A 49,214-nucleotide genomic window follows, 5' to 3' on the forward strand; every position below is an offset into this window, starting at 1 on the left:
GGACAAAAATACGCTGTTGTAAAATTTATAGGTCATAGTTTCCCGCCCAAGAGAAATCATCGGATAGTTCTTTACCTCCCGAAGGGAAAGTTCCTGGCTGCCAAGGGCGGTAAAAGTAGTGCCACCAACCAGGATCTCCTGAAAGGGCATGAGCATGATCTGTTTCAATGGGGAATCCACCTCTGCCGGAGTGGAAACTACTGCAAAATCAATCCAATTCATGGCCCGGGTAATATTAGGCTGGCTGTTGTTTAACGCCTGAGCCGCCTTGGTAAAGTTGTGGTATTTTGCCACATAATAAAAGATCTTATAATACTCGAAGTTAACGTCCATAATATTTTTCCTTTTCTTTTGGCGTATCATATGTTTATTCCAGCTATATCAATTATAGTTTTTACTTATTTCTACGTCAAGCGTATTATGTACTCGAAAACCATACGGTGTTGTACTTGCCATATGTTTCCCTCTTAAGGTAGAAACTACCACCCCTCCCCTGTATATCGTTTAAGAGGAAAATACCCTTTAGGATGATTTCTACTCCTAAAGGGTATTTTTATAAAAAATTATTTATTTAATTTATGAAATAATATCAAACAATACTCAACCACTTAGGTATTTTCCGGATAAATCCCAATAAACGTTAGAAGCGGAAGTACACGGAAATCATGTAAAACAATTTTCATTTCCCTGGCTTTTTCCCCCTTAACAGGAATGATCTTCTGATAGCCAATTACCGTTCCTGTGTAAATACTGTTCCATATTTCCCCTTCTTTAACAAATACCTCATATTTTTCCACTCTCTGGCTATAGCAGACAGCCTCTTTTAATACCAGATACCCCAAATTGTATGAGTCGTCCAGGCAAATCGTTATCTCTACTGGCAGCTCACTGCTTTCAGGCTGATACCATGCTTCTAAAGTATCCTTTGTCAAATTGGAAGCCGGATGCGCCGGATCTTCATTTTCCGAAAAAACATGTGCTGTACTCATTAAATTATGAACAAAAGATTTCTTTTTCCAGCTTCCAAATTCTTCCAGACGTTTAACATCATTTTTATGAAGAAGTCCGTTTGGCATAGGTGGAATGTTTAACAAAAAGGTTGCATTTCCTCCAACAGCCCCAATATAGATATGAACCAGCTCTTCCAGGCTTTTCACCTGATCATCTTCTTCTGGATGATAAAACCATCCAGGTCTTATAGAAGTATTTACTTCTGCCGGATACCAGATCAGATCCGTTTCACCTTCAAGCGCTTTTCTGCTTCCAAGATCTTCCATATCACTGGTAATCCGGCGCATTCTGAATTCCTCATCATCGGTCTGCTGGCTTCTTTCCTGTACACTCTCTGCAAGTGCTGTACGCGCAGGAACAACACTCCACTCAGATTTTCTTACATCGCCAGCTTCATTTCCACACCATCGGATATCTGGCCCGCACACACAGATACATGCGTCTGGCTGATATTTTCGAACACATTCGTAATAGCGATTCCAGTCGTAGACCTGTTTTTTCCCATTAGGTCCTTCCCCACATGCACCATCCAGCCAGACACTGAAAATATCCCCATAGCCGGTGAGAAGCTCAGTCAGCTGTGCCAGATAGTAATCATCATATTCTTTTCCACTTCCATAGCAAGGCTGGTTTCGATCCCATGGAGAAAGATAAATTCCAAATTTCAGTCCATGGCGGCGGCATGCTTCGGACACTTCCCGGACCACATCTCCCCTGCCATTTTTCCACGGGCTTGCTGCAACGCTGTGACTGGTATATCTGGTAGGCCACAGGCAGAAGCCGTCATGGTGCTTACAGGTAAGAATTACGCCTTTCATGCCGGCATTTTGTGCTGCAGTCACCCACTGGTCTGCGTCAAACTCTGTAGGATTAAAAATTTGCAGATTTTCCGTTCCATCTCCCCATTCCCGATTGGTATACGTATTCATTCCAAAATGAAAAAACGCATAAAACTCTGTTGCCTGATAGGCAATCTGGCGGCAGGAGGGAACTATTTTTATTAATTCCTGATCAGTTGGCATATGATTTCTCCTTTTTTCATCCCTTCAACCCGCCTGCACCGATTCCCTGAAGCAGATATCTCTGTCCAATGAGATAGATAATAATTGTTGGGATCATAACGATTACAAGTCCGGCAAACAGGGCACCCCAGTCTGTAGCATATTTCTGCACCTCAAACAAGTTTGCCATACCGATGGGAAGGGTTTTCTTTGCATCTTCCGTAAGAAGAACAAGTGCCAGTGGATATTCATTCCAGAAGCCCATGGCACTTAACATCGTAATGGTCGCAATCCCGGGTTTTGCAAGAGGCACCATAACTCTTAATAACAGCTGGATATTAGTAGCACCGTCAATTCTTGCAGACTCCTCATAATCCCTTGGTACCGCAGACATAAATCCCTGTAAGGTAAAAATACAGAAAGGAAACTGCATAACTGCATAAACAAGACATAATACCGGCAGGTTATTTAATCCGTTCACAGCCTGTAATTCCAGAAACAAAGGAATCATAATGTAAGTAGCCTGCAGAAAAATACAAGCCATGTAGACCGTAGAAATCAGCCTGCTGCCCACAAAACGGTATCTTGCCAGTACATAAGAGATGGGAATGACCAAAAGCAGAAGCAATACAGTGGAAAGCACTGTCACAAATATGGAATTTCCAAAATAAGCGGCAATATTTGCTTTCTGCCATGCTGCCACAAAATTATCCAGATTCAAAGCTGCGGGCAATGCATAAGGATCTGTCAGATATTCTGCATTTGTCTTAAACGCAGACATCAGGTTCCAGAAAAGCGGATACAAAAAGATAACGGTAAACAGAATCATCAGGATTCTGATACACCAGGTTCTTACAGTTTTCATCAGTCTCCCTCCTATTCTTTTTCAGATGATATTTTTTTAGAAATCATTGCAAGGACGATTGCAAGGCCAAGGGTAAACATGGCGATTGCCATGGCATATCCAAAGTTGGCATTTCTCATACCCTGGGTGTACATATACTGCAACAGGACACTGGATGCGCCGTTTGGTCCACCACCTGTCATAACATTGGACAGGGTAAAACTTAAGTTGATAGTACCAGACAGGGAAAGTATATAGGTCGTTCCAATTGATCTGCGAAGCAACGGAATGGTGATCTTAAAGAACTTCTGCACTCCTGTTGCACCGTCAATGGAAGCAGCTTCATAAACCTCCTGGGAAATCCCATCAATGGAAGCCACATGCATGACCATGTAATAACCAATGGCCTGCCAAACCAAGGCTGCACCGATACACCAGAGAGCCGTTTTTCCCTCTCCAAGCCATGCGTGTTTCCAGGTGGAAAGATGGAACAGATCCAGCATATGATTCAGAATTCCTCTTGTGGGATTAAACACAAAGGACCACACAATACCAACTACAGTCATGGAAACAATACTTGGGAAAAAGAATACGGTCCGGTAAAATGACTTTTCCTTAAGCTGTCCCTGAGTAAGGATAAATGCAAATACAAGACTTAGAAATATGGTCACAGCCGGGATTACCAGCATCAGCTTAAGAGTATTAAACAGTGCCTGAAGAAAATCCTTATCCTGGAACATATACCTGTAATTATCCAAAAATACAAATTTGCTGTTAAAGCCTACGCTAAGTGCAGTGGAACTGGTAAAAGACAGATAAATGGCATTTACCATAGGGACAATCATAAAAACAATGGTTAAGATCAATGCAGGAAGCGTACACAGGGCTATAAATAATCTGGGCTTTTTTACCACGCTTGCTCACCTCTTTAAATTTAAATATTGAAAAATGTGGATGACATCACCGATTGGCAATCTATCTGTTCAGGGTTACAAAAGGCTGCCGCATACACTGTGCAGCAGCCTTTCCATGCTTTACCGTTTTTATCCGGCTGGCATATGAAGTTTAGTTGGCAGCTTCCATATCAGCACGAACCTGTGCGAAAGCAGCTTCCACGTTCTGTGCCCACTCTTCTACTGTCATTTCATCGTTCATAACAGAAGTGATCGGATTGAAGATCTCATCTTTCGGGTTGATCTTGCAGTCAGCCGGAACTGCTGCAAAGCTCATGATCAGGGAAGAAGCATTTGCCTCTTCGTAGATTCCGTACATATTATAGATTGCAGTAGACAGCTTATCTTTTGCTACTTCACGGGCACTCTTGGTAGCATAGAGAGCACCGGAAGCCTCTGCAAATGCAGATACGGATTCATCGCTGTACAGGAAACGAAGGAATTCTTTTGCAAGCTCCGGATTCTTTGCAGCAGCCGGAATGGAGAACTGCTCACAGCTGTCGAATACATAATGCACATCATCTGCGTTCTCAGTTGGGATCGGGGCCATTGCAAACTCAAAGCCTTCTTCTCTTGGAGCATCCTGCATCTCATTTTCCATCCAGGTTCCGTTCGTGATAAATGCAGCTTTTCCAAGCATCATCTCTGTCTGGGACTCTGTATGGTTCATACCTACAGTACCCTCTAACAGATAACCTTTCTCTGCAATTTCTTTGATATGGGTAAGAGCCTTTAACACACCTTCGTTGTTGAAGGAACCTTCCTCATAATTGGCAATCTTGGTAAGAGCTTCCTCACCGCACTCATTTGCAATTGCCGGCCAGAGCATTTCTTCCATGTATCCCGGATAAATTCCCTGATAGGTGAAAAGCGCACGTCCGTCAATATCCTTTAAGGTATCGCCAAGTGTGAAAAACTCGTCCCATGTTTTTGGAACTTCCAGATTGTTCTCATCGAAAAAGGTCTTGTTGTAGATCAGACCCTGCGGACCACTGTTAAATGGTGCCAGATAAATTTCATCGTCTCCGTATGGTGCACACTTTGTACTGGAAAGAATTCCGTCTGTAATGTCATCGCGAAGAGTACCGGTTCCAGCATAGTTTTCTCCGTCAAATACATCGTCCAGATTTAAAAGTGCATGTTCTTTAATCAAAGAAAGAATTACGCCGTCCTCACCACCATCGTTGAGACAGATAAAATCCGGCGCGTTTCCGGCTACGATCTGTGGACGAATAATATCACCAATAGTCGGGCTGATCGTCATATTTACCTTCACGCCCTCATGGCTTGCTTCAAAAAGCTCTACCATCTGATTCCAGTAAGCATCTCCGTATCCACCCTGGAAAATGGCAATGTTCAGTTCCTGTTCTTCTGCTTCCGCAAATGTTGTGAGCGGAGAAAGTACAGTAGCTGCGCTCATGGCAAGAATCATTGCGGATGCTGCAAATCTTTTTTTCATATGGTGTTTCCTCCTTCTGGTTGGCTGTTTTATTACGTTTGCCTGATGATGCTATTATATTGCGAAAATCTTTTGTCGTAAATTAATAAAACGATTCTCGTTATGGAGCATTTTCTTGTAAATAATATCTGATATGGATTTTCTTGCGGCATATATGTATTATTTTTTCATCTTTTGCTTTTACATAGATTATTCTGTTTTTTTCCTGTATAATAAATGAAAATAATAATATTTTGACAGATACCCGTCAGTGGTCAGCAACAGGAGGAACCTCCATGGAAAAAAAACATCATTTTCAGGGATTTCGTAAATTCAGCATCAAAACAAGACTTGTAATTGCCCTTCTGATGATTTCTATTATACCATTGGTAGGAATCAGCGGCTATTCTTTTCATATATTTTCCGCGGCACTTCAGGAGAAGCTTTCTGCATCTATTTCCCAGACCCTGTCCATGATCAATCTGAATATGGTAAGTGAGATTGAGAAATACCAGTATCTGTGTGGTTCCATCTGTATTAGTGAAGAGATTAAAAAAGGTCTTCTAAAAAAAGACATGACAGATATGGAGAAGAATCAGGCGATGCTTGAGATTCAAAACATGATCCGCAATAAAATCATCTATCCTGCCCAGGCAAAAAATATTACTGTCTATGATACCGATGGAAATATTTTTTATGATCTGGGCTATGACGGGTTCTATCAGGAAGATATGGACCGGATCCTGTCGCAGCTTGAAGAGCAGGACCAGGATGTGTGGGCTTATGCACATACTTACCGTGACAGAAATATTCTGGTTCTTGGAAGAAGGATTTACGAGCAGTATTCCAAAAGCCGGGTAATCGGCTACACTCTGATTTCTATTGAAGAAAAAATCTTTTCCAAGACAGTACTGGAGCCTGTGGGACTGTCAGATTCTTCCAATATTATGTATATGAATCTGGATGGAACGGTGCTCTCTTCCTGGAACCGAAGTATAGCCCTGGGGGAGAAAACGGATGATGAGCTTCTGAAAAAAATCCAGGAAAGGCTTCCAAAGAAAACCGATTCCTTTAGTATCCATGAGAATGGGGAGGAACAGCTGGTGACCTATATTTTTAATAAAAATCTGAATCAGCTGTTTGTATATACCATGCCTTACCACTATATCAATTCAGAGGTTTATGCCATGCTGAAACAGATTCTTGTAGTGGTAATGTTTCTGGTTTTACTGTGCATCGGAATTGTAGCCATGGTATATCAGGGAATTATGTCTCCTATTAAAAGAATGCTGGAATTCTGCCGTGAGGTTTCCGAAGGAAAATTATCTGTGCGTATTCAGGACAAGCATAAGGATGAACTCTCCCGGCTTTCCGGCAGCATGGATCATATGGCAGATACCATCGAACATCTGATGGACCAGCAAAAGTCCCAGGAAAAGAAAAAAAGAGAGCTGGAGCTGCAGATGCTTCAGTATCAGCTGAATCCTCATTTCCTTTTCAATACTCTGAACAGTCTTCGGTTTGTGGCTGCCATGCATAAGGATCAGATTGTAAGCGACGGAATCCAGGCGCTAAGCAGTCTTTTACAGAATACCCTTACCAATAAGAATGAATATATTACGATTCAGGAGGAACTGGAAAATCTGGAAAATTATTTTTCCATTCTTAGGATCCGGTATGCAGGAAGCTTTGAATATTCTTTCCATGTGGAGGAGGATGAGCTGCTCTCCTGCCTGGTTCCAAAGCTGATTCTGCAGCCTCTGGCAGAAAACTCGGTGATGCACGGTTCGTCAGATAATGGCACGGTGATGGAGATTCAGATTACCTGCTGGCGGGAAAATGCGGATGTAATGATCGAACTGTCTGATGACGGCAAAGGCTTTGAGGTGACAGTTGACGCTCTGGCACCTCACCCGGAGCGGAAAAGGATTGGCGTCGCCAATGTAAATGACCGGATCCAGCTGAATTTCGGACGAAAATACGGGCTGAAAATTAACAGCCAGCCGGGAAAAGGAACTACTTGTACCCTGACCCTGCCGGAGCTTTATGCGGACACGCTTTCATAAAATACACAACTAGAGCCTTTTTCAAACACGCTCTGGTCAGAAAGGACGATACATGTACAGTATACTGATTGTGGATGATGAGCCTATTGTAAAAATTGCGCTTCGTTCCATCCTGCCCTGGGAGGAGCATGGCTTTTCTATTTGCGGAACGGCATCAAATGGACTTGAGGCATTGCCTTTGATCGAACAGCATCATCCGGATGTGATCATCACAGACCTGAAAATGCCTGGGATGGACGGGCTTGAGCTGATTCGGACTTTAAAGGAAAAGAATTGTCCGGGAGAAATTCTGGTACTTAGCAATTACGAGGATTTTGATTCTGTGCGAAGTGCACTGCTGCTTGGTGCGGCAGATTATCTGCTGAAAATTAAGATCCAGCCAGATACCCTTCTTGCCTGTCTGAATAAAACGGTAGAAAAATTAAAGGACAAAGTGCCCAGAAATTGGGAAACCGAAAAAAAGGATCAGGAAGAGGATATATCAAAGCTGCTGCTGGAATTTTTCCAGAAGGATGTAAAGCTTTCAGATTTTATGGGACAGCATGCTAAAACCAGACTTGCATTTATGGAAGCTTCCTGTGCCGTCTGCTATGTAACCTTTGAGAAGTATTTATCTAATGACGCATTTTCCATCTCCGGGAGTCTTCTGCGGGATATGATCCTGGATGCGGTTCAGGGAGTGCTTCAGCCCTATATTCTGGTGCTGAACGATTATAGCGCACTGGTTGTTTTTTCCCAGACGGAGCTGTCCGACAGTGAAATTAAGGTGGAACAGCTGGTAAAAAAGCTATACAATCGTTTTACCATGTACCAGTCCTTTGCACCGGATATGCCCTATCAGGAAATGTTGGAAAATTACGAGGAAGCGCGAAGTGTGTTCCGGGAATTTTCCTCTAATGAGGGACACTATAAAACTGATGTAGCGAAAACCCTGGAGTATATGGAGGAAAATTACATGTACAGGCTGACCCTGTCTTCTATTTCTGCAAACGTAAATTTAAGCTCCAGTTATCTGTGCAGGATTTTTAAATCTGAGGTTGGCACAAGCATTACCAATTATCTGAATAATCTGCGGATACGCAAGGCCGCAACCCTGATCAAGGAGAATACCATGTCCATGAAAGAGATTTCTTCCATGGTAGGAATTGATGATCAGCTTTATTTCAGCAGGCTGTTTAAGAAATGCATGGGAATTTCGCCATCGGAATATGGAAAGAGGTATCATCAGTAGACAGATCATAACACCAATATACCATAATGAAAGGAATAAATATATGGAATTGTATTATAAAAATCCGGCAAAATGCTGGCTGGAGGGATTTCCACTGGGAAATGGACGAATGGGAGCGGTTATTCACGGAGCTTTGGAACATGAGGTATTACAGTTAAATGAGGATACCTTATGGTCAGGCTCTCCTTACAGCGGACAGACCGGACTTTCCCCTGAAGTAGTGAAGCAAGCCCGGGAGCTTGCAAAAGCCGGGAAATATGAAGAAGCAAAACAGGTTATGGAAAAAAAGCTGGAAGAAGCTGAGGATGTACAGGTTTATCTGCCCTTTGGGGATCTGCATCTGGATTTTGTGGAGGATAATTATGATGCTGATGGAGATACAGTTGCAGGTGCTTCGCCGGATTCAGATACAGCTGTGACAGATTATGAGAGGCATTTGGATTTAGATCGGGCTGTGGCTTCTGAGTGCTATGTGAGAAATGGCGCTAAGCTTACACGTACCTGCTTTATCAGCGCACCGGCTCAGGGACTTGTGTATCAGATTAAAAGCAGCCGGCCCTTTTCTATTTTGATCCACTGTGACGGAGCCTTTATCCGTGAGAAAAATTATACGGAAAATCATTTCACGCTTACCGGAATCTGTCCAGGAAGAAGCGGACTGAAAGTTACTAAGGAAAATAAACCGGAAGAATTTCTTTTCCCGGACGAACCAGAGCTTCAGGGTGTACACTTTATAGGAGAAGGGTGCGTAACTGCAGAAGGTGGAAAGGCTACTGGATCTGCTGATGGAATTCTATTGGAGCATGTAACTGGGGTGGAAATCCGTATGGCAATCCGTACCAGCTTCCGGGGATTTGACAAAGCATATACTGAGCAATATTCCGATGCCCAAATTCATCATATGCTGGCTGCCGATTTAGAAAAACTTTCAAAACCATTTGAAGAGCTGCTGAACGAGCACGTAGAGGAATACAGGTCTTTTTATGGGAGAACTTCATTGAGACTGTGGGATGATGTACCGAAGATTTCTGCTGAAACTTCTCAGTATGATCTGCGGGAGCGTCTTGTAACATTTCATGAGGGCGCATCTGACCCGGAGCTTTATGCAATCCTGTTTGCTTTCGGAAAATATTTGCTCATCTCATCTTCCAGACCAGGGACCCAGGCTGCCAATCTGCAGGGAATCTGGAGCAATGATATTATTCCACCATGGTTCAGTGATTTCACCGTAAATATCAATACCGAAATGAATTACTGGATGACAGGGCCTCTGAATCTTGCCAAAATGCAGGAACCACTGGTAAATCTTTGCAAAGCGCTGGTTAAAAATGGACAGAAAACCGCCAGAGAACTGCTTAACTGTGAAGGAACTGCCTGTTTTCACAACACGGATATCTGGGGTAAAACTTCTCCTGCAACAGGAAAAGCGGTGTGGGCGTTCTGGCCTTTTGGAGAGGCATGGCTCTGCCGAAATCTGTTCGACCAGTACTTATTTACAGAAGATAAAGAGTATTTGAAAGAAATCATGCCTATACTTGAGGAAAATGTGCGGTTCTGTCTGGCTCAGCTTCAGGAAACAGATCAGGGACTTGCTATCTGTCCCGCCACCTCACCGGAAAATCTATTTTATGAGGATTGTTCCGTGGCAGAATACAGCGAAAATACCCTGGCCATTGCAAGGAATCTGTTTCAGGATTATGTGAAAGGCTGCGAAGCGCTTGACTTGCAGAATCAGATAATGTGTGATGTGCTGGAAGCGCTGGAGCGCATGGTACCTACTGCTATTGGAAGCAAGGGACAGATTCTGGAATGGAACCAGGAATTTCCAGAACAGGATGTGCATCATCGCCATGTTTCTCATCTTTATGAGCTTCATCCTGGCTGCGGCATTACTCCACAGACACCAGAATTATATAAAGCAGTGAGAAAAAGTCTTGAACTTCGGGGGGATGAGGGAACCGGATGGAGTCTGGCTTGGAAGGTTCTGATGTGGGCCCGTATGGAAGATGGCGCTCATGTGGAGAAAATTATGAAAAACCTGTTTTATGTAGTAGATCCAATGGAAGAAATGGGAATACGAAGAGGTGGCATCTATCCCAATTTATTTTGTGCCCACCCACCGTTCCAGATTGATGGAAATTTAGGTTACAGTGCTGCGGTTGCCGAGATCCTGGTTCAAAGCCAGGGAGAAGAGCTTGTCCTTCTCCCTGCGCTCCCACCCTCCTGGAGAAATGGGGAAGCCACGGGGTTCATTGCCCGCGGAAACATCCGCGTGGATCTTAAATGGGAGGGGAAGAATGTCACCTACACCTTAACTCCTGCTCATGACACCACTTTACGTCTCCGCGTCGGAAAAGGGGACGTGAGGGGCTATTCACTGCGTGGGGGCGTGGCATACGAAGGAAATGGGATGCTAAGCTGAGGAAGAACTTTGTGAGAGCAGACGGTTTTCCGCCCGTCTTATTCGCCTGTTTATTCGTTACTCTGGAAGGCGCCCTTCGTACATAATACTCAGTTCACCATACACCTGTGCCCAGTTCCGGATCGTACTGGTCCATCTCTTGGTAACTTCAAATGTGGCAAGATACAGAGCCTTTAATAGAGCTGTATCGCTTGGAAATACGCTTCTCTGGCGATTCAGTTTCCGGTAGGTAGAATTCAGGGATTCAATGGTATTTGTAGTATAAATCACCGTCCTGACCGTCGTCGAAAATTTAAAAATTGGAGAAATTCTATGCGTTGTTTTCTCATATTTGCAGATAACGCCAATCATCTAAACTAATTAAATATATTATAAGCAAGTGCATGTACCTGACATAAACCATGGATTGGCATGTAGCTTCTATACGAAAGCTTAATACCTATTTTTTATAGTTTCTTCAAACTAACTCATATATTTTTCCATATCAAGCTTCTTTTCTGATTTTGCAACAATTAGGGATGCTGTCACATCGCCCAGGCTGTTGCTCATTGCACGCATCATTCCAAGCAGGGAGTCCAGTCCCATGACCAGTCCGATTCCTGCAAGCGGAACATTCAACTGTGTCAGAAGTACAGACAGGCATACAAGCCCCGCTCCTGGAACTCCTGGCGCACCTACAGAAAGAACAAACACGGAGAAAAACATAGACAGCATCATTCCACCGTTGATATCAACACCGAAAACTCTTGCCAGTGCCATGCCAAATATCACCAGATATATACAGGTTCCGTCCATATTTACCGTTGCCCCCAGGGGAATAGACAGGGAATAGATTTTCTTTGATATACCAAGTTTATTCTCGCAGGCATCCATGTTCACAATGATCGCCGCATTACTGGAAGCCATGCCGAACACCTGAAGCATTGTGGGACTGTATTTTTTCAAAAAGGGAATCGGATTCAAACGGCCGATTACTCCAAGTAATATACAATATACAGTGATCATCGCCACGATTCCTACTGCAAAAGTTCCCAGCATGGCCAGCATGGACAACAGCACATCCGGTCCTGTCTTTAATACAACCGATACAATGGAGCAAAAGGTTGCAACAGGTATGAAACGTACCAGCATCACTGTAATCTTTAGGAACAGGTCATTGCATGCTTCGAATATATCCTTTAATAATCTGGAATGCTCCCCGATCTTCTCTAATGCAATTCCAATCAGAACTGCCAAAAAGATGAGCTGCATCATGTTGGAATCTAAAAACGGTTTTACAAAGTTTGCCGGAATGATTCCTACAATTGTATCCTTGATTGAAATACTTACATCCGAAACCGACACCGTAGCTGCATCTCCAGCCAGTTTTGCCGCAAGCTCTGGATTACCTGGCTTCAATAATTCAAACACACCTGTTGCCGTAAGAATTGCCAGAACCGTGGTAAGCAGGTAAAAGCCCATGACTTTTCCACCAATACGTCCGGCTTCTTTCAGATCTCCAAATTGGGAAATGCAGCATGCTATGGAGAAAAATACTACCGGGCCTACAATCATCTTCAAAGCATTCAGGAACATTGTGCTGATAGATGTAAAAATAGTATTGTTCAGTGCTTCGTTCACGCCTGAAGGTACAAACACTTTCATCAATACACCTATTACGATTGCAGCTATTAAAGCCAGCATTGTATGTAATACCATGGCATGGGGATTTTTCTGTACTGTAATTTCTACCAGGTTCATGTTGTTCTTGTTTTTATAGCGCAGTCTTTCTTCATTCGCCTTGAGAAGGACATCCCGGATTATTTTTTCTTCTTTTTCCTGTGCGCTCTGAAGATCATCATTTTCCTGGTCCAGTACTTCTTCTATGGTATGACCATAAATAAACTGGAATTTCTCACCACGGAGTGACAGATTCACATATACCCTGCCAAACCTTTTATTCAAAATAATGCAGATCTTTTCATCAGGGTCTTTGGCATGCTCCCTTAATTTCACCAATACTTCCTCTACTAAAAGCATTGTCTTTATGGTCTGCTTTTTCTCTATGCCAAACTCTTCCAGACCTTCTTTGATAAACTCTATTCCCGCTTTTGTATGCTTCTGCTCTACCAGCAATCTTTTGCTCATAGTTCTTTTAATCCCTCCTAACCCTAAAATCTTTTATTTACAGTTTTTGATTCCACTTGACGTCATATAAGTTCCTACCAATACCGATATAACTGCAATAATACCGGAAATCAAATCGGTGTGTGAAGTTCTCCCATTTCTGATAAAATCGTCCGGACCTGTTCAGCATCATGAACAGAGATCATTAAATCAATATCATGAAATTCTGAAATAATCCCTTTAAAGTACAGCAGCATAGATGCGCCTAAAGCCCACTCTATATTTGCCTCATTAAATCGATGTGCAATTTTCTGTAGTAATTCAATTTTCTTCTGTATTTCAGGCATAATATCTCCCACTTGTATATTTATCTGGATAAAACATGTTTGTTACTGATTCCTACGGACCACTCTGCAAGGACTGCCTACAGCAATCACATTGTCGGGAATATTTTTTGTTACAACACTGCCTGCTCCAATCACAACATTATTCCCGATGGTAACGCCCGGTAAAATAATAGCTCCGCCACCAATCCATACATTATTTCCAATGATAACTGGTGCTGTTTGTGTTTTACAAAATTCAAATGATCCGTCTTCTTTAGGTATCCCGAAGCGATCTATGGCATTTGTCGGATGAAATGCCGTATAAATCTGTACATTCGGTGCAATTAAGGCATTATCACCGATACGAATTATATTGTCATCAAGAAAGGTACAATTCATATTTACTTCACAGTTATTTCCGAAGTAGATATTATTACCATAGTCAACGTAAAAAGGAGCCGTTATCCATAAGTTTTTGCCTTTTCCGCCAAGAAGTTCATTCAGAATTCGTTCTTTTTCATCTGCATCCGCAGAATTCATCTGATTATAATCTCTTACCAGATATTTTGCCTTATGCCATTGTGTCAGCAGTTCCGCATCTCCACAATCGTACAGTTCTCCTGCCAGCATTTTTTCTCTTTCTGTCATAGGTCCCTCCATCTGATATCCAGTCCACATTGTTTTTTAATAATACCATAAAAACAGGACTTATAATATGTATTCCATTTGTCTTTCTTTTGTTCGCATCCCCATTTTCTCATAAAACTTTTCTGCTGAAGTATTTCCTGTCCATACATTCAATGTCACTTCATAGCAGCCCAGCTGCTTTGCTTCGTTTTTTACATATTCAAACAGGCTTTCACCAATATGCTGACCTCGTGCTTCCTGATCAATACACAGATCATCAATAAAAAGAGATTTAAATGGAACCATATTGTTTGAAAAAGGCTGCTCCCGTAATTGACAAAATGCATACCCTACGCAAACATCAGCCTCATTTACTGCAACATATATTGGTGTTTCTTTATTCTTCAAAATCTCTCTCAATTCGTCTATGGTATATTTTGTTGTACCCGGAATAAAAATATCAGGTCTTATATCTGCATGAATTTGCAGCACCTGTTTTAATAACTCTAGAATTCTCGGAATGTCTTTTTCTTTTGCGTCTCTGATCATCATTTTCGCTCTCCTTTTAACAGATTAATTTATCCTCATTTTCCTTCCCCAATCGCAATATTTCCATCTCTAAAATCAAGAAATACTATCAACCATGTTTTATCTGGCATCCTTTTACAAACTCAACTGCATTTTTAATATCTTCAGCATCTGGATGCCCTTTTGCAATTCCACCAACCAGTTTAAATGGACCAAATGTGTCATAGCCCTTGCATCCGAATTTTCCAATTACCTTAGAATGCTTCTTACTCAAAATCTGCTCTATGGATTTATAGTTCGCATTTCCACCATAAGTACAAATCAGAAATACCTTTTTGTTGTCTGGTAAGTTTTTCTCCGCAAATCCCAATAATGATTGATGAAATTTCGAAAAATAGATTCCCGATGCAAAACCAATCATATCATAGCTGCTCAGATCTGCATTTGGCTGCTTTACAGCATCAATCAAATCAACCTGACACTCTTCTGCTATGCGCTTTACTAATTTTTCTGTATTTCCATGATGCACAGATGCATATGCGATTGCTTTTCTCATTTGTTTTCCTTTCTGAGAAAGTAAAGCGGATATTCCAGGTCCGCTTTGCTACTTGCTCATGAACGCAGTCGCTTCGTGACCTGTGTTCAAATTATCGAAGCTCCTATGTGTATGATATCTTTATATTATCATATATAGCTTAACTATTCTATATTCTTCGGATCAAAATAACCTGTTTTTGCAGACATTTGAGTATGCAAATCAGAAAAAGATCCCTTTGCAAAGCGAATGGCTAAAACGCCTCCACTTTACTGGGATCTTTTCATGCATACAATGTTAATGTACCTCGACGGTTAATCAGATTTCCCTGTCAAGCGGATATTCCAGGTCCGCTTCGCTACTTGATTCGGTTAAATACCATATTCACCAACTATGCCATCAATATCCGGCATTGGATCATCCGACAGCTGGCAGCTGTCCTTCTGTACCTGGGATTTATTTACAATTATATATGCACTGGCAAACTTCTGAATCACAAGCTGCAGCTGTTCATCAGTAGTATCCTCTGGCACCATGATAGTAACTGTGCTGTTCTGTAAGTTCACCCAGTCTGCTTCCATTACATCTGGATCAATCCCTTCCAGACAAATTGTTTCGATTCCTGTCAGCATTGCAAATGCTGTCATATTAAGATTCTCAACTCCGCTGCGAATGTGTATTTCCTTCAAATCTTCACATCCGATAAATGCACAACTGTCAATATTCTTCGCATTCACACAGAACTGCTCCAAACCTGTAGCTCCAAAACACTGTACCCCGATTCTGTTTACCTTTCCCTTCCACCATACGGTCTTCAAATTCTTACAGTAATTAAACAGGTAATTGTCCATCTCTCCAACCCCGTTCACAAAAATCACTGTTTTCAATCCCTTACATTCCTCAAATAAACCTTTATTCGTATTTTCCAGAGGTGCATAACAAATCACAGTTTCCAGATCATGGCAGTGGGTAAAAGCACTGTCCTCTATAGACTTCAATGTCTCCGGCAGAATCAGACAGCGCATTGGCAGCCACTCGCCTTCTTTCTGATTGGTTGCCATATCCGAATGCACATAATCTCTTGCACATTCAAAAGCATTATAAGAAATATTTTCTACCGGCACACCACCAATCGTACGCGGTATAATAACATCCACAGATGTTCCGATATACGCAGTAATCGTTCTGCTTGCTTCATCAAACTCAAACTCTTCTTCCGGTAATGCTTCATAAGGCATCTCTGTCAGGCACTCCACGGCTTCTTCCGGAACAGTTTCTTCTGCCCTTACCGGTACCGCAATTCCTGCCAGTATTGCGATTGCAATCACCACAGTCAATATCCTTTTCTTCATTCTGCTGCCCCCTTTCCACAATCAATATTATGCAATCTTTACATTATCAGAATATAGTAAAAGAATTTCATTGTCACTATCATTACAGCCAGTAAAATTATGTTTAATCCAATAATTTTCCTTTACGATATGATCTGACCCAAAAGAATAGGTACACTGAAATTTACAGGACGAAGCAAAATTGCGGAAATAAGAAGCGTTTCTCGATTTCATTTCTGATTTCGAAAAACGCTATTTAAATGGCGGGTTCTGAGGGTACCTTGCCATCATTTCTTACCGCAATCGTAATATCTTCCATCAGCGTTCCACTGTTTTGTGCCTAAACTGCATACAATGTAACATCTTTATCCTGAATCGGATATGAACTACCTGGCATATAAATTATTTGTGCGTAAGCATCTTCATTGGTGGCAGGATCAATTACATTGGTATTTCGTGTTTCTGCCCAGCCCAGCAATATATGATTTGCTCGATTCATACTTGTCCCATCCGGTAGCCTGATTGCTTTGGCATCATAACTTCGTATCGGAGCAGGGCATATTTTTCCGTCATAGAAGTCCTGAAATCATCCACATTGATAAAAGAAAAGCCTGTTTCATTTCCGTTTTCTATCACAAAGTAAAGTTCTTTTCCAATATAATTTTTCAGTTGATCATAGATTCGAATAAGTGAAAGTCCTGCGTCAGGATCCTTTGGCATCTATTTTTTTAAATTTGGTTCTAAAGAAATACGGAGAATTACCTCCAACCTATCAGGTTGTTGGTTTTGACGATTCACCGATTGCGTCAGAATACCTTATACCATTCAGCACGATACATCAGCAAATCGATGTTCTTACTAAAGAAGCCATGGATATCCTCGTCATGCAGATGAAAAACCGTAAAAAGCGTCGCCCAGCTATTATGGAGACCCCCATTCACAAAACAGTACTACCCACTCTAATTAAACGTGAGACAACCATTTTTTAGTTTTTATCCAAAAGTCCCGGAATCCACATTACTGGCATTCCGGGACTTTTAACACGACAGCTGTTGACTGCCGGAAATGGTTAATTTGCTTCGTTTTTTACATATTTAAACTATTATTTGCGAATATCTACAAGTCCATTTTTTAGTATATTTTCAGAAAACTCATACGAGGCTCCATCACCGGTTACATTAAGATACAGATTTTCCAGGTCATTTTCATTTACGATCCAGGCCATGTTCAGCTGCACGCTTTCATCTGGCTTTATAGAGGAAATGTAGTTTCCGCCATTGCCATAATTTTCAGAGACATTATAATAAACCATTTCTCCGGTCTTTGCCATGCCATCCCAGGTGATGCGGTCATAGCCATCGCCGGACTGTTCCGTTGGAACGTAAATCTGTACTCTTCCATTTTCCTTTGTCATGGTTAGCAAAGCACCAAGATAAAGCATATGGTCGATTTCCTCATCTGAATTGTTTGTATAGGTCACTGTGGCATAAACCAGTTTCTGGTTCACAGCTTCTGACTTCACAATCTCATCCAGGGAATTGATTCCATCACCAGATTTTACATAATTCAATGTATTTGCAGACAGTTTTCCATCAGCCCCAATTGCTTCTGTCCATTCCTCCGGTATTTTGTCAGGCTCAAGAAGCTGAAGGTCATCTGCGATCTGGATGGAATCCACCTTTGCAGAAATGGTTTTCGTCAGATACTCACCATTTGTGTCTTCCCCAGTCGCATTCAGATCAAAGGTGTCACCGATCTGGTAAACAGGCAGCTCCTTCTCATTTACAGAAGTGATTATTTCATCATCATCATTTTCTATCTTTTCAGCTATCATGTCTTCACTCCAGGTAGGCATCCCGGCAGTTTTTACCATAGTTGTGTTTCCCGTAATCACCAGATTCTCAGCCACCTTTATGGCATCCTCTTTTGATACGTCATCTCCTATGTAGATCATAATCACACGGTATAAATCCGGGCAGACAAGGTAAATTCTCTGGTTAAAAGTTCCACTTTTGGCGATGCTATTATACTTTAGGTATACTCCCTGATATTCTCCAAATGTACGCTCCTCGCTATCAATAACATTCTGATCCTGCACAACCTGTCCCAGATCATTTTTATCCAACAGAACAGATGCAAAGCTAAACCCGCCGGTCTGTTCATGTTCCGGATACTGAAGATGATACTCGTCATTCCAGCTCATGCCTTTTGGAATGTATCTGGCAAACAGATTTACCTTTGGAACCTCATCTGGAAGCATGGTTTCCTTTGCCATGCTATCGGCATCAATTTTAACCGCTACACCATAAGCGCCCTGCTTCTCCAGAAACCAGTGATACAGATTTACACCTGCATATGCTGCTGTGGAAACTGCCAGCGTACAAGCAGCTGCTACAGCTGCGATTTTGGGAATCGTCCATGTTTTTCTTCTTTGAAGATTCATCACCTTTGTATCCTGTATCTGCTTTGCAACCTCATTTTGAATCATTTTATGGATAAAATCCGGTGTTTCGGGAATATCGCTTTTCATATCTTCTAATCTCATACCAGCACCTCCTGCAATTCCTGCCTTAATTTTCCCCTTGCCCTTGCAAGTCTCTTCTGAACAGCACCTTCCGATATTTCAAGGATCTGGGCGATTTCTCTTACGCTGAAATCTTCTATGTAATACAAAATAACGGGCAAACGCAGCTCCTCTTTTAAGGAATTTACAGCGGCATACAATTCGCTGTAATCCTTTGACTTTTCTGATTCCATTTCCAGTCTGTCCTCCAGATCTTCAAACGAAATAAACTTACTGGACTTACGTACGAGGTTGTAACATTCGTTGATCAAAATTCGGATCAACCAGGTACGGGCATATTTATCGTTTTTTAATGTGTCTATTTTGGAAAAAGCTTTTACAATTGTCTCCTGGATAGCATCTGCACAGTCCTGGTCACTGAATAAGATTGTTTTTGCAGTTGAGTATAATTGTCTTTCCGAATCCAGGACCAGATTTCCCAGTTGTTCTTTTGTCATTTAAATACCACCTCTTTTTCATGCCGGCCAGCTTTTTCTTTACATCTATTAGACGCATAGAAAACAAAAATATCCCCCAATAATTCATTTTCGCATAAATAATTATGATAAGCTGACTATGCAAATGCTAAACTAACAGTCCAAAAAAAACTAAACTAATTGTACTCTTGATACCTTCCTTATTTGCAAATTTGCAGTAAAATATAGATATAAAGAAAAAGGGAGGTACCAAAGATGAAATTATCACTTTCTGCAAATATAAGCAAGTTGCGAAAAGAACACGCTATGACACAGGAGCAGTTAGCGGAAGCTTTAGGCGTTACCTTTGCATCTGTCTCAAAATGGGAACGGGGTGTGGCGACGCCGGAATTAAACCTGATTGCGGAGATGGCAGATCTGTTTGAGGTGTCTATCGATGCGCTTATCGGATACCAGTTTAGAAACAATAACAGAGAAACTGTAATTACAAGGCTGAAGCAGTATTCTCACGACAGAGATACTGAGGATGTTTTTTCTGATGTTGAAAAGGCATTACAGTGTTATCCGAATTGTTTTGATGTTGTTTATTACAGTGCCAGAATCTACCGTTTAAGAGGACTGACGCAAAAGAATGCTGCTTATTCAAAGAAGGCGCTTTCCCTTTGTGAACGTGCATGTATACTGATCGGACAAAACAAAGATCCGGAGATAAGTGATGTTTCTGTTCGCAGGGAAATGGCTGAAATCCATTTTGCGCTTGGGGAATATGACAAAGGAATTGCATTATTGAAAGAGAACAATCCATGTCGGCTGAACCACTCTTCGATTGGAATGGTGCTTGCATCCTCTTGCAATGATCCGGAGGGAGCACTTCCCTTTTTATCGAGGGCATTATTAGATTTAACTGTGACGCACTTTGAAATTGTGGTGGGATATATGAATGTTTTCTGTAAGACAAAAGATTATGCAAATGCTCTAGCTCTTGTGGATTGGGCTCTTGCCTTTTATCCCGGGCTAAAAGATCCCGAAAAACAGGGATATATGGACAAAAGCGAAGCATTTCTTTGGGCACTGCGAGCGGATGTTCTGCTGTCGCTGTGTAAAAAAGAAGAAGCAATCAACAGCCTTCGGCGAGCAAAGGATGTTGCATTGCACTTCGACGAATCACCAAATTACGATGTTTCAAGTATCCGATTTGTTTTCTGTAAGACTCCTGCAAGCGCTTTTGATGATTTTGGTGATACTGCCATGATTGGGGTTGATGAATTTATCAAAAGCCAGGAAAAAAGCGAGCTGAGCAATTTATGGAAGTGTGTCAGGGATGAATAACAATTACAAAGCCAAATGAAAAACTATACTGTGCAGTTTTATAAAAAGGGGGGCATGCTTTACGATTTTGCAATATACAACACACCTAATGTGCCAGGTCCACAATGACTTGATATAACACCACCTGCCCTGGTTTCCAATATCTCATCAAAAACGCCAAGCTCTTCCAGATAAGCCCGCACTTTCTCTACAGTTTCCTGTTTACAGCCAGAATGTGTTATGAATACACGTTCTGGTCTCGCATTTTTTAAATCTTTTTCCATATCTTTAACATAGTCCATGATAACAGAATTAATTTTCCCCCGGTATTTCTTAGAAGCATTCATGGCGCCATTTTCTACTACAATCCTGGGATGCAGTTTTAAAATACCTCCGGCCATAGCCGCTACTGCATTGCAGCGTCCACCGCGGTATAAATAGGTGAGGGTATCAACCACAAAGCTTGCTCGCACATTTGGTTTCAACCTCTCTATCTCAGAAACAATCTGGGAAGCTGTCCGGTTATTCTTTGCCATAATTGCAGCCTCTACTACAAGAAGACCGATACCTGTAGAAAGGTTTGCAGAATCGATTACCTTTATCCTGTCTGAAGCCCCCAGCTCTTCAGCAGCAAGGCGCATCACATTTCCAGAGGTGGACATACCTGCAGAAATAGAAAAGCAGACAATTTCCCTTCCAGCCTCTGCATATGGGCGGAAAAGCTCCATGGCATCTGCCAGAGCAGGGGCTGAAGTTTTTGGTGTTGTCTTGTTTGCGTCAGACCAGGTGAAAATCTGATCAGGGGTAATGTCTTTTCCATCTTTATATTCACTGTCACCCAGAAGAATATGAAGCGGAAGAATGTCAATATCATATTTTCTCAATAATTCCTGCGAAAGGTCGCAGGTACTGTCTGAAATAATTTTTACCATATTCGTTTCTCCTCTGCCAACTCATTTTCTATCAGATTCCCGGCCTGCAAGAGCCAGAAATTTTTTATCAGACTGTATTCCCTGTGTCAGAAATCTTCCATCTCTGAATAGTGCATACGTTGTCACCGGTGCAGGAACGTTCTGTGCGGCTTCTCTGCTTGTAACATGAATTACCCTGAAAGAAATATTGTGTTCTTTTGCCACTTCCGCCACACGGGGCACCCAGTAACAGGTAAAGGGACATTGATCTGTATAGTAAAGAACAAATCCTTCCTCTTCTACTTTCGGGTGTCTTGCACATTCTTTGAATTTTGGCGGCTCAGTATCTGTGTCAAATGGTAAATACATAAGAGTGATTCCGCAGTCCGAAGTATCTGCAACAGAAAATCCCTTAAATTTTAAATACTTCGGGTCTGCCAGAAATTCTTTCTTTCGCCCTTCTGAAGACAGAATACAGATTCCCTTTTTCCCTTGTTCTTTTGCATCACGAATGCATTCATTCAGCAAATCATTGGAATAGCCGTGTCCCTTCATGGAACCGGAAACCCATAAGCAGTTAATATATATATATCCGTCTGCATCAATGGGCACCCATGCATTTTCTGCAGGAATATATTCAATAAAACACTTTCCGCGCTCTGCACTCCGATAAAAAACCAGTCCTTCTTCAAAACGCTGTTTTAACCACTCTTTTTTTACGATACTGTTTTTTCCTGACATAGCACAGCAGATATGTTCCTTGTCAATGTTTTCTTTTGTAATTCTAATATAATGCATAATATCACCTTTCCCAGATATCATGATTGCTTAAATAACCTTGATCTGACACGCTTTCATGGCTTCCAGAGCCAGTTCATGACTCTCTGGCGTTACTCCTGCGCAACAGAGCGAATCTACAATGATTGGCACTTCCGGCAAAAATGGCTTCCAAAGGTAGGTTTATCAATGGGACCAGATTCCAGAAGCTCTGCAATCTCCTCCCTGATTTCCCAACCATAGGTACCGCGGATGCAATGCTCTACAGGAAGCCATATGAAATACGGCATGTTTTCTAAAAAGCCTATTTAAGCTAACTATACCACGTTATTGAGATTTCGTATACTGCAATAGGCTGATTTCAGCGTATATATTTTTGAAATTTTATATTTTCTATTGCATAAAAATAAGCCATTCAGTCAGAATTGCATCCAACCAAATGGCTACTTATATCAGTTTTCTCCTGCCATTTTTTTTGACATACCCCAATAAAACACAGCGCAAAATACCAGAGCAAAAACAACACCAAATATATTCTGAATCACTCTGAGGCTGACTGCACCCTTTAATCCATAACTCTCTGCAGCGATAGCCAAAGCGCCAAATGTATTAAATACAGCCTGCCAGCCATATTTTGCAGAAAATCCCACACCGATTCCACCAAGGATTCCTATGTATGCATAGATGGATGACGGAAGCAGGAAATACAATGCTGTAAAACAAAGAACTCCTGCAATATTTCCCACAATTCTTTTCTTCACTCTGTACTGCATGTCTTCCATAAACGGTAAGATTGCTGACATAGCTGCAATACCTGCCCACATTGCACGTGGCATTTTAAAAAGCTCTGCAATACAAAGTACAGCCGGTACACACAGGATCTGGCATAACTGCCATTTTGTCCTGGAAGAAGAGAGATCAAATTCCTGCAGTACATCCTGTATCTTTCTTTTATAAACCCGGTTTCTGTGATTTCGATAAAATACCAGACAGGTAAGTACAGCTCCTACTGCCATTCCCACCAGTCTCATCTCGTAGCTTTTTCCTGTTACATCATATCCATATAGCAACAGATATCCAAGAACGAGTGTGGACTGATTAAACATAAATGGATTATGACAGCCGAACAGAATCAGCACTGCCAATGCAGCAATATTTAACAGCATTCCCAGTACCGGGGAAAGCTGATTTGCCAGATGTGGACACACTGTCATAACTGCGAAAAACAAAGCCAGAAGTATGGTAGACTGTCCGGTATGGATTCCGAGATCGGCATTTCGAAATACCATAAGACATAATAAGACAACGACTCCTACAATACTGTTCTCATTTCCAAGCAGAATACTGAAAATAGTAACAAATAAAAAACAAAATGCCATCGTGACCGCTACCTTCGCCATATATACAAACAGATGATATATTTTTTCTTTTGCGGTCTCACTTTTTTTCAGCAGGTCTTTTGAACCTGCCTGATTCAACTGAAGTTCCTGATAAAATGTCATATAGCACCTCCGCTTTTTTGTAAATAGGCATTTTATCACAAACAGGAAGATAATTCAAGAATGATTTTTAAGAGAATAATTACCTGGCCAGACCATTGCTTTCAATTCTGATCATACGATACCCAATTCCAATATGCGTCTGGATGTATTGCACACCATTTTTTTCTGGCTCCAGTTTTTTTCGCAGTGTCGCCATAAAAACACGGAGGGAAGCAACGTCATTTTCAGAACACCGCCCCCAGATCTGCTGGGTAATAAATGTATGTGTCAATACTTTTCCCGCATTACGGGATAAAAGGCAAAGCAGCTTATACTCAATAGGAGTAAGATGTAATTCTTCACCCTTCAGATATGCACAGCCAGCCGAATAATCGATCTCTAATTCACCATTTTTAAAAACAGATGTTTCCTGCTGTTCTCCTGGCTGCGTTATTGCAAGTCTCCTTTGCGCAACACGAATACGCGCAAGCAATTCCTCTACAGAAAACGGTTTCGTAATATAATCATCTGCACCAGCGTCCAGTGCTTCAATTTTATCTGTATCCTCACTTCTGGCACTGATCACAATAATCGGCATGTTCGACCAGGTACGGATTTTCTTTATTACTTCTACTCCTTCCATATCAGGAAGCCCGAGATCCAGAAGGACAATATCCGGATGATGAGAAGATGCTTCCAAAATGGCCGAAGAGCCGTTTTCTGCTGCCAGATATTTATAGTCATGTGTCTTTAATGTCGTAACAATCAGGTTTCTTATAGGTCTGTCATCCTCAACCACCAGAATTAATGTTTTATTCATTCAATGTCACCTCACTTAAGGGTAAAGTAAAAGTAAAATTACATCCATGGGGATCATGGTCCGTCAGAATCAGGGTTCCGTCATGGGCTTCTATAATAGAGTGACAAAGCGCCAGCCCCAGTCCCAGACTTCGGTGACTATCCGCAACTGTTGTTTTGCCGGTATAAAACATCTGGAAAATATGCGGCTTCATTTCTTCCGGAATCCCAGGTCCATTATCCTCCACGCTTATCTGCGCTTTTCCATCTGTTTTAGTTCCCCGGATTCTGATTACAGTACCTGGCGGCGTATATTTTATGGCATTGTCAATTAAATTTACCAGAACCTGTATAATAAGGCGGACATCCATACGTGCAAGAACAAGTTCTTCACAGTCAGTTACGATTTTATAATCGTCATGCTTCCGGCTGATATGCCGCAGAGCCTCTGCGATCACCTCATCTAACAGCTGATCTGTAAATTTGAATTTCAGTCTTCCATCATTTAGCCTGGTAACGGAAAGCAGATTCTCCACAACTCCGATCAGCCATTCAGAATCATCATAAATATCCGTATAGATCTGATGCTTTGTAGCTTCATCCAGCCGTTCACTGTTGCTAAGAAGCATATCTGCATTACCTGAAATGGAGCAAAGAGGAGTTCGAAGATCATGGGAAATTGCCCGAAGAAGATCTGCCCGCAGCTGTTCGTTTTTGGCTATCACTGCATTTTTTTCTTTTTCCATAGCATTTTGGGCATTTTCCATTGCAAGTGCACATTCATTTATCACGGACAGCAGGATACTGTATTCAAAAGAGTCCAGTGTTTCTTTCTGCAGCGGTATTCCTATTACACCGTAAACATTGTTCCCGCTCCGAATTGCCAGATATAAGCATTTGGCATGTGGAAAATGATGTGTGGATGCACCGGCACGCTGTCTGTTTTCATAGGCCCATCTGGCTATCTTCTGTTCTTCAGGTGTTAAAAAATCTTCCGCGTCCTCTCTTTCCTCACCGGAAAAAAGCTTTCCCGCTGATAAAGCTCCGTTTTCTACTACATATGCTGTAATATTGCGGTTTAGCAGACGAAGAAGCTGTGTACAGGTGACATCAAGAATTTCTCTCTCTCCTTTAGCCTTTTGCAGCAAACGGTCTGTATCAAACAGAATCTGTGTACGAAAGGCAAGCTGTGTAGAAAGCTTTGCATGTGTTTTCAGCTTCGCCGCAAGTGCCCCTGTAAGTACGGATGAAATTAGCATTATGAAAAAGGTCACCGGATAACCCACCGCATAGGTCTGAAAAGACATCCTTGGTTCTGTCAGAAAAAAGCAAAATAAAAAGACACTTAAGAAAGAACCGGCCACACTGCATAGATAACCATCTGTCACAATGGAAGTAAGCAAAACTCCCAAAATGTATATGGTTACAATATTTGTATCTGTGAAATCCAGCTTCTGAAACAGCAGACCAATCAAAGTACATACTGCAAATATAAAAACTGTCAGAAAATAATCCTTTGCAGACGGTTTTTCCATATACCATGTAAATGACCGTTTCTGATAGTTTTCTGTTTTGACCGTATCCGGAATAATATGGATATCAATATCCGGTTCGTCTGTTTTTTTATTATCCTCTTCAATTCCCAGACTCATCCTGCCAGTCCCCTTTTCTGCCGTTTTTGCAATTATATCATGCGACTGTATTATGGTCAAAATCCTTTTTTTCATACCCGGACTGTCCATCAAGAATTATAATTTCAGCTTCCTTATATTCAATTTTACACTCATGAATCTCTCTTAACAATTCTTCATCCGAAAGAGTATTCAAAAACAATATCTTCGATGACTGCTGTTTTTCTTCCGTATTTTCCTGAATTTCACCCCAAAACTGATCTGCTTTATTTGCAATATAAAATCCAAGTCCAAACAAACAAAATACAGTAACAGCCAATATTCCTTCTGCCATTGTCTTCACCTCTATAGCAGCCTCTTTATAACAAATGACTATATTATATTCGGAAACATTTCTGAAGGGCTCTGTATTCCCCTAATACCAGTAATTTATGATTCTCTTCAAAATACGTATCCGGTGAAATTGCAATACCAAATTCTCCTTCATTTTTTACTGCCAGAATATTAATATTGTAGCGTTTTCTGATATCCAGTTCTCCTACTGTTTTTCCAACCCATTCTTCTGGAACTTCCACTTCAAAAATCGCATGGGATGCATCCACCTCCATATAGTCGAGGATATGATCATCTGTGTAACGGATCGAGGCCCACTTTGCAACCTGCTTTTCCGGATAAACCACTTTATCCGCACCATTACGCAAAAGGAATTTTTCCTGAACATCACGCTCAGCCCTGGATATCACCAGTTTCGCTCCCAGTTCTTTCAGAAGAGAAGTTGTTTCAAGAGAATTCTGAAAGCTTCCTCCAATGGTTACAAAACAGATATCGTAATTTCCTATTCCAAGGGAACGCAAAAATTCAGCATTGGTGCTGTCACCAATCTGCGCATTGGTCACAAATGGTAATGCTTTATCTACTCTCTCCTCATTCCAGTCAACTGCCATAATTTCATGTCCCAGCTGATTCAGCTGCATAGCAATATGTCTTCCAAATCTTCCAAGTCCAATAAGCAATACATTTTTCATAATTATATTTTCTCCTTCTTATCCAACTGTTATTTTCTCCAGAGGCAGTTTTGCATTTCCCCTGTTTCTTCTTGAAAGCACCGCATAAATCAGAGTCAGACCACCTACACGCCCCAGATACATCAGTATAATCAGCACAATTTGCGAAAACATATGAAGCTTCGGTGTAATTCCCAGTGTGAGTCCTACTGTTCCCACAGCTGAAGCAGCTTCATACAGGCAGTCTAAAAGAGGAAGCTCTTCATATACACTGATTGCAAGTCCGCCGCAAAAAAATAACGTAAAATAAAGTATGGCTATTGTCGCCGCATTTTTTATCACATGATATTCCAGCCTCCTGCCAAAAGCCCCTGCATTTTCCTGGCTTCGGAATGTGGCAATTGCATTTAACAAAAGAACTGTAAACGTTGTGGTTTTCATTCCACCAGCTGTAGAACCAGGTGAACCGCCAATCAGCATTAACAATATCATAACAGCTTTTGAGGCTTCACTCATCTTTGAAATATCAATCGTGTTAAATCCGGCAGTTCTTGTAGTTACCGATTGGAACGCCGCAGCTAATAAGCGATTCCCTGCGGATAGATTTTTCAAATCACAGGTGAAGAAAAAAATGATCGGAATTAAAATCAGGCATGCAGTAGTCACAAGGATAATCTTGCTTTGCATGCGATAACGTTTAAACTTCATTTTGTTGGTATAAATATCGTCCCAGGTGAGAAAACCGATTCCCCCTATGATGATCAGAAGCATAATCACTACATTTACAAGAACATTTGCAGAATACCCGGTCAGAGAGGGAAAAGGATTTGCAGATGTTCCCAGAATATCAAATCCTGCATTACAAAAAGCGGAAATAGAATGAAAGACTGACAGCCAGATTCCCTTTCCCTTGTAATCCCATAAAAAAACCGGCAGCAGTAACAATGCCCCTGCAGCTTCAATCAAAAATGTCCCCTTTAAAATAAATCTTGTCAATCTGACGATTCCGCCAACCTTAGGCGCGGAAATCGCATCCTGCAGAGTACTTCTCTGCATAAGGGATATTTTTTTACCGGAAAGAAGGGAAACAGATGCAGCCACCGTTACCACTCCCAGTCCGCCTATTTGTATGAGTACAAGAATAATTGTCTGTCCTGCCAGAGACCAGTAGCTTCCGGTATCCTTTACCACAAGCCCTGTAACGCATACTGCAGAAGTGGCTGTAAAAAGAGCCTCATGAAATGGAGTTGGTATTCTATCTACAGATGAAAAGGGAAGCATTAAAAGAATGCTTCCCAAAAGGATCACTCCTGCAAATCCCAGAATTATTAGCTGAAAAGATGTCAGATGTTTTTTCTTATATGATTTTTTCGGCATAAATGATCAAACTCCTTACAAATGATTACTTTTTTGCTGGAACTTATTATATATAATTGTCTTTAAAGATGGTATAAGAGAATCGGATTCTGTATTAAGATTGTATAAAGATGTGTTTCCGCCATATTCAGCCCGAATTCGGTTGTCGTAGCAAAAAAATAAGCCATTCCGTCAGAAACATATCCAACCAAATGGCTTTTATTCTTATCTTCTATCCAATATTTTATCAAATCGTCTGAAGAAAGTTGAAGTTGTAATGATTGCTGCCAGTATATCACTGATTGGTTCAGCCAGAAAAACGGCAAATACCTTATTCTGAATGAAAAGCGGCAGAATAAAGATCAGCGGAATCAACAGGATCAGTTTTCTTAAGCATGCAAGCAGCAGACTGACTTTCGCCTGTCCCAGTGCCATAAAGCTCTGCTGACAGGAAACCTGAAATCCCAGTGAAAAAATACCAGCCATATAGATTCTCAGTGCCCATGCGGTATACGTGATCAGATCCGTATCATTAGAGAAAATACCTGCAAAGAGCCTGGGAAACAGAAGCATGATCAGCCAGAAGCAGCCGGTAAAAACCGTGCAGACTGTAAACTGCGTAAAAAATGCTTTTTTAACACGCTCTTTATTGCCGGCACCGAAATTATAACTCATGATCGGCTGTCCGCCCTGGCATATTCCCTGCAGCGGTAAGGTTGCAAGCTGGCTGACACTTGTGATAATAGTCATGGCTCCAACCGCAAGATCTCCGCCATATCTTGAAAGGCTGGAGGTGAAACTGATGGACAGAATACTTTCTGTGGACAACATGACAAAAGTGGATATTCCAAGCCCCAGGCATGGTAAAATAATATTTTTTTGTAATTTGAAATTCTCTTTCCTGAGATGGAGAATGGTCTTTTTTCCTGACAGGAAACGAAGAATCCAGATGGCACCAACAGCCTGACTCAAAACAGTAGCAATTGCAGCACCGCTTACGCCCAGGTCAAATACAAAAATAAAAACAGGATCCAGAATAATGTTGATCATCGCACCGATCACAGTGGTCATCATACTGATCTTTGCAAATCCCTGTGTGGTGATAAAGGGATTCATTCCCATTACGATCAGGACAAAAATACTTCCCAGTATATAAATTCTTGCGTATGACACTCCATAAGGAAGGGTCTTATCACTGGCACCAAACATTGTCAAAAGCTGTGGAGCGAAAACGAAAAAAATCACCGTAAGGGCCACAGCCATAAGAATAAGAAGCGAGAAACAGTTTCCAAGAATCTTTTCCGCTGTCGCATTATCCTTTTTTCCCATGGAAATTGCAGCTCTGGGAGCACCTCCTGAACCTGCGAGCATGGCAAAGGCATTAATCAGCATAAGAATTGGCGTAAATAACCCCACACCGGTTAATGCTGCCGCGCCAACACCGGGAATGTGTCCAATATAAATACGGTCTACAATGTTGTACAAAAGATTAATGATCTGTGCCACAACAGCAGGAATTGCAAGCTGCGCCAAAAGACGTGGGATTTTTTCCGTTTCCATTGCCTGTGTATTAGATTTACTACTCATATCTGTTTTCTCCTGACAAATTTTTTGACATAAACCAATAAAATATAAACGAATTATGTCTTCTGATTTTAACTCATATATTTGTCAATATCAAGCTTCTTTTCTGATTTTGCAACGATCAAGGATGCAGCTGTTGCTCATTGCACGCATCCTTCCTCCACTGATCAACAGCCTGTTTACAGCTTATGTTTTCTCCTCCAGATACAATCCTTAAGTACATTTACAAGCCTTGCCGGTTCAAGGGGTTTGGTAAGATGCTCATCCATGCCAGATATCCGGCTGTTTATAATGTCTTCTGCAAATGCATTGGCACTCATGGCAATAACCGGTACGCGCTCTGCATCTGATCTTTTCATGGAACGAATTCTCCGGGCAGTATCCCAGCCGTTTAAGTTTGGCATCATGATATCCATTAAAATCACGTCATAATACCCTGGCTCGGACTTTTCAAATTTCCCAATTGCCTCCAGTCCGTCTTTGGCGCAATCCACAAGAAGCCCGTTATCTTCCAGGATAAAGCTGGCGATTTCCCTGTTCAGCTCATTATCATCAACTACTAATGCCCGGAGACCTTCAAGGGAAATCGTATTCTGGTCCTTTACAAAATCTTCCAGTTTCCGGGCTTTTTCTGCTTCTCCGATTTTGAACGGAATTGTCATGATCACAGTTGTGCCGGTTCCCTCTTTACTTTCGATCCGGATCGTGCCGCCCATTCTGTCTGCCAGCTTCTTTGCAATGGGAAGTCCCAGTCCGGTGCCTTCATATTTCGACCGGCTGGTTTCCTTCTCCTGGGCAAAAAGGTCAAACGCATGTGCCACAAACTCCTGGCTCATACCAGGACCATTATCTGCACAGCCAAATTCATACACTACCCGCTTTTCATCTGCAAACTTCTCTTTACACCATACATGGATTCTTCCGCCTGGTTCTGTAAATTTCACCGCATTATCAGAAATCGCATTCAGAAGCCGTTCCAAATAAACAGAATTTCCGGTTAATAATATATGACTTAGCTCTGATTTTTCCCAATCCACAATGCATTCTATATTTTTCTCAGCTGCCTGAAGCTGCTTTTCTGTGTTGATCCTGCTCAGGATTTCTGTCAGATCAAAAGTAAGCTCCTGATCAACAATATCTCCCGACTCCAGTTTATTCATATCCAGTATATCGTTTACAAGGGAAACCAGATATCTGGAGGAATCCATAATCTTATCCCTGCATTTTTGTTGTATTTCAGGGTCATTGGGATAACGGTTTGCCAGTTCAACCATGCCTATGATCCCATTCATAGGAGTTCGGATATCATGGCTCATATTAGACAGAAACCTGGTTTTAACCGCCGCATCCTTCTTTGCTTCTGCAACCTGGTATATAAGAGTCTGCTCCCTTCTCTTCGCATCACTGATACTTCGAATCGCACAAAGAACATGGGTCAGGCGGCCAGTCTCATCCCTTTTCTTCTCAATAAAGCGCAGACTATGCCAGCTTCCATCCTTCATCCGGTATTCCATAACGACGGATTCTTCGTCTTTCATTCGTTCCGGCAGTGTAGAGATATCTGTAAATTTTTCAAAAGCATCCTGATACTCTTCTGCCACCAGTCCACGGCAAACTCTTTTGTTGTTTTCAGACAGAGTACCTGAATGAATATATTTCAGATGCTCCACATCCCTGTTGGAAATTTCCTCAAAATAATCCGCCTGGATATCAATTCTGGAAATATATTGGTACGTTCTGGCAATGGAGGAAATGATCTCATTTCCTAATCTGGCCTCATTCAATGCTTTTTGCAGTTTCTCCTGGATTTCCTTTTCTTTGTAAAGGATACTGTCTATATTGCGATATCCAAGAAAAGCATCAAAGGTCTCATCATCTGTCTTTCCCTTCACTACATAGGCTTCATAATAGCTATCTTTCCCTTCCTTTGAAACACTGTGGTAATGGTAAGTAAGCTTCTCTTCATGTAAAAGCCTTCTTTTCATATTTGCGCAGAGATGCCAGTCTATAAACTCTTCTTTCTCTTCATCTAGAATAAAATTGTCTGCATATCTTCTCGTATATTCATCAAAAATTTCAGCCGGATGGGGATCTGTCTCCGCCAGCTTCCTGGCATTGGTATTCTCATCCAGCCTCAGTATCTCATATTTACCGGAATTAAGATCTATCCGGTATAAAGATACATACTCTGGCAATAATCTGCTTAAGACATATTTTTCTTTCACAGGATAATCATTTACCTCCTGCCTCGGATCGTCTGTCTTTGTTTTTTCTCGTGAAAGCATAATACCGTTTTAATTTTATCCTTTCTTTTGCTGTTAGAGCGTGTTTGAAAAAGGCTTTCTGCAAGATGTGCTTCACAATTTGTGGGAGATTTCGCCCGGATGAGGGCGCCGTAGCGGGCTACGGCAACTGAATTCGGGCGAAATATACCGCAAAGTGGGGCGTGCAGATTGCGGGAATGATTTTTCAAACACGCTCTAGCATTTGTTTTTGCATGCCAGGCACAAACCACCACGGACGTTTCTGGTGGAGCCGCATAACTTACAAACCTCTGTTATTTCTGGTTTCCAACTGCTGTCCAGCCTCTTCAGGCCTCCGCTGACCTGATCCAACGCTTCATCATCCAGCTCAACAGCTGCCTGACTCATAGGCTTCATGCTCTCTTTTTTGTCATTCACTTCTTTCATAATAGTTTCCTCCTGTATATGATTTTAATATGATTTCACTTTTTACTATAGTAATTATACAAGTTTTTACTTGTGTCTTCAACTGTTTTTTGGCATTTTAGCCAAAACGTTACTGGTCACTCCGTGACTAGTACATCGAAAATTAAGTATCTGCTATATTGACGCAGGATGATTTCGTGCCGCAATTCTCGGGTTTTCTGTGAACCTTGTTCACAAAAAACGCCTCGCGGAAATAATATCTCTGTTTATTCACGCCTGCTTCGTCTGTACTCCATAGCCGTCATACCGCAAGATTTCCGAAAACTCTGCGCCAGATAGCTCTGGGAAGAAAAGCCTGCAAGATGGGCAATGTCAGAAATATCGTGATCTGTATTTTCCAGAAGATTTTTGCAAACCTCAATCCTGCGCCGGTTCAGATAATTAATGGGAGAAATCCCATAATATCGGGTAAACTCGTGGCTTAGATAATACTTATTCAGATGACTTAATGAAGCCAGCTGATCCAGATTGATATCCTCCCAATAGTTGGAATCCAGATAGCGCTTGATCTGTGCACACTCTTTACTTGGATGAAAAGAAGGCACCAGCTGGAAGCCGGAATCTGTAATCCTGCGAAGCTGGGTAATAAGAATGGAAAGCGTGTGTCTGCAAATCTCTTCATAACCCTCTTTTTTTTCATCTAATTCCTGAAAAAGGGAGTGGAAATAAAACAAAAGATCTGTATTAATCTTCCGGCAGTTGAAAATCTGGAATTCCTTCTGATCCCGGAAAGAAAAACTGATTCCATCCACTCCTACAGTATAATAAGAAAGGGGCGCAGCGCTCTGAGAAGTTTCCGTGTGCAGGATATGTGGATTGATAATGACCAAATCGTCCCTGGCAATGGAAAAGCGCTGATTTTCTATAAGAAATTCGCCGCTTCCTCTGGAAACATAAAAAAGCTCCGTAAAAGCATGGGTATGAGAAATGCTTGGCCAGTCCTCTTCGTATCTGGAGGATGAGGCATTCACCAGAACTGCTTCTGTAGAAAGTGGATTATCATTGGAAAAAGAAAAGGAACGTGTACTCATAGATTCTCCTTATGTATCATAAACTATAGTTTGTTGTCCGCGCTGTCAGCTCCCGATCTTTCGAATACAGTGTTTTCAAACAACAAGGAATAAACACTCGCACACTTAGAGTACCATGAAACGGAAAATACAGCAAGATTTCTAAAAACCATAGCAACAACTCTGTTGAAAAACAGCTGTCAAAAACGTATTCTTATATTACAGAAAAAACAACTATCAAACAATATTAACAACCTTTGTAAATAAAAAAGAGAAAAGCGAGGTCGCAAAATGGAACAGAGAAAAGGCAGAGTTACCATTCCTACCAACCTGGATGTGGTAAAGGAAACACTGGATATTATGAATGAGTGGGGCGCAGATGCCATCCGTGACTGTGATGGAACCGAATTCCCACAGGAGCTGAAGGACACCGGTGCGAAAATCTACGCTACCTACTACACCACCCGAAAGGACAATGCCTGGGCAAAGGCTAATCCGGATGAGATCCAGCAAATGTACATTATGAGTTCTTTCCACACCGCAACATCAGACAAACTGGAGATCCACCTTATGGACCACCTGTACCCGGATATGCTGAAGGTGAACACACGCGATGATATCACAAAGTGGTGGGAAGTAATCGACCGTACCACAGGAGCAGTGGTTCCGGCAAGTCAGTGGCATTATGATGAAACGAGCGGAAATGTGGTAATTACACCTGTAAAACCGTTCCATGAGTATACCGTCAGCTTCCTGGCTTATATTATGTGGGATCCGGTACATATGTACAATGCAGTGGTAAACGACTGGAAAGATGTAGAGCCGCAGATCACCTTTGATGTGCGCCAGCCAAAAACAAGAGCTCATTCCCTGGAGCGCCTCCGCAGATTCCTTGATACCCACCAGTATGTGGATGTGGTACGCTTCACCACCTTTTTCCATCAGTTCACCCTGATCTTTGATGAGCTGGCAAGGGAGAAATATGTGGACTGGTTCGGTTATTCCGCATCTGTCAGTCCATATGTGCTGAAGCAGTTTGAAAAAGAGGTCGGCTATCCATTCCGCCCGGAATACATTATCGACCAGGGCTACATGAACAATACCTATCGCATTCCATCCAAGGAATTCAAGGACTTCCAGGCATTCCAGCGCCGCGAGGTCGCGAAGCTTGCAAAGGAAATGGTAGACATTGTCCATGAATATGGCAAAGAAGCCATGATGTTCATGGGTGACCACTGGATCGGTATGGAGCCATTTATGGATGAGTTTGCTTCCATCGGTCTTGATGCTGTGGTTGGAAGTGTAGGAAATGGTGCAACCCTGCGTCTGTTCAGCGATATTAAAAATGTAAAATACACGGAAGGACGATTTCTTCCATACTTTTTCCCGGACACCTTCCACGAAGGTGGAGACCCGGTGAAAGAGGCGAAGGTAAACTGGGTAACTGCAAGGCGTGCCATTCTCAGAAGCCCCATCCAGAGAATTGGTTATGGCGGATATCTGAAGCTGGCTCTTCAGTTCCCGGATTTTGTCCAGTACATTAAAGAGGTCTGCCAGGAATTCCGCACCCTTTATGATAATATCCAGGGTGTGACTCCTTACTGCGTGAAACGTGTTGCTGTGTTAAACTGCTGGGGGCGCATGCGTTCCTGGGGTAATCATATGGTACATCACGCAATCTATTACAAACAGAATTACTCTTATTTTGGCATTATTGAGGCATTAAGCGGTGCACCCTTTGATGTATCCTTTATCAGTTTTGATGATATTCTGGCAGATAAGGATCTGCTGAAAAAATTTGATGTTGTGATCAATGTAGGGGATGCGGATACTGCGCAAAGCGGCGGCGAGTACTGGGTAAATGAAACCATTATTACTGCTGTAAAGGAGTTCGTTTACAATGGTGGCGGTTTCATCGGAGTTGGCGAGCCTGCAGCCCATCAGTGGCAGGGAAAATTCTTCCAGCTGGATGATGTACTGGGTGTGGAAGAAGAAAGAGGCTTCAATTTAAATACCGATAAATACAACTGGGAGGAACACAGAGACCACTTTATTCTGGCTGATGCAGAAGGTGATGTGGACTTCGGTGAGGGCAAAAAGAATATTTTTGCACTTCCGGAAACCCGGATCCTGATCCAGAATGACCATGAGGTACAGATGGCAGTAAAAACCTTTGGAAAAGGCCGCGGTGTTTACATCAGCGGACTTCCATACAGCTTCAGAAACAGCCGTGTGCTCTACCGTGCGGTTCTCTGGTCTGCATCTGCCGAGGACGAACTGAACCGATGGTATTCCACCAATTATAATGTAGAGGTCCACGCTTATGTAAAGAATGGCAAGTACTGTGTCGTAAACAATACTTACGAGTCACAGGATACAGTCGTCTATAAAGGAGATGGCAGCAGCTTCCCGCTTCATATGGATGCAAACGAAATTAAATGGTACCAGATTTAATAGTCATAGGTTTATTATAATTAAACCACATCATATTTCAATAATTCTGTCACGAAGTGTTGGAAAATGGCGCGAATGGTATTATAATAAACCTATCACAAAACAAAGGAAACCATTATGAGAATTGCAATTGTTGATGACATTAAAGAAGAGCGTGACAAGCTCGCAGACGTACTGACGAAACAGCTTTCCAGACGTGGGATTCACGTAAATTTATTTGAATTTGAAAATGGAGAAGATTTTCTTATTGCGGCAAAGGAACGTCCTTTCACCGTCGTTTTTCTGGACATCTACATGAGTGGTGCAAATGGGATCGAGACTGCCAGAGAGCTTCGGACATTTGACTCGGATGCACTTTTAATTTTTACTACCACTTCTACGGATCATGCTCTGGATGGGTTCAAGGTCCGTGCCATGCACTACCTTGTGAAGCCATATCCCGAAAATGAAATTTCAGACCTGATCGATGAGGTTCTTTCCCGGATCCCGGATTCCGGAAAATACATAGATATAAAAGTAAATGGAAGCAATGTACAGGTTCCGTTTCGACATATTATATACGCAGAACATTTTTCCCATATGATCCATATTCACACTACCGGCGGCAAAGAGCTGATCACCCGCCAGTCCTTCGAAGCCTTTACTGCATCCCTGAAAATGGATCCAAGATTTTATCTTTGCAGCAGAGGCGTTGTGATCAATCTGGAGCATGCTGTTGATTTTGATGGAGCCCTGTTTATCCTGGACGATGAAACCCGGATTTCCGTCAGCCGGAAGCTGGTTAAAAATGCAAGACAGACTTTTATGGATTTTCTGTTTCAAAGGGGACATTGAATATGAATACTATATTAAGACCTGTTCTGGAGCTTACGGTAATGATTTCTGGTCTGTTCCTTGCCTATCTGCCGGTACAGACCTATCTGAAACAACCGCCCGGCAGACTGGCTGCATGGCTTGCACCTCTTCTGGCAGGAATCTGTCTCCTGGAAGGAGGATTTTGTTACTTTCTTAACATTCCTACCAGCTCAGTGCTTTTTCCCACTCTGCTGGTACTGATGCTGATCTATCACAAAAGCCTGACTATCTCTATCTGGAAATCCGGCAGCATTTTTCTGGCAGTATGTGCGGTCTTTGCCTGTGTAAACAGCCTTTCCAGAGCAGTGAATGCCATTGTGGCAGAAAGACTTGGACTTCCGGAAACAGAGATCTGGTTTCACACCAGTGCCGGTATTTTTTACAATGTAATATGTCTGCTGTTCGTTGCTGCCGCCTGGTACCCGGCCTCCCATGCAGCCCGCACTATGATCGATGACGAAAATTTAGCCCAGACCTGGTATGTTTTCTGGATACTGCCACTGATTTTTATAGGTCTGAATCTCTTTATGATTCCCAAATATGAGGGAACTCTGTATACTGGACGTATTTTGCAGGGCTACATTGTGATCAGCCTGATGCTTCTTGTAATTCTCATGCTGTTTTACACAATGTTTCTTATGATGGCCAACAGCCTGAATAAAAATGCAAGGCTTCAGCAGGAAAATCATTTTCTCTCCCTTCAGCAGGCACGATATGAGAACCTTTGCTCTGCCATAGAGGAGGCAAGGCAGGCACGACACGATATCCGCCATCACTTTTTGCAGCTTTCTTCCCTTGCGGAAAAGGGAGATCTGGAAAAAATAAAAGAATACCTTTCCAATGCAAACAGTAAAATTCCAGACTACGACCTGCATTTTTGTGAAAACCAGGCGGCTGACAGCGTGATCAGCCATTATGCCGCTCTGGCAAAACGGGAGAACATTCCTTTCCAGGCAAATGCAGCTCTGCCAGCCCACATTTCCATAGACCAGATTGATATGTGCCTGGTCCTCTCCAACCTTCTGGAAAATGCTCTGGAAGCCAGCCTGAAAGCAAAGCCTTTCAACAGGAGAATCCATGCAGAGGTTTACCTTCATCATAAGCACCTTCTCCTGATCCAGGTGGAAAATACCTTTGAAGGGAAAATACAGGAGAAAAATCATATTTTCCAGTCGTCCAAGCGTCCCGGAAACGGAGTGGGAATCCAGTCTGTCCGCCACATTGCAGAAAAGAATGGAGGGGACAGCAGCTTCACTTATGAGAATGGTATTTTTACTGCTAAAATTATGCTGCGCATACAGAAAACAGCCGTTTCTCATCCATAAGCAAAGCAGAGAGGTTTCATGCAGACACACTCTGGAGCGTATCTGAAAAATCATTCCCGCAATCTGCACGCCCCACTTTGCAGTATATTTTCCCTGAATCCAACAAAAAAAGAAAGCTGCAGAACAATATCAAAGATGATACTGTCTGAAGCTTTCTTTTTCTGTATCAATAGACTACAAATGCCATAACCACATACACCAGTATGGATACCAGGCAATACAGAGAATTGGTGGTGGAAACATAAGCGCTTCCATCCTCACTCTTCAGGAAGGTCTGCATACTGAATGTGGCTGGAGCGGACATGTAGCTGATCACTGCAAGGTTCAAAAGCAGGTGATCCCCCACTATGTAATGAATTGCCAGCAGCACTCCCCCGATCATGACTGCCTGAAGAAGAATACGAAGTACAATGGTCCTGATACATGGGGAAAAAAGTTTCTTATCAAATTCAATGCTGAATCCTACCACCAGCAGAATAACTGAGGTTATGGAAGTGGTGAGAATGCTCTCCACACTTGTATAGGTACCTGCAAACGGTCCGGCAAGAAGCTTCTGCACCACACCGGTAAGTCCGGCAATGATTCCCAACACACTTGCAATAAACGCCGGTGTACGTATTGCACTGGAAAACAGTTTTCCCGGATCGATCTTTTCCCCGTTTTCCACCTGTCCGAGCATTCCCATATAGACGCTGAAGCCAAACAGAAGACCTGCAATATCCAGCACAGCGATCTGGGAAAGGTTCTCCGCTCCGCAAAGGCTGGTATATAAAGGATAGGCCATGGAACCGCCTTCGTATACACTGACCATAAAGGGCAGATATTTCCGGTAACGCTCTGCCGGCATAAGCGGGCGGAGTAAAAAACCGATGCTAAAGGAAACAACCAGCATTACAAACATGATTCCAACCAGAATTCCGGTTTCTTTATTATAATCTGCCGTAGCAAGGGCATGGAAAATTGCTACAGGAAGCATGATCTGGGTCACCAGAAGCTTCATATTGTTAATTCCATTCTGATCCAGCAGTTTCAGCCGCTTGCAGGCCATACCCAGAAGGATCATTACCAGTACGGGCAAAATAATTTCCAATACTTTCATTTTATGCACGCTTTCTATGTTTGTTTATAGTTCTTTTATTCATCAAAATCGGTCTCAAATACTCCCTCAGGCGTACGCATGGTAAGAACCCCGAGATTAAAATCATCATCCATTACCGTGATATGATACTCAAAGATTACATCATCCTCAAACTTGGACAGCAGAATATAGCTTCCGTTCTCTTTTCCCTCGATCTGGTCGCAGATATCATCATACACATCTGCACCGGAAATCTCACGCGGATAACCGGAAGCTTTGATTTTTTTCTCAATTGCAGCGTATAATTCTTCCATTTTATGTTCTGCAGCAGTGCATGCCATTAGGGCTTACCCTCTCAGTTCTTTTTGACTGCCGCATACTCCTTTCCTGAATTTTTTTCGATTAAATATGATTGTATAATATCCGCCCCTGAAATGTCAAACCACATTTTAACCAAATCCTGGTTATCGTAATTTCTTCGTGAGCAAAGAAATCCTGATTTGTATGATTTCGTACCATACTTCTCGTTTTTTGTATAATTTTTTATAAATTATCTGTTATTTTATTCTACTCTCTACATTTTTTCCATGGCTTTTGTGGTTTTTTGTTTTTTCTTTTGTGTATTTCGTTGTGTTTTTCTTTGTTTTTGATATTTTTCATTGTTTTTTTTCACCAATTTCTGTTGACATCTGACTGTTTTTGTTGTATGCTATTTTCTACAGAGAGGCACTCCATTTGGTACAAGGATGTATCTATGGAATGCCTCAACTCGTATCTAAAGGGAGGTAATACTTATGAAAATGAAACAGGTTTTAGCAACAGGCGCAGCTTTATCAATGGCTCTCTCCATGGCTCCGGTCACCGCATCCGCCGCAGACAAAGTAGACATAAACGTCATTGCTGCACAGTATGGCCAGCAGACTGCTGACTGGTGGGCGAACTTCGTGACAGAATTTAATGAAGCAAACCCGGACATTAACCTGAACGTAGAGGTTGTTTCCTGGAACGATATCTACACCGTAGTAAATACCCGTATCGCCAATGGCGAAGCTCCTGATGTCCTGAATATCGACGTATTCGCAGATTATCAGGCAGATGATCTCCTTCTTCCGATCCAGGACGTTGTTTCTGAAGAGACCTACAGCAAGATGTACGATGCATTCCTTGCACAGTCTGAAGTAGACGGAACTGTATGGGCTATCCCGGATCTTGCATCTGCACGTGCTATGTACTATAACAAAGACATCCTTGATGCAGCAGGCGTAGAAGTTCCTACTACATGGGATGAGCTGAAAGCTGCTTGTGAAGCCCTTAAAGCTTATGATGACAGCATTTATCCATGGGGTATCGATATGACTACTGACGAAGGTCAGGCAGCATTCGCATACTACACCTGGAACAACGGCGGCGGATTTGTTGACGATGAAGGTAACTGGACACTGAACAGTGAGCAGAACGTTGAAGCAATCCAGTACGCAATCGATCTTGTAAATTCCGGTTACACAAACACCGATCCTGCTAACGATACCCGTTACGATCTGCAGGATATGTTCGGCGCAGGTAAGGTTGCTATGCTCATCGCACCGAACAGCTTACCTACCTACATTGCTACAGGCGGAAATGAAGTAAACTACGGCGTTGCTTCCATTCCTTCCAATACAGGCGAGTCTGTATCTGCAGGTGTTATGGACCGCTTCATGTGCTTCGATAACGACTACTCAGATGATGAGAAAGCTGCTATCTCCACATTCTTTGATTATTTCTATGATGATGCCCGTTATACAGAGTGGGTTGACATGGAGGGATTCCTTCCGGCAACCAAGTCCGGCGGCGAGGCTCTCGCAGCAGCTAACGAAGATATGGCAAGCTGGATTGATATCTTAGACAGCTGTAAATTCTATCCAACAGCGAAAGCAGAATGGGCAGATGTAAAACAGGGCGTTATCAACGTAGAGCAGAATGCTCTTCTTGGCGGCGACGTTCAGGAATTACTGGATGACCTTCAGGCAGAAATCGCTGGCTGATCTTAATCCACTGTTTTTCCCATTACGAGGAAGATAATGGGCCGGACTTACGGGTCCGGTCCATTTTTAAGTTTGCGAAGCAAACGCTACTTCTTGTGCCAGGCACAAGAAGGTTCCACCTTTTTGCGAAGCAAACGCTGCTTCTTGTATTTGTCACAAGAAGGTTCTGTTTTTCTGCGTAACAAACGCCGTTTTCTGTGCTTGTCTGCGCAGCGTCAACGCTATTTTTATAAAAAGAGAGGTATCCCTGTGAAGAAAAAATTCAAAAAAGTGGAACCATATGTATGGATCCTGCCAAGTGTCCTTCTCATGGCAATTTTCATCCTGGTTCCTATTATCTTTGTATTCCGTATGGCCTTAAGCGACGTCAGCAAAGCTGGTCTGATCAAAGGCTTCGCCGGATTGGAAAATTTCCGCAAGGTAACAAGCAGCCCTGTTTTTGCCATGGTGCTGAAAAACACCCTTGTGTGGACCGTTGCCGTAGTCGGCATCTCCACACTCCTTGGATTTATCCTTGCGATCCTCCTCAACAATGAATTTAAAGGCCGTAAGCTTGCACGTGCCGTTGTTGTTTTCCCATGGGCCACAACCCTGATCGTTCAGGCAAGTATCTGGAAATTCATCATCGACACAGATTACGGTACCTTAAATACACTGTTGATGAAGCTTGGCATTATTGACCACGCTGTGAACTGGACTCCTACTGCCGGTGCTTATTTCGCCTGGGAAATTGCCTGCGGTATTTTTGTTACCATTCCATTTGTAACCTTTACCGTACTTTCCGGTCTGCAGAGTATTGATGCCAGCTACTATGAGGCAGCAGCCGTAGACGGAGCCAGTTACTGGCAGAAAATGTTCCAGATCACCATCCCGCTGGTACGTCCGAATCTTACCATCAGTACCATCCTGAACATTATCTACGTATTTAACTCTTTTCCGATCATATGGACCATAACCAAGGGTGACCCTGCTAACCGTACCGACACCCTGGTTACCTATCTGTACAAACTGGCCTTCTACAACGGCAAACAGGGACAGGCAGCAGCCGTATCTGTTATCGGCTTCCTGATTCTTCTTTTCTGCGCCAGCCTGTACATGGTTTCCGTACTGAAGAAAGGAGACGAATAATATGGCAAACACCAATGCTTCAGTTAAGAAAAAAAATACCAGAAACACAGTTTTGCGTGTATTGCTCTATGTAGTGATCATCGCCATCTGTCTGATAACTTTATACCCATATTTTGTAACTGTATGTACTGCTCTTAAAAGCCGCGCGGAAATCTTTTCCATGAATGGAACTATTTTCCCTGTTGAGGCCATCTGGTCCAACTTCACAGACGTATGGAAGCTGGCTCCCATGAGCAATTACATGATGAACTCCATTGTGATCGCAGGAGGCTCCACTCTTCTGGCTATGGTCTGCGGTATCCCAGCTGCTTATGCCCTGTCCAGAATGAAATTCAAAGGCCAGACTGCTTTTCTGGGATTTGTTATTGTCTCCCAGATGTTCGCACCGGTTGTACTTCTCATCGGTATCTACAAGGTTATGATGGCGTTCCATCTTACCAACAGCATTATCGGCCTGATCTTTATCAACGCAGCATTTAACCAGGCATTTGCTATCTGGCTGCTCCGCGGTACTTTCCTGAGCATCTCCCCTGAGATGGAGCAGGCTGCCACTATTGACGGCTGTAACCGCGTACATGCCCTTTTAAGGATCCTTCTGCCTGTTGCTGCACCTGGTATCGTTACAGCGCTTATTTTCGTATTTATCAACGCCTGGAACGAATATACAGTGGCACTGACACTGATCTCCACTGATACCTTCAAGCCTCTCACCGTTGGTATCAATATTTTCAACGGTTACAATATGATCGAGTGGCAGTATCTGTTTGCTGCTTCCCTCTATGCAATTGTTCCAGTTGTGATTCTGTTCGTCGGAATCGAAAAAAATCTGGTTGGAGGACTCACTTCTGGTGGTGTCAAGGGTTGATTTTTATTTTTTTCCAAGTATAATAGAGGAAGATGCGGACGCGAGAAAGGGTTGCCCAGGGCAGCCCTTTGTTCATGCCCCATAACTATTCAGAAGGCAGTATTCCGCCAGGTGTTTTTGTGAACATTGTTCACAGCTGCGGCGCGAAATCATACAAAGCATGTTACTGGTCATCCAGTAACTGTTTTATTGTGTACGGTAAAATTTCACATACGGAATAACCCCGATGATTCCGCACATTTCAGGAACTCTATACCGGAGATCACCGAATGATTCTTCTGTCCTGCTGACGAAAATTCAGCACATTTCACAGATTTTTAAAATCAATGGTTTTGACCTTGACTTTTCTGTAGAATACTGTAATATTGATAGTGCACAACATCTAGTATGTAATCAAAGATTTAAACACAATATATGGAGGGATTTGAAAGAATGAGTACTGAGGTCAATGCAAACGTCATTAAACGAAATGGCGTGGAAGTTATTTTTGATAAGGCGAAGATCATCAACGCCGTTGAAAAAGCGAATGAGGAGGTTTCTAAGCTTCACAGGCTGAGTCATTACCAGATCACAGCGCTTGCTGATATGATTGCCACCCGTGCCCTTGAATCCTCCCACGCTGTCAATGTGGAAGATATTCAGGATATGGTAGAGACCGGCATTATGGAGATGCGCGGTTATGAGGTTGCACAGAAGTATGTGCGCTATCGCTACAAGAGAGAGCTTACCCGCAAGTCCAATACCACAGACGACAGCATCCTTGCTCTTCTTGACCAGATTAATGAGAATGCCAAGCAGGAGAACTCCAATAAGAACCCTACTATTAACTCTACCCAGCGTGATTACATGGCAGGCGAGGTCAGCAAGGACCTGACCATGCGTGTTCTTCTTCCTGAGGAGATCGTAAAGGCTCACGACGAGGGAATCATTCATTTCCATGATTCCGATTACTACGCACAGCGTGAGCATAACTGTGACCTGATCAATCTGCAGGATATGCTCCAGAACGGCACGGTTATCAGCCAGACACTGATTGAGAAGCCTCACAGCTTCTTTACCGCATGTAACGTTACCACACAGATCGTCGCACAGGTAGCCAGCAATCAGTACGGCGGACAGTCCTTCTCTCTCGCCCATCTGGCTCCTTTTGTAGACATCAGCCGCCAGAAGATCCGTAACAAGGTAATCGAGGAACGTAAGGCTTGCGGTGAGCCTCTTGATGATGAGATCATCCAGAAGGTATCGGAACGCAGACTGAAGGATGAGATCCAGAGTGGTATCCAGACGATCCAGTACCAGCTGATCACTCTTATGACCTGTAACGGACAGGCACCATTTGTAACGATTTTCATGTATCTTGATGAAGTTCCGGAGGGACGCACCCGTGATGACCTTGCACTGATCATCGAGGAAGTTATGAAGCAGCGTATGCAGGGTGTTAAGAACGAGCGCGGTGCGTGGATCACACCTGCATTCCCGAAGCTGATCTATGTGCTGGATGAGGATAACATCCACGAGGATTCCAAATATTGGTACCTCACAGAGCTTGCAGCGAAATGTACTGCCAAGCGTATGGTTCCGGATTACATCTCAGCCAAGATCATGCGCCAGTTAAAAAACGGCAATGTTTACACCTGCATGGGATGCCGTTCCTTCCTTACCGTTGAGGAGAAACAGAAGAACCCGGACGGTTCCTACAAGTTCTACGGTCGTTTTAACCAGGGTGTTGTTACCATTAACCTTGTAGATGTAGCCTGCTCCTCAGACGGCGATTTTGATAAGTTCTGGGAGATTCTGGAGGAGCGCCTGGAGCTTTGCCACAGAGCACTCCGCTGCAGACATGAGCGTCTTCTTGGCACAGTTTCCGATGTTGCCCCGATCCTGTGGCAGTATGGTGCTCTTGCACGGCTTAAGAAGGGTGAGACCATTGACAAGCTTCTTTATGACGGCTATTCTACGATCTCACTTGGATATGCAGGTCTCCATGAGATGTGCATGAGAATGTACGGAAAGCCTCATACAGACCCTGAGGTTCGTCCGTTTGCGCTGAAGGTTATGCAGCGCCTCAATGACAAATGTGCCCAGTGGAAGGCAGCTGAGAACATCAGCTACTCTGTATATGGCACTCCGATGGAATCCACCACATACAAGTTTTCCAAATGTCTCCAGAAGCGTTTTGGCATCATTCCAGGAGTTACGGATAAGAATTATATTACAAACAGCTATCACGTTCACGTTACTGAGGAGATCGACGCATTCTCCAAGCTGAAATTCGAGTCTGAATTCCAGAAGCTTTCTCCAGGAGGAGCCATCAGCTACGTGGAAGTTCCGAATATGAAGCAGAATATTCCGGCAGTTCTCTCTGTTATGAAGTTTATCTATGATAACATCATGTATGCAGAGCTGAATACCAAGAGTGATTTCTGTGATGTCTGCGGATATGACGGAGAGATCCAGATCAAAGAAGACGAGAACGGCAAGCTGATCTGGGAATGCCCGAACTGCGGTAACCGCAATCAGGACAAGATGAGCGTTGCCAGAAGAACCTGCGGATACATCGGTACCCAGTTCTGGAACCAGGGACGTACCCAGGAGATCAAGGATCGTGTATTACATCTGTAATAAGTAATGGTTTCCGGGTTTTCTGCAAGATGTGTGTATTTGATTATCAGGCACAGGAGGAAAAGAGGAATCAGTTATGAACTACGGAAACATTAAATCCTACGACATAGCAGACGGCACAGGCGTGCGTGTAAGCCTGTTCGTATCTGGCTGCAGGCACCACTGTAAGGGCTGTTTTAACGCACCTACGTGGGATTTTAACTACGGTAAGCCATTTACCCGGGAGACTCAGGATAAGCTCCTGGAGCTGCTTGCTCCGTCTTATATAGAGGGCTTCTCCCTACTCGGCGGCGAGCCATTCGAGCCAGAGAATCAGCCTGTTCTGGCAGAGCTTCTGGAAGAGATCAGGCGTACCTTTCCGGATAAATCCATCTGGTGTTACAGTGGATATCTTTTTGACAAAGATATGGTTCCCGGAGGTAAGATCTACACTCCTTTTACAGACCGGATGCTTTCCTGCATCGACGTTCTGGTAGACGGAGAGTTTATTCAGGAATTGAAAAACCTCTCCCTTCAGTTCAGAGGGAGCAGCAATCAGCGAATTCTGCATTTAAAAGATGGTAAGCTTATTAAAGAAGGCCTGTGATACGGGTCTTCTTTTCTTATATCTGCATTCAAATAGTTGCATAAGTTTTTACATCTGGGTAATCGAAAATCCCCCTCCTGTCTAACAGGAGGGGGATTTTATTACACTTTATTTATTTTGCTTTCGCATATTTTGGTGTGCTGTAAGAAGAATAGATTGGAACACCTGCTTCGTTGTTTCCAACGGCGCGTACTTTGTAATAATACTTGGTTCCAGCTTTCTTGGAGCTCTTGTCAACATATTTCACTTTGGAGCCTTTTGTAATAGTTCCTACCAGTTTGTATCCGGAACCTTTCTTAGTGGAACGGTATACCTGATATCCGGTAGCTCCTGTTACTTTCTTCCAGCTGACAGTAATCTTGCCCTTTGTTGCTTTCGCTTTTGGACTGGTTGGCTTCGCGATCTTTGCTGTGGAAACTATAGCACTTGCAGATTTGCTTGCACCACTTGTATATGTTTCATCAGCAGAATCTTTGTACTCATAGGACTTACCATTCTTGTAAGCAATTACATAATAGTAATATTTTACTCCTGCTTTCGGTCCTTTGTACTCTGTGCTTGTTGCACCATTATAGGTGTACTTGATCTCGCGATCTGTAATAGTCGTTTCCTTCAGTTCACTAACGAATTTGTATCCGCTGACTGTTGTGGAATCAGCAACATAATTCGGGACAGTTGCACTGGAACCGTAACTATAGCTGTAAGAATTGCTGTCTTTGTTATATCTGTTCCAGGAAGAGGTGGTTCTGTATACACGATAGTAATCAGCACCTGCTACCGGATTCCATGTTACAGTAATACTTCCATCTGCTTTGTTTGCAACAGCTTTTACATTGCCAGGAGTTGCTAAAACAGGATTAACTGTTGCTCTGATTTCATTGCTGTATTCCTGTCCTCTGTATGCACGTACACGATAGGTTGTTTCCGTATCTGCTGCCGGGAATGTAATGGAAGATGTGGAAGCTTTCAGTGTCTTATAGGTTTCCCATGCACCAGTCTCTTCATTTCTCTTCTCAACCAGATAACCCTTTCCTGCATATACCGGCTGCCAGCTTAACTTCATCTTACCGTTTGCATAAGAAATTCTGTTAACGGTAGTCATCTCGAAGCTAAGATTTGCATATACACCTTCATCAATGTAATACTTGCTGTTTCCTACAGTCTTGTATGCTCTTACAAGATAGTAATAATCCATACCGCTCTGAAGCTTCTTGTCTGTATAACTGGAAGCCTTTGCACTTGTAGTCTTGATCAGTTTATACTTAGCAAAATTGTTGGTCATGCCAGCTGCTACAGTATCTCCAATAGAAGATCCTTCACATCTGTAAATCTCATATCCCTTAGCACCTTTGATCTTGGTCCAGGACAGTTTTACAGAAGTTGTGCTCTTAGGTGTTGCTTTCAGCTTCAGCGCACCGCCCCAGGTAGTAACCTTATTATAAGCCCATGCTCCATAAGTGGTCTTGCCTGTTTCGGAATCATAATAATATGGTCTTACTCTGTAAGTATAGGTAGTATCTGCTTTCAGTTTGGTGTTCTTATAAACGCTGTCTGTAGTTTTGGCAATTGTTTTATATTTCTTGCCATTCTTTCTCTGGATCTGATAGCCGGTAAGCCAGCTTTCTGATCCGCTTTCAGCGCTCATCTTTAAGGTAACGGTCTTAGCTGTGATAACATTTGTTACAGATATATTCGGCATACCAGCGTTAAATGATGCTGTATTTGTGTATGCACTGTATTTCTGTGCAAGTGTAGCTGCCTTATCATTTTTTACACGGGCACGCACATAATAGGTCTTGCCTGGTGTAAGTGATTCAAAGTAAAGTGTTGCCTTATTATTCTCACCAGAAATACAATCTGTAACCTTGTAATCATTTACAAATTCAGGTGATTCGGAATACCAGAATTCTACATCTTCTTCTTTTCTTACAGTTCCGTCATAGGAGAATACATAACCATCCGGTGTTTTCTCAACCAGCTTCAGGTTGCTGATCGCTGAAGTGGCTTTGGAGACATTGACAGCTACTACATTGGAAGGAGTACCGTATTTCTTGTTTCCGCTCTTGTCTTTTACATAAGCGACAACTCTTACATAGGTTGCTCCTTCTTTTAATAAGGATTTTCTCAATGTAAGTGCATCATCATCCTCATAGTACTCATCTTCATCTTCATCATAGTAACCACTGGAAGAAGCTGTTACCCAGTCCTCTTCGGAAGGCTGTGCCTTATCTGTGTACTGGAGCTCATAAGAGTCGCCCTCTTCCAGAAC

General features: G+C 42.5%; 43 protein-coding genes and 4 pseudogenes. 14 read left to right on the forward strand and 33 right to left on the reverse strand.

The window, feature by feature from the left end; genetic code table 11:
- The 5 genes from AB5170_RS13430 to AB5170_RS13450 form a co-directional block, all read right to left on the reverse strand.
- Nucleotides 1-333, reverse strand: a 333-nt coding sequence (locus AB5170_RS13430; RefSeq protein ID WP_368365075.1) for a LysR family transcriptional regulator, incomplete at its 3' end; no start/stop codon positions are given.
- A gap of 275 nt (nt 334-608) precedes the next feature.
- Nucleotides 609-2,033, reverse strand: a complete 1,425-nt coding sequence (locus AB5170_RS13435) for an alpha-L-fucosidase (protein WP_173773305.1) — start codon at nt 2,031-2,033, stop codon at nt 609-611.
- A 16-nt stretch (nt 2,034-2,049) separates the two neighbouring features.
- Entirely contained in the window at nt 2,050-2,877 is an 828-nt protein-coding gene (locus tag AB5170_RS13440) for a carbohydrate ABC transporter permease (protein WP_118578099.1), read from the reverse strand.
- An 11-nt stretch (nt 2,878-2,888) separates the two neighbouring features.
- On the reverse strand, nt 2,889-3,770 hold the full coding sequence (locus AB5170_RS13445; RefSeq protein ID WP_148462043.1) for a carbohydrate ABC transporter permease: 882 nt from the start codon (nt 3,768-3,770) through the stop codon (nt 2,889-2,891).
- 151 nt (nt 3,771-3,921) lie between these two features.
- A complete protein-coding gene (locus tag AB5170_RS13450; RefSeq protein WP_118578097.1) occupies nt 3,922-5,268 on the reverse strand; it encodes a carbohydrate ABC transporter substrate-binding protein in 1,347 nt (448 codons plus the stop codon).
- Nucleotides 5,269-5,543: 275 nt separating this feature from the next.
- Between AB5170_RS13450 and AB5170_RS13455 the strand changes: the two genes are divergently transcribed.
- The 3 genes from AB5170_RS13455 to AB5170_RS13465 are packed head-to-tail and all read left to right on the forward strand — an operon-like array spanning nt 5,544 to nt 10,966.
- Nucleotides 5,544-7,313, forward strand: coding sequence for a sensor histidine kinase (locus AB5170_RS13455; RefSeq protein WP_368361872.1), 1,770 nt, complete (start codon nt 5,544-5,546; stop codon nt 7,311-7,313).
- Between the two features lie 52 nt (nt 7,314-7,365).
- On the forward strand, nt 7,366-8,544 hold the full coding sequence (locus tag AB5170_RS13460) for a response regulator (protein WP_173771439.1): 1,179 nt from the start codon (nt 7,366-7,368) through the stop codon (nt 8,542-8,544).
- A 43-nt stretch (nt 8,545-8,587) separates the two neighbouring features.
- The gene (locus tag AB5170_RS13465) at nt 8,588-10,966 is read left to right on the forward strand and encodes a glycoside hydrolase N-terminal domain-containing protein (RefSeq protein ID WP_173771437.1); all 2,379 of its coding nucleotides are present in this window, start codon (nt 8,588-8,590) and stop codon (nt 10,964-10,966) included.
- Nucleotides 10,967-11,023: 57 nt separating this feature from the next.
- Here AB5170_RS13465 and AB5170_RS13470 read toward each other — a convergent pair whose 3' ends face one another.
- The 9 genes from AB5170_RS13470 to AB5170_RS13510 all read right to left on the reverse strand — a co-directional run bounded on the left by AB5170_RS13470 (nt 11,024) and on the right by AB5170_RS13510 (nt 17,139).
- The gene (locus tag AB5170_RS13470; RefSeq protein WP_313718794.1) at nt 11,024-11,314 is read right to left on the reverse strand and encodes a transposase; all 291 of its coding nucleotides are present in this window, start codon (nt 11,312-11,314) and stop codon (nt 11,024-11,026) included.
- 114 nt (nt 11,315-11,428) lie between these two features.
- Nucleotides 11,429-13,093, reverse strand: coding sequence for a dicarboxylate/amino acid:cation symporter (locus AB5170_RS13475; RefSeq protein WP_173771436.1), 1,665 nt, complete (start codon nt 13,091-13,093; stop codon nt 11,429-11,431).
- Nucleotides 13,094-13,203: 110 nt separating this feature from the next.
- Nucleotides 13,204-13,419 (reverse strand): hypothetical protein, encoded by a 216-nt coding sequence (locus AB5170_RS13480; RefSeq protein WP_173771434.1) that lies wholly within the window; start codon nt 13,417-13,419, stop codon nt 13,204-13,206.
- Nucleotides 13,420-13,461: 42 nt separating this feature from the next.
- On the reverse strand, nt 13,462-14,046 hold the full coding sequence (locus tag AB5170_RS13485) for a sugar O-acetyltransferase (RefSeq protein ID WP_173771432.1): 585 nt from the start codon (nt 14,044-14,046) through the stop codon (nt 13,462-13,464).
- A gap of 60 nt (nt 14,047-14,106) precedes the next feature.
- Nucleotides 14,107-14,577: a GNAT family N-acetyltransferase gene (locus AB5170_RS13490; protein ID WP_148462037.1), complete on the reverse strand. Its 471-nt coding sequence runs from the start codon at nt 14,575-14,577 to the stop codon at nt 14,107-14,109.
- 85 nt (nt 14,578-14,662) lie between these two features.
- Nucleotides 14,663-15,109 carry a flavodoxin family protein gene (locus tag AB5170_RS13495; RefSeq protein ID WP_173771430.1) on the reverse strand — a complete coding sequence of 149 codons (447 nt, stop codon included), beginning with the start codon at nt 15,107-15,109 and terminating at the stop codon, nt 14,663-14,665.
- Between the two features lie 350 nt (nt 15,110-15,459).
- The gene (locus AB5170_RS13500) at nt 15,460-16,440 is read right to left on the reverse strand and encodes a leucine-rich repeat domain-containing protein (protein ID WP_173771428.1); all 981 of its coding nucleotides are present in this window, start codon (nt 16,438-16,440) and stop codon (nt 15,460-15,462) included.
- A 319-nt stretch (nt 16,441-16,759) separates the two neighbouring features.
- Entirely contained in the window at nt 16,760-16,918 is a 159-nt protein-coding gene (locus AB5170_RS13505) for a hypothetical protein (RefSeq protein WP_173771427.1), read from the reverse strand.
- Complete coding sequence (locus AB5170_RS13510; RefSeq protein ID WP_173771425.1) at nt 16,915-17,139, reverse strand: hypothetical protein; 225 nt, start codon at nt 17,137-17,139, stop codon at nt 16,915-16,917. Before AB5170_RS13510 ends, AB5170_RS13505 begins: the two co-directional genes overlap by 4 nt.
- Between AB5170_RS13510 and AB5170_RS13515 the strand changes: the two genes are divergently transcribed.
- Nucleotides 17,109-17,408: a substrate-binding domain-containing protein gene (locus tag AB5170_RS13515; RefSeq protein WP_148462035.1), complete on the forward strand. Its 300-nt coding sequence runs from the start codon at nt 17,109-17,111 to the stop codon at nt 17,406-17,408. The genes AB5170_RS13510 and AB5170_RS13515 overlap by 31 nt on opposite strands.
- Before the next feature lie 113 nt (nt 17,409-17,521).
- Here AB5170_RS13515 and AB5170_RS13520 read toward each other — a convergent pair whose 3' ends face one another.
- The gene (locus AB5170_RS13520) at nt 17,522-18,964 is read right to left on the reverse strand and encodes a hypothetical protein (RefSeq protein WP_173771423.1); all 1,443 of its coding nucleotides are present in this window, start codon (nt 18,962-18,964) and stop codon (nt 17,522-17,524) included.
- The gene (locus tag AB5170_RS13525; RefSeq protein ID WP_148462033.1) at nt 18,961-19,440 is read right to left on the reverse strand and encodes a sigma-70 family RNA polymerase sigma factor; all 480 of its coding nucleotides are present in this window, start codon (nt 19,438-19,440) and stop codon (nt 18,961-18,963) included. The genes AB5170_RS13520 and AB5170_RS13525 overlap by 4 nt, the downstream gene beginning before the upstream one ends.
- Nucleotides 19,441-19,674: 234 nt before the next feature.
- Here AB5170_RS13525 and AB5170_RS13530 point away from each other — a divergent pair, with 234 nt between their 5' ends.
- Nucleotides 19,675-20,748: a helix-turn-helix transcriptional regulator gene (locus AB5170_RS13530; protein WP_148462032.1), complete on the forward strand. Its 1,074-nt coding sequence runs from the start codon at nt 19,675-19,677 to the stop codon at nt 20,746-20,748.
- 59 nt (nt 20,749-20,807) lie between these two features.
- Here the strand turns inward: AB5170_RS13530 and AB5170_RS13535 are convergent, their stop codons facing one another.
- The 12 genes and pseudogenes from AB5170_RS13535 to AB5170_RS13590 form a co-directional block, all read right to left on the reverse strand.
- Nucleotides 20,808-21,659 (reverse strand): DegV family protein, encoded by an 852-nt coding sequence (locus tag AB5170_RS13535; protein ID WP_148462031.1) that lies wholly within the window; start codon nt 21,657-21,659, stop codon nt 20,808-20,810.
- 21 nt (nt 21,660-21,680) lie between these two features.
- Complete coding sequence (locus tag AB5170_RS13540) at nt 21,681-22,436, reverse strand: N-acetyltransferase (RefSeq protein WP_173771422.1); 756 nt, start codon at nt 22,434-22,436, stop codon at nt 21,681-21,683.
- A gap of 30 nt (nt 22,437-22,466) precedes the next feature.
- Nucleotides 22,467-22,687: pseudogene (locus AB5170_RS13545) on the reverse strand (amidase); the annotation flags it as partial.
- 180 nt (nt 22,688-22,867) lie between these two features.
- Nucleotides 22,868-23,917 carry an FUSC family protein gene (locus AB5170_RS13550; protein ID WP_173771420.1) on the reverse strand — a complete coding sequence of 350 codons (1,050 nt, stop codon included), beginning with the start codon at nt 23,915-23,917 and terminating at the stop codon, nt 22,868-22,870.
- A gap of 79 nt (nt 23,918-23,996) precedes the next feature.
- The gene (locus tag AB5170_RS13555) at nt 23,997-24,716 is read right to left on the reverse strand and encodes a response regulator (RefSeq protein ID WP_173771418.1); all 720 of its coding nucleotides are present in this window, start codon (nt 24,714-24,716) and stop codon (nt 23,997-23,999) included.
- Entirely contained in the window at nt 24,709-26,346 is a 1,638-nt protein-coding gene (locus AB5170_RS13560) for an ATP-binding protein (RefSeq protein ID WP_226815022.1), read from the reverse strand. Before AB5170_RS13560 ends, AB5170_RS13555 begins: the two co-directional genes overlap by 8 nt.
- A gap of 37 nt (nt 26,347-26,383) precedes the next feature.
- Complete coding sequence (locus AB5170_RS13565; protein ID WP_148462027.1) at nt 26,384-26,659, reverse strand: hypothetical protein; 276 nt, start codon at nt 26,657-26,659, stop codon at nt 26,384-26,386.
- Between the two features lie 43 nt (nt 26,660-26,702).
- Nucleotides 26,703-27,350, reverse strand: coding sequence for a TrkA family potassium uptake protein (locus tag AB5170_RS13570; RefSeq protein WP_148462026.1), 648 nt, complete (start codon nt 27,348-27,350; stop codon nt 26,703-26,705).
- Between the two features lie 18 nt (nt 27,351-27,368).
- Entirely contained in the window at nt 27,369-28,706 is a 1,338-nt protein-coding gene (locus tag AB5170_RS13575) for a TrkH family potassium uptake protein (RefSeq protein ID WP_148462025.1), read from the reverse strand.
- Between the two features lie 204 nt (nt 28,707-28,910).
- Entirely contained in the window at nt 28,911-30,272 is a 1,362-nt protein-coding gene (locus AB5170_RS13580) for an MATE family efflux transporter (protein WP_148462024.1), read from the reverse strand.
- Nucleotides 30,273-30,448: 176 nt separating this feature from the next.
- Nucleotides 30,449-32,494: a hybrid sensor histidine kinase/response regulator gene (locus AB5170_RS13585; RefSeq protein ID WP_173771414.1), complete on the reverse strand. Its 2,046-nt coding sequence runs from the start codon at nt 32,492-32,494 to the stop codon at nt 30,449-30,451.
- An 11-nt stretch (nt 32,495-32,505) separates the two neighbouring features.
- Nucleotides 32,506-32,682: pseudogene (locus AB5170_RS13590) on the reverse strand (DUF6783 domain-containing protein); the annotation flags it as partial.
- Between AB5170_RS13590 and AB5170_RS13595 the strand changes: the two are divergent.
- Nucleotides 32,620-32,874: pseudogene (locus AB5170_RS13595) on the forward strand (DUF6783 domain-containing protein). The pseudogenes AB5170_RS13590 and AB5170_RS13595 sit on opposite strands and share 63 nt — an antisense overlap.
- A gap of 330 nt (nt 32,875-33,204) precedes the next feature.
- Here AB5170_RS13595 and AB5170_RS13600 read toward each other — a convergent pair.
- Entirely contained in the window at nt 33,205-34,029 is an 825-nt protein-coding gene (locus AB5170_RS13600; protein ID WP_173771413.1) for a helix-turn-helix domain-containing protein, read from the reverse strand.
- 270 nt (nt 34,030-34,299) lie between these two features.
- On the opposite strand from AB5170_RS13600, the gene gnpA reads away from it, so the two are divergent.
- The 3 genes from gnpA to AB5170_RS13615 all read left to right on the forward strand — a co-directional run bounded on the left by gnpA (nt 34,300) and on the right by AB5170_RS13615 (nt 38,642).
- Entirely contained in the window at nt 34,300-36,462 is a 2,163-nt protein-coding gene (gene gnpA, locus AB5170_RS13605; protein WP_368361791.1) for a 1,3-beta-galactosyl-N-acetylhexosamine phosphorylase, read from the forward strand.
- Between the two features lie 117 nt (nt 36,463-36,579).
- Nucleotides 36,580-37,296, forward strand: coding sequence for a LytTR family DNA-binding domain-containing protein (locus AB5170_RS13610; protein WP_118578074.1), 717 nt, complete (start codon nt 36,580-36,582; stop codon nt 37,294-37,296).
- A 2-nt stretch (nt 37,297-37,298) separates the two neighbouring features.
- Nucleotides 37,299-38,642: a sensor histidine kinase gene (locus AB5170_RS13615; RefSeq protein WP_195379717.1), complete on the forward strand. Its 1,344-nt coding sequence runs from the start codon at nt 37,299-37,301 to the stop codon at nt 38,640-38,642.
- Nucleotides 38,643-38,666: 24 nt separating this feature from the next.
- On the opposite strand, the pseudogene AB5170_RS13620 reads toward AB5170_RS13615, so the two are convergent.
- From AB5170_RS13620 to AB5170_RS13630, 3 genes and pseudogenes are all read right to left on the reverse strand, one after another.
- Nucleotides 38,667-38,741, reverse strand: a pseudogene (locus AB5170_RS13620) (DUF6783 domain-containing protein); the annotation flags it as partial.
- 67 nt (nt 38,742-38,808) lie between these two features.
- Nucleotides 38,809-39,741 carry an AEC family transporter gene (locus AB5170_RS13625; RefSeq protein ID WP_173771406.1) on the reverse strand — a complete coding sequence of 311 codons (933 nt, stop codon included), beginning with the start codon at nt 39,739-39,741 and terminating at the stop codon, nt 38,809-38,811.
- 35 nt (nt 39,742-39,776) lie between these two features.
- Complete coding sequence (locus AB5170_RS13630) at nt 39,777-40,034, reverse strand: hypothetical protein (protein WP_148462016.1); 258 nt, start codon at nt 40,032-40,034, stop codon at nt 39,777-39,779.
- 480 nt (nt 40,035-40,514) lie between these two features.
- On the opposite strand from AB5170_RS13630, the gene AB5170_RS13635 reads away from it, so the two are divergent.
- The 5 genes from AB5170_RS13635 to nrdG all read left to right on the forward strand — a co-directional run bounded on the left by AB5170_RS13635 (nt 40,515) and on the right by nrdG (nt 46,945).
- Complete coding sequence (locus AB5170_RS13635; protein ID WP_226815019.1) at nt 40,515-41,744, forward strand: ABC transporter substrate-binding protein; 1,230 nt, start codon at nt 40,515-40,517, stop codon at nt 41,742-41,744.
- 249 nt (nt 41,745-41,993) lie between these two features.
- Nucleotides 41,994-42,872 (forward strand): carbohydrate ABC transporter permease, encoded by an 879-nt coding sequence (locus AB5170_RS13640; protein ID WP_227199023.1) that lies wholly within the window; start codon nt 41,994-41,996, stop codon nt 42,870-42,872.
- 1 nt (nt 42,873) lies between these two features.
- Nucleotides 42,874-43,737 carry a carbohydrate ABC transporter permease gene (locus AB5170_RS13645; protein WP_118578072.1) on the forward strand — a complete coding sequence of 288 codons (864 nt, stop codon included), beginning with the start codon at nt 42,874-42,876 and terminating at the stop codon, nt 43,735-43,737.
- A gap of 432 nt (nt 43,738-44,169) precedes the next feature.
- Complete coding sequence (gene nrdD / locus AB5170_RS13650) at nt 44,170-46,359, forward strand: anaerobic ribonucleoside-triphosphate reductase (RefSeq protein WP_118578071.1); 2,190 nt, start codon at nt 44,170-44,172, stop codon at nt 46,357-46,359.
- 76 nt (nt 46,360-46,435) lie between these two features.
- Nucleotides 46,436-46,945 carry an anaerobic ribonucleoside-triphosphate reductase activating protein gene (gene nrdG / locus AB5170_RS13655; protein WP_118578070.1) on the forward strand — a complete coding sequence of 170 codons (510 nt, stop codon included), beginning with the start codon at nt 46,436-46,438 and terminating at the stop codon, nt 46,943-46,945.
- 112 nt (nt 46,946-47,057) lie between these two features.
- Here nrdG and AB5170_RS13660 read toward each other — a convergent pair.
- A partial coding sequence (locus tag AB5170_RS13660) for a hypothetical protein (RefSeq protein WP_368365076.1) occupies nt 47,058-49,214 on the reverse strand: 2,157 nt, incomplete at its 5' end.

It is taken from the genome of Ruminococcus sp. RTP21484sp1_RTP21281st1_A8_RTP21281_210402, assembly GCF_040914025.1.
Taxonomy (GTDB): Bacteria; Bacillota; Clostridia; order Lachnospirales; family Lachnospiraceae; genus Blautia_A; species Blautia_A faecis.

Coding starts and splice junctions, on each gene's coding strand:
- AB5170_RS13630 (WP_148462016.1), bottom strand. CDS start 40,034: ATGGAAGAATTATACGCTGCAATTGAGAAAAAAATCAAAGCTTCCGGT.
- AB5170_RS13510 (WP_173771425.1), bottom strand. CDS start 17,139: ATGCCAAAGGATCCTGACGCAGGACTTTCACTTATTCGAATCTATGAT.
- AB5170_RS13530 (WP_148462032.1), top strand. CDS start 19,675: ATGAAATTATCACTTTCTGCAAATATAAGCAAGTTGCGAAAAGAACAC.
- AB5170_RS13535 (WP_148462031.1), bottom strand. CDS start 21,659: ATGGTAAAAATTATTTCAGACAGTACCTGCGACCTTTCGCAGGAATTA.
- AB5170_RS13560 (WP_226815022.1), bottom strand. CDS start 26,346: ATGAGTCTGGGAATTGAAGAGGATAATAAAAAAACAGACGAACCGGAT.
- AB5170_RS13550 (WP_173771420.1), bottom strand. CDS start 23,917: ATGACATTTTATCAGGAACTTCAGTTGAATCAGGCAGGTTCAAAAGAC.
- AB5170_RS13520 (WP_173771423.1), bottom strand. CDS start 18,964: ATGAGATTAGAAGATATGAAAAGCGATATTCCCGAAACACCGGATTTT.
- nrdD (WP_118578071.1), top strand. CDS start 44,170: ATGAGTACTGAGGTCAATGCAAACGTCATTAAACGAAATGGCGTGGAA.
- AB5170_RS13570 (WP_148462026.1), bottom strand. CDS start 27,350: ATGAAAAATGTATTGCTTATTGGACTTGGAAGATTTGGAAGACATATT.
- AB5170_RS13475 (WP_173771436.1), bottom strand. CDS start 13,093: ATGAGCAAAAGATTGCTGGTAGAGCAGAAGCATACAAAAGCGGGAATA.
- AB5170_RS13580 (WP_148462024.1), bottom strand. CDS start 30,272: ATGAGTAGTAAATCTAATACACAGGCAATGGAAACGGAAAAAATCCCA.
- AB5170_RS13495 (WP_173771430.1), bottom strand. CDS start 15,109: ATGAGAAAAGCAATCGCATATGCATCTGTGCATCATGGAAATACAGAA.
- nrdG (WP_118578070.1), top strand. CDS start 46,436: ATGAACTACGGAAACATTAAATCCTACGACATAGCAGACGGCACAGGC.
- AB5170_RS13485 (WP_173771432.1), bottom strand. CDS start 14,046: ATGACAGAAAGAGAAAAAATGCTGGCAGGAGAACTGTACGATTGTGGA.
- AB5170_RS13465 (WP_173771437.1), top strand. CDS start 8,588: ATGGAATTGTATTATAAAAATCCGGCAAAATGCTGGCTGGAGGGATTT.
- AB5170_RS13460 (WP_173771439.1), top strand. CDS start 7,366: ATGTACAGTATACTGATTGTGGATGATGAGCCTATTGTAAAAATTGCG.
- AB5170_RS13540 (WP_173771422.1), bottom strand. CDS start 22,436: ATGCATTATATTAGAATTACAAAAGAAAACATTGACAAGGAACATATC.
- AB5170_RS13635 (WP_226815019.1), top strand. CDS start 40,515: ATGAAAATGAAACAGGTTTTAGCAACAGGCGCAGCTTTATCAATGGCT.
- gnpA (WP_368361791.1), top strand. CDS start 34,300: ATGGAACAGAGAAAAGGCAGAGTTACCATTCCTACCAACCTGGATGTG.
- AB5170_RS13490 (WP_148462037.1), bottom strand. CDS start 14,577: ATGATGATCAGAGACGCAAAAGAAAAAGACATTCCGAGAATTCTAGAG.
- AB5170_RS13525 (WP_148462033.1), bottom strand. CDS start 19,440: ATGACAAAAGAACAACTGGGAAATCTGGTCCTGGATTCGGAAAGACAA.
- AB5170_RS13610 (WP_118578074.1), top strand. CDS start 36,580: ATGAGAATTGCAATTGTTGATGACATTAAAGAAGAGCGTGACAAGCTC.
- AB5170_RS13615 (WP_195379717.1), top strand. CDS start 37,299: ATGAATACTATATTAAGACCTGTTCTGGAGCTTACGGTAATGATTTCT.
- AB5170_RS13450 (WP_118578097.1), bottom strand. CDS start 5,268: ATGAAAAAAAGATTTGCAGCATCCGCAATGATTCTTGCCATGAGCGCA.
- AB5170_RS13435 (WP_173773305.1), bottom strand. CDS start 2,033: ATGCCAACTGATCAGGAATTAATAAAAATAGTTCCCTCCTGCCGCCAG.
- AB5170_RS13575 (WP_148462025.1), bottom strand. CDS start 28,706: ATGCCGAAAAAATCATATAAGAAAAAACATCTGACATCTTTTCAGCTA.
- AB5170_RS13645 (WP_118578072.1), top strand. CDS start 42,874: ATGGCAAACACCAATGCTTCAGTTAAGAAAAAAAATACCAGAAACACA.
- AB5170_RS13565 (WP_148462027.1), bottom strand. CDS start 26,659: ATGGCAGAAGGAATATTGGCTGTTACTGTATTTTGTTTGTTTGGACTT.
- AB5170_RS13625 (WP_173771406.1), bottom strand. CDS start 39,741: ATGAAAGTATTGGAAATTATTTTGCCCGTACTGGTAATGATCCTTCTG.
- AB5170_RS13500 (WP_173771428.1), bottom strand. CDS start 16,440: ATGAAGAAAAGGATATTGACTGTGGTGATTGCAATCGCAATACTGGCA.
- AB5170_RS13455 (WP_368361872.1), top strand. CDS start 5,544: ATGGAAAAAAAACATCATTTTCAGGGATTTCGTAAATTCAGCATCAAA.
- AB5170_RS13480 (WP_173771434.1), bottom strand. CDS start 13,419: ATGCCTGAAATACAGAAGAAAATTGAATTACTACAGAAAATTGCACAT.
- AB5170_RS13505 (WP_173771427.1), bottom strand. CDS start 16,918: ATGAATCGAGCAAATCATATATTGCTGGGCTGGGCAGAAACACGAAAT.
- AB5170_RS13600 (WP_173771413.1), bottom strand. CDS start 34,029: ATGAGTACACGTTCCTTTTCTTTTTCCAATGATAATCCACTTTCTACA.
- AB5170_RS13555 (WP_173771418.1), bottom strand. CDS start 24,716: ATGAATAAAACATTAATTCTGGTGGTTGAGGATGACAGACCTATAAGA.
- AB5170_RS13440 (WP_118578099.1), bottom strand. CDS start 2,877: ATGAAAACTGTAAGAACCTGGTGTATCAGAATCCTGATGATTCTGTTT.